The organism is Streptomyces sp. NPDC001027 (assembly GCF_040299045.1).
Classification (GTDB): domain Bacteria; phylum Actinomycetota; class Actinomycetes; order Streptomycetales; family Streptomycetaceae; genus Streptomyces.
Window position 1 is genome coordinate 1 of record NZ_JBEPBI010000030.1, and the last position, 57671, is coordinate 57671.

48 protein-coding genes (1 of these 48 running past the window's edge) are annotated in these 57671 nt (G+C 72.5%); 11 read left to right on the plus strand and 37 right to left on the minus strand.

Features of this window, described 5'->3' with window-relative positions:
- A partial coding sequence (locus tag ABT300_RS11745; RefSeq protein WP_502977920.1) for a hydroxymethylglutaryl-CoA lyase-like TIM-barrel protein occupies positions 1 to 825 on the minus strand: 825 nt, incomplete at its 3' end.
- A 344-nt stretch (positions 826 to 1169) separates the two neighbouring features.
- Here ABT300_RS11745 and ABT300_RS11750 point away from each other — a divergent pair.
- The 4 genes from ABT300_RS11750 to ABT300_RS11765 are packed head-to-tail and all read left to right on the plus strand — an operon-like array spanning position 1170 to position 5165.
- Complete coding sequence (locus ABT300_RS11750; RefSeq protein WP_351674179.1) at positions 1170 to 2240, plus strand: M4 family metallopeptidase; 1071 nt, start codon at positions 1170 to 1172, stop codon at positions 2238 to 2240.
- A gap of 21 nt (positions 2241 to 2261) precedes the next feature.
- The gene (locus ABT300_RS11755; protein WP_351674181.1) at positions 2262 to 2528 is read left to right on the plus strand and encodes a protealysin inhibitor emfourin; all 267 of its coding nucleotides are present in this window, start codon (positions 2262 to 2264) and stop codon (positions 2526 to 2528) included.
- Between the two features lie 58 nt (positions 2529 to 2586).
- A complete protein-coding gene (locus ABT300_RS11760; RefSeq protein WP_351674183.1) occupies positions 2587 to 3909 on the plus strand; it encodes a GH1 family beta-glucosidase in 1323 nt (440 codons plus the stop codon).
- A complete protein-coding gene (locus ABT300_RS11765) occupies positions 3906 to 5165 on the plus strand; it encodes an MFS transporter (RefSeq protein ID WP_351674184.1) in 1260 nt (419 codons plus the stop codon). Before ABT300_RS11760 ends, ABT300_RS11765 begins: the two co-directional genes overlap by 4 nt.
- Positions 5166 to 5182: 17 nt before the next feature.
- Here ABT300_RS11765 and era read toward each other — a convergent pair whose 3' ends face one another.
- Complete coding sequence (gene era, locus ABT300_RS11770; protein WP_351674186.1) at positions 5183 to 6136, minus strand: GTPase Era; 954 nt, start codon at positions 6134 to 6136, stop codon at positions 5183 to 5185.
- 173 nt (positions 6137 to 6309) lie between these two features.
- On the opposite strand from era, the gene ABT300_RS11775 reads away from it, so the two are divergent.
- Together ABT300_RS11775 and ABT300_RS11780 are read left to right on the plus strand one after the other, a co-directional pair.
- Positions 6310 to 7620, plus strand: a complete 1311-nt coding sequence (locus tag ABT300_RS11775; protein WP_351674187.1) for an ammonium transporter — start codon at positions 6310 to 6312, stop codon at positions 7618 to 7620.
- Positions 7617 to 7955: a P-II family nitrogen regulator gene (locus tag ABT300_RS11780; RefSeq protein ID WP_351674188.1), complete on the plus strand. Its 339-nt coding sequence runs from the start codon at positions 7617 to 7619 to the stop codon at positions 7953 to 7955. Before ABT300_RS11775 ends, ABT300_RS11780 begins: the two co-directional genes overlap by 4 nt.
- 103 nt (positions 7956 to 8058) lie before the next feature.
- Here the strand turns inward: ABT300_RS11780 and ABT300_RS11785 are convergent, their stop codons facing one another.
- The 11 genes from ABT300_RS11785 to ABT300_RS11835 form a co-directional block, all read right to left on the minus strand.
- A complete protein-coding gene (locus ABT300_RS11785; protein WP_351674189.1) occupies positions 8059 to 9093 on the minus strand; it encodes a WxL protein peptidoglycan domain-containing protein in 1035 nt (344 codons plus the stop codon).
- A gap of 104 nt (positions 9094 to 9197) precedes the next feature.
- Entirely contained in the window at positions 9198 to 10523 is a 1326-nt protein-coding gene (locus ABT300_RS11790) for a beta-xylosidase (protein ID WP_351674191.1), read from the minus strand.
- A gap of 172 nt (positions 10524 to 10695) precedes the next feature.
- Complete coding sequence (locus tag ABT300_RS11795; RefSeq protein WP_351674192.1) at positions 10696 to 11172, minus strand: hypothetical protein; 477 nt, start codon at positions 11170 to 11172, stop codon at positions 10696 to 10698.
- A 280-nt stretch (positions 11173 to 11452) separates the two neighbouring features.
- The gene (locus ABT300_RS11800; RefSeq protein ID WP_319277410.1) at positions 11453 to 11806 is read right to left on the minus strand and encodes a cytidine deaminase-like protein; all 354 of its coding nucleotides are present in this window, start codon (positions 11804 to 11806) and stop codon (positions 11453 to 11455) included.
- Between the two features lie 169 nt (positions 11807 to 11975).
- Positions 11976 to 12335, minus strand: coding sequence for an MmcQ/YjbR family DNA-binding protein (locus ABT300_RS11805; RefSeq protein WP_351674194.1), 360 nt, complete (start codon positions 12333 to 12335; stop codon positions 11976 to 11978).
- The gene (locus ABT300_RS11810; protein ID WP_351674196.1) at positions 12332 to 13636 is read right to left on the minus strand and encodes a hemolysin family protein; all 1305 of its coding nucleotides are present in this window, start codon (positions 13634 to 13636) and stop codon (positions 12332 to 12334) included. The genes ABT300_RS11805 and ABT300_RS11810 overlap by 4 nt, the downstream gene beginning before the upstream one ends.
- The gene (gene ybeY, locus ABT300_RS11815) at positions 13633 to 14130 is read right to left on the minus strand and encodes an rRNA maturation RNase YbeY (RefSeq protein ID WP_057574725.1); all 498 of its coding nucleotides are present in this window, start codon (positions 14128 to 14130) and stop codon (positions 13633 to 13635) included. The genes ABT300_RS11810 and ybeY overlap by 4 nt, the downstream gene beginning before the upstream one ends.
- Before the next feature lie 12 nt (positions 14131 to 14142).
- Positions 14143 to 16281, minus strand: coding sequence for a PhoH family protein (locus ABT300_RS11820; protein ID WP_351674198.1), 2139 nt, complete (start codon positions 16279 to 16281; stop codon positions 14143 to 14145).
- 123 nt (positions 16282 to 16404) lie between these two features.
- On the minus strand, positions 16405 to 17625 hold the full coding sequence (locus ABT300_RS11825; protein WP_502977921.1) for a carbohydrate kinase family protein: 1221 nt from the start codon (positions 17623 to 17625) through the stop codon (positions 16405 to 16407).
- A gap of 195 nt (positions 17626 to 17820) precedes the next feature.
- Entirely contained in the window at positions 17821 to 19110 is a 1290-nt protein-coding gene (locus ABT300_RS11830; protein WP_351674200.1) for a glucarate dehydratase family protein, read from the minus strand.
- Positions 19107 to 20054, minus strand: a complete 948-nt coding sequence (locus ABT300_RS11835; protein WP_351674202.1) for a 5-dehydro-4-deoxyglucarate dehydratase — start codon at positions 20052 to 20054, stop codon at positions 19107 to 19109. The genes ABT300_RS11830 and ABT300_RS11835 overlap by 4 nt, the downstream gene beginning before the upstream one ends.
- A 103-nt stretch (positions 20055 to 20157) precedes the next feature.
- Between ABT300_RS11835 and ABT300_RS11840 the strand changes: the two genes are divergently transcribed.
- Positions 20158 to 20940: an IclR family transcriptional regulator gene (locus ABT300_RS11840; RefSeq protein WP_351674204.1), complete on the plus strand. Its 783-nt coding sequence runs from the start codon at positions 20158 to 20160 to the stop codon at positions 20938 to 20940.
- Between the two features lie 48 nt (positions 20941 to 20988).
- On the opposite strand, the gene ABT300_RS11845 is transcribed toward ABT300_RS11840, so the two are convergent.
- The 10 genes from ABT300_RS11845 to hrcA all read right to left on the minus strand — a co-directional run bounded on the left by ABT300_RS11845 (position 20989) and on the right by hrcA (position 31891).
- Positions 20989 to 21978: an adenosine deaminase gene (locus tag ABT300_RS11845; protein ID WP_351674206.1), complete on the minus strand. Its 990-nt coding sequence runs from the start codon at positions 21976 to 21978 to the stop codon at positions 20989 to 20991.
- Positions 21979 to 21998: 20 nt separating this feature from the next.
- Positions 21999 to 22907 (minus strand): ribonuclease Z, encoded by a 909-nt coding sequence (locus ABT300_RS11850; RefSeq protein ID WP_351674208.1) that lies wholly within the window; start codon positions 22905 to 22907, stop codon positions 21999 to 22001.
- A gap of 6 nt (positions 22908 to 22913) precedes the next feature.
- Positions 22914 to 23267, minus strand: a complete 354-nt coding sequence (locus tag ABT300_RS11855) for a histidine triad nucleotide-binding protein (protein ID WP_351674210.1) — start codon at positions 23265 to 23267, stop codon at positions 22914 to 22916.
- Positions 23268 to 23429: 162 nt separating this feature from the next.
- Complete coding sequence (locus tag ABT300_RS11860) at positions 23430 to 26633, minus strand: S41 family peptidase (protein ID WP_351674211.1); 3204 nt, start codon at positions 26631 to 26633, stop codon at positions 23430 to 23432.
- A 45-nt stretch (positions 26634 to 26678) separates the two neighbouring features.
- A complete protein-coding gene (locus ABT300_RS11865) occupies positions 26679 to 27173 on the minus strand; it encodes a hypothetical protein (RefSeq protein WP_351674213.1) in 495 nt (164 codons plus the stop codon).
- A gap of 136 nt (positions 27174 to 27309) precedes the next feature.
- Positions 27310 to 27702: a VOC family protein gene (locus ABT300_RS11870; RefSeq protein WP_351674215.1), complete on the minus strand. Its 393-nt coding sequence runs from the start codon at positions 27700 to 27702 to the stop codon at positions 27310 to 27312.
- A 65-nt stretch (positions 27703 to 27767) separates the two neighbouring features.
- A complete protein-coding gene (locus ABT300_RS11875; RefSeq protein WP_351674216.1) occupies positions 27768 to 28514 on the minus strand; it encodes a 16S rRNA (uracil(1498)-N(3))-methyltransferase in 747 nt (248 codons plus the stop codon).
- The gene (locus tag ABT300_RS11880) at positions 28511 to 29647 is read right to left on the minus strand and encodes a nitronate monooxygenase (protein WP_351674218.1); all 1137 of its coding nucleotides are present in this window, start codon (positions 29645 to 29647) and stop codon (positions 28511 to 28513) included. The genes ABT300_RS11875 and ABT300_RS11880 overlap by 4 nt, the downstream gene beginning before the upstream one ends.
- Positions 29648 to 29737: 90 nt before the next feature.
- Positions 29738 to 30874 (minus strand): molecular chaperone DnaJ, encoded by a 1137-nt coding sequence (dnaJ, locus tag ABT300_RS11885; RefSeq protein WP_351674219.1) that lies wholly within the window; start codon positions 30872 to 30874, stop codon positions 29738 to 29740.
- Positions 30875 to 31891, minus strand: coding sequence for a heat-inducible transcriptional repressor HrcA (gene hrcA, locus ABT300_RS11890; protein WP_107444000.1), 1017 nt, complete (start codon positions 31889 to 31891; stop codon positions 30875 to 30877).
- 161 nt (positions 31892 to 32052) lie between these two features.
- Between hrcA and ABT300_RS11895 the strand changes: the two genes are divergently transcribed.
- Positions 32053 to 32781 carry an MBL fold metallo-hydrolase gene (locus ABT300_RS11895; RefSeq protein ID WP_351674222.1) on the plus strand — a complete coding sequence of 243 codons (729 nt, stop codon included), beginning with the start codon at positions 32053 to 32055 and terminating at the stop codon, positions 32779 to 32781.
- Between the two features lie 33 nt (positions 32782 to 32814).
- Entirely contained in the window at positions 32815 to 33624 is an 810-nt protein-coding gene (locus tag ABT300_RS11900; protein ID WP_351674224.1) for a DUF3097 domain-containing protein, read from the plus strand.
- A gap of 216 nt (positions 33625 to 33840) precedes the next feature.
- Here ABT300_RS11900 and hemW read toward each other — a convergent pair whose 3' ends face one another.
- From hemW to lepA, 5 genes are all read right to left on the minus strand, one after another.
- Positions 33841 to 35073 carry a radical SAM family heme chaperone HemW gene (hemW, locus tag ABT300_RS11905; protein WP_351674226.1) on the minus strand — a complete coding sequence of 411 codons (1233 nt, stop codon included), beginning with the start codon at positions 35071 to 35073 and terminating at the stop codon, positions 33841 to 33843.
- A 92-nt stretch (positions 35074 to 35165) separates the two neighbouring features.
- A complete protein-coding gene (locus ABT300_RS11910; protein ID WP_351674227.1) occupies positions 35166 to 36359 on the minus strand; it encodes a Dyp-type peroxidase in 1194 nt (397 codons plus the stop codon).
- A 151-nt stretch (positions 36360 to 36510) separates the two neighbouring features.
- Positions 36511 to 38640 (minus strand): SpoIIE family protein phosphatase, encoded by a 2130-nt coding sequence (locus tag ABT300_RS11915; RefSeq protein ID WP_351674229.1) that lies wholly within the window; start codon positions 38638 to 38640, stop codon positions 36511 to 36513.
- A gap of 202 nt (positions 38641 to 38842) precedes the next feature.
- Positions 38843 to 40717 carry an AMP-dependent synthetase/ligase gene (locus tag ABT300_RS11920; RefSeq protein WP_351674231.1) on the minus strand — a complete coding sequence of 625 codons (1875 nt, stop codon included), beginning with the start codon at positions 40715 to 40717 and terminating at the stop codon, positions 38843 to 38845.
- Positions 40718 to 41042: 325 nt separating this feature from the next.
- Positions 41043 to 42911 (minus strand): translation elongation factor 4, encoded by a 1869-nt coding sequence (gene lepA, locus ABT300_RS11925; RefSeq protein WP_351674232.1) that lies wholly within the window; start codon positions 42909 to 42911, stop codon positions 41043 to 41045.
- A 220-nt stretch (positions 42912 to 43131) separates the two neighbouring features.
- On the opposite strand from lepA, the gene rpsT reads away from it, so the two are divergent.
- Positions 43132 to 43398 carry a 30S ribosomal protein S20 gene (rpsT, locus tag ABT300_RS11930; RefSeq protein ID WP_057574704.1) on the plus strand — a complete coding sequence of 89 codons (267 nt, stop codon included), beginning with the start codon at positions 43132 to 43134 and terminating at the stop codon, positions 43396 to 43398.
- Positions 43399 to 43590: 192 nt separating this feature from the next.
- On the opposite strand, the gene ABT300_RS11935 is transcribed toward rpsT, so the two are convergent.
- From ABT300_RS11935 to leuS, 9 genes are all read right to left on the minus strand, one after another.
- On the minus strand, positions 43591 to 43986 hold the full coding sequence (locus ABT300_RS11935) for a nuclear transport factor 2 family protein (protein WP_351674234.1): 396 nt from the start codon (positions 43984 to 43986) through the stop codon (positions 43591 to 43593).
- Between the two features lie 343 nt (positions 43987 to 44329).
- Positions 44330 to 45316: a DNA polymerase III subunit delta gene (gene holA / locus ABT300_RS11940; RefSeq protein WP_351674236.1), complete on the minus strand. Its 987-nt coding sequence runs from the start codon at positions 45314 to 45316 to the stop codon at positions 44330 to 44332.
- Between the two features lie 45 nt (positions 45317 to 45361).
- A complete protein-coding gene (locus ABT300_RS11945) occupies positions 45362 to 45607 on the minus strand; it encodes a hypothetical protein (RefSeq protein WP_319281728.1) in 246 nt (81 codons plus the stop codon).
- A gap of 73 nt (positions 45608 to 45680) precedes the next feature.
- A complete protein-coding gene (locus tag ABT300_RS11950) occupies positions 45681 to 46607 on the minus strand; it encodes an arylamine N-acetyltransferase family protein (RefSeq protein ID WP_351674238.1) in 927 nt (308 codons plus the stop codon).
- Positions 46608 to 46668: 61 nt separating this feature from the next.
- A complete protein-coding gene (locus ABT300_RS11955) occupies positions 46669 to 49470 on the minus strand; it encodes a ComEC/Rec2 family competence protein (RefSeq protein ID WP_351674240.1) in 2802 nt (933 codons plus the stop codon).
- A 137-nt stretch (positions 49471 to 49607) separates the two neighbouring features.
- On the minus strand, positions 49608 to 50468 hold the full coding sequence (locus ABT300_RS11960) for a ComEA family DNA-binding protein (protein ID WP_502977922.1): 861 nt from the start codon (positions 50466 to 50468) through the stop codon (positions 49608 to 49610).
- A 704-nt stretch (positions 50469 to 51172) separates the two neighbouring features.
- Positions 51173 to 52018, minus strand: coding sequence for a DegV family protein (locus ABT300_RS11965; protein ID WP_351674242.1), 846 nt, complete (start codon positions 52016 to 52018; stop codon positions 51173 to 51175).
- 216 nt (positions 52019 to 52234) lie between these two features.
- Positions 52235 to 52966, minus strand: coding sequence for a hypothetical protein (locus tag ABT300_RS11970; RefSeq protein ID WP_351674243.1), 732 nt, complete (start codon positions 52964 to 52966; stop codon positions 52235 to 52237).
- 258 nt (positions 52967 to 53224) lie between these two features.
- Positions 53225 to 56110, minus strand: a complete 2886-nt coding sequence (gene leuS / locus ABT300_RS11975; RefSeq protein ID WP_351674245.1) for a leucine--tRNA ligase — start codon at positions 56108 to 56110, stop codon at positions 53225 to 53227.
- Positions 56111 to 56535: 425 nt separating this feature from the next.
- Here leuS and ABT300_RS11980 point away from each other — a divergent pair, with 425 nt between their 5' ends.
- Positions 56536 to 57671, plus strand: partial view of a cytochrome b/b6 domain-containing protein gene (locus ABT300_RS11980; RefSeq protein WP_351674246.1) — the 5' portion only. Its footprint extends 181 nt past the window's final position; 1136 of the gene's 1317 nt are visible here — the first part of the coding sequence; its start codon is at positions 56536 to 56538; its stop codon lies beyond the right edge, outside the window.

Consider the following 57671-nt stretch of genomic DNA (forward strand, 5'->3'; position numbering starts at 1 on the left):
ACCGCCGTCGCCGCCGCCGAGCTGGCGCTGAGGGCCGGCGACGGCGGTGCCGCGGTCGTTGTGCGGGTGGACGGAGATGACGACGTGCTCGCGGCGGGAGAGGTTGCGGCTCATCCACTCGAAGCGGTCGGCGTGGGTGGAGGGCGTGGAGCGCTCGACGGTGGCCGGCAGGTTCAGGATGATCTCGCGGCCCGGACCGGGCTGATAGACGTCCATCACCGCCTCGCAGACCTCCAGGGCGAAGTCCAGCTCGGTGTCGGTGAAGATCTCGGGGCTGTACTGGTAGCCGAACTCGGTCTCCGGGCCCAGCAGTTTCTCCGCGTACTCCATGACCAGGCGGGTGCCGTCGACGGCGATCTGCTTGATGTCGTCCTTGGAGCCGCGGAAGACGACCCGGCGGAACACGGGCGCGGTGGCGTTGTACAGGTGGACGGTCGCCCGCTTGGCGCCCTTCAGGGACTCCACGGTCCGCTCGATCAGGTCCTCACGGGCCTGGGTCAGCACGGAGACGGTGACGTCGTCCGGGATCGCGCCCTCTTCCTCGATGATCGAGCGCACGAAGTCGAAGTCGGTCTGCCCGGAGGCGGGGAAGCCGACCTCGATCTCCTTGTAGCCCATCTTGACCAGCTGGTCGAACATCCGGCGCTTGCGCTCGGGCGACATGGGGTCGATCAGGGCCTGGTTGCCGTCGCGCAGGTCGGTGGAGAGCCAGCGGGGGGCGGCGGTGATCCGGTTGTTCGGCCAGGTGCGGTCGGGGATGTCGACCTGGTCGTACTGCCCGTACTTGTGGGTCGGCATCTGGCTGGGCTGCTGGCGGTTCGCCATGGGGTGTGGGCTCCTCGGGGTGACCGGAGAATGTCCGGACGGAAGGACGGCCGACACGCAACGCCAAGCTCCGCGGGGAGGGGGTCGGCCTCGACTACAGGCCCTCGCCGCGGCAGCTAAGGAGAAGCAGCCCGAAACGCATAGTGCTCCGCAGCCTAGCCGAGCCGCATCTGTCGCGGTGGTCCGTATCAGTATGCGGGACCACCGGGAGCAACTGAAGAGAAAAGGGACGAAACGTGCGCCATACCACTTGAAGCCAGCAATCTGCCGCGTTTGTCACTGTTTTTCACCGATCATGGTTGCCTGTCGTGACAGTTGGGTCACACAGTGCAAAGGTGCCGGACATGACGACCCACGGGGGCTTCGAGCCCGTCTTCTGCACCGTCGTACCGCCGCACCTCCTCCACCGGCTGGCGCACAACGACGACCCCGCGCTCTCCGGTCCCGCCCGGCGCACCCTCCTGCGCGACCAGGAGCTGCGCGGCCTGCGCCAGGTGACCACCGAGTTCCGCCTGGCCGCCGCCCCGGCCGTGAAGGCGCCCTCCGACCAGCCGCTGCGCACGATCTACGACTGCGGGCACGGCACGGAGCTGCCCGGCGACAAGGTCCGCTCCGAGGGCCAGGACCCCGGCCGGGACGCGACCGTCAACCGCGCCTACTCCGGGCTCGGCGCCACCTTCGACCTCTATCTGAAGGCCTACCGTCGGCACTCCATCGACGACGACGGCCTGCCGCTGGACGCCAGCGTCCACTACGACGAGGGCTACAACAACGCCTTCTGGAACGGCGAGCAGATGGTGTTCGGCGACGGCGACGGCGAGATCTTCCTCGACTTCACCAACTCCATCGACGTCATCGGGCACGAGCTCACCCACGGCGTCACCCAGTACACGGCGAACCTGACCTACTACGGGCAGCCCGGCGCCCTCAACGAGTCGATGTCCGACGTCTTCGGCTCGCTCATCAAGCAGTACTCGCTCGGCCAGACCGCCGCCGAGGCCGACTGGCTGATCGGCGCCGGCCTGCTCGCCCCGGACGTCACCGGCTCAGCCCTGCGCTCGATGAAGGCCCCGGGCACCGCGTACGACGACGACGTCCTCGGCAAGGACCCGCAGCCCGCGACCATGGACGAATACGTCCGCACCGGCCGCGACAACGGCGGCGTGCACATCAACTCGGGCATCCCCAACCACGCGTTCTACCTGGCCGCCGCCGCCCTCGGCGGATACGCCTGGGAGAAGGCCGGACAGATCTGGTACGACGTCCTCACCGGCGGCGAGCTCGGGGACCGGGCCTTCTTCACCGACTTCGCCGCGCTGACGGTGAAGGCGGCGCGCGAGCGGTTCGGCGACGGCGGCGACGAGTTCCAGGCCGTGCAGAAGGCGTGGGAGCAGGTCGGGGTGCGGATCCTGTAGTTCCGTACTACACAGGGACCCATGCGTATTCAGGTGAGGCGCACGGGCGGGTTCGCGGGCATCGAGCGGCAGGCCGAGGTGGACACGGCGGGGCGGCCCGACGCCGGCGAGTGGCACGCCCTGGCCGAGCAGGCGGTCGCCGACGGCCGGGGCGCGCCCCCGCAGGGCGTGCCCGACGGCTTCCGTTACGAGATCACGGTGGACGGGCGGACCGTCCACGCGGCCGACCCCCGACTGACGTCGCAGCAGCGCGAGCTGATCACGAGAGTGCTGAAGGAAGGCGCCTGACGGGCAGTTCCCGTAAGGGCGTTGACTTCCTTACCCATCGGTAAGGATGATCCCGACCATGGCGAACGATCCGCGCGAGGCGGCGCATCCGATCCCCCGGTTCCCGGCGGACTTCCTGTGGGGCGTGTCCACGTCCGCACACCAGATCGAGGGCTCGGCGGACGAGCGCGAAGCGTCCGTCTGGGACGTCTTCACGGCCGAGCCGGGACGGGTGAAGGACGGCTCCACGGCGGCGGTGGCGTGCGACCACGTCCGCCGCCACACCGAGGACGTGGCCCTCCTCGCGGGGCTCGGCGTCAACGCCTACCGCTTCTCCGTCTCCTGGCCGCGGGTCAACGCCCCCGGCGGCCTCGACTTCTACGACCGGCTCGTGGACGAGCTGCTGGCGGCGGGCGTCCGCCCGGTGCCCACCCTCTTCCACTGGGACCTGCCGGCGGACCTCGACTGGCTGGAGCGGGACACCGCGTCCCGGTTCGCGCAGTACGCGTCCGTCGTGGCAGACCGGCTCGGGGACCGCGTCACGAAGTGGATCACCCTCAACGAGCCCGCCGAGCACACCCTGCTGGGCCACGCGCTCGGCACCCACGCGCCTGGCAAGCAGCTCCTCTTCGACGCGCTGCCCGCCGCCCACCACCAGCTGCTCGGCCACGGTCTCGCCGTGCAGGCGCTGCGCGCCGCCGGCGCGACGGACATCGGCATCGCCAACTCGCACGGCCCGACCTGGCCGGCCTCGCGGGAACCCGCCGACGTGGAGGCGGCGGCCTTCTACGACGTCCTGCTCAACCGCCTGTTCGCGGAGCCCCTGCTGCTCGGCGCGTACCCGGAGGGCCTGGGCGAGCTGATGCCCGGCGACGTCGCGGCCGACCTCAAGATCATCGGCGGGTCGCTCGACTGGTACGGCGTCAACTACTACGCCCCGACCCGGGTGGGCGCCCCGCAGGGCACGGAGATCGAGTTCGGCGGGATCACCATGCCGGCCGAACTGCCCTTCTCCGTCCGTGAGATCGAGGGCGTCCCGGTGACCGACTTCGGCTGGCCGGTCGTCCCCGAGGGGCTGACCGAGCTGCTGACGACCTTCAAGGACCGCTACGGCGACCGCCTCCCGCCGGTCGTCATCACCGAGAACGGCTGCTCCTACGAGGGCCTCGACGACCAGGCCCGGATCGCCTACCTGGACGGCCACCTCCGCGCCCTGCACCGGGCCCTGGAAGCGGGCGTCGACGTCCGCGGCTACTTCGTCTGGTCGCTGCTGGACAACTTCGAGTGGGCGGAGGGCTACGCACGGCGCTTCGGCCTCGTGCACGTCGACTTCGCGACGCAGGCACGCACCCCGAAGGCGTCCTACGCCTGGCTGCGGGACGTCCTCCAGGCGCAGGGATGACGACGGCGGACAGGGCCCCCACGGCCGCCCTGGCCGAGCCCGTCGAACGGGTGGGCCGCGGCTGGACGTCGGCCCTGTCCCTGGCCAACGGGGCGATCTGGGTGGGCTGGTACGGCCCCCTGCAGATCCTGCTGGCCTCCCAGGCCGAGGACTTCGCGCCCGGCTCCGGCATGTCGAAGGAGGCGATGCTGGCCTGGGTGACGGGCGTCGGAGCCGTCGTCTCGCTGGCGGCGAACCCGCTCTTCGGCGCGCTGTCGGACCGCACGACGTCCCGCCGGGGCCGGCGCACCCCGTGGATCGTGGCCGGCACGGCGGGCGGCGCCCTGTCGCTGCTGCTGCTCGCGGGCGCGCGCGGAGTGTGGACGATGGCGCTGGGCTGGTGCCTGGTGCAGCTCACGCTGAACGCGGCCTTCGCGGCGGTGACGGCGGCCGTCCCCGACCGGGTCCCCCGGCTCCAGCGGGGCTCGGTCGGCGGCTGGCTGGGCGTCGCGCAGATCCTCGGCGTGGTCGGCGGCACGGGGCTCGCGACGGCCGCCGGGGGCGTCGGGGCGGGATACACGGCGTGCGCGGTGTTCACGGCGCTGGGCGTGCTGCCGTACGTGCTGCGGTACGAGGATCTGCGGCTGGCGGAGGAGGACCGGCCGCCCTGGTCCTGGCGGGGCTTCGCGGCCGGCTTCTGGCTGAGCCCGCGCCGGTATCCCGACCTCGGGTGGGCGTGGCTGACGCGCTTCCTGATGAACCTGAGCAACGCGCTGGTGCTGCTCTACCTCCTCTACTACCTGCGCGACCGCCTGCACCACGCCGACCCCGAAGGGGGCGTGCTGATCCTCACGGCGGTGAACGGGCTGACGCTGCTCGCCACGGTCGTCGTCGGCGGCGTCTGGTCGGACCGGCTCGGCCGGCGCAAGCCGTTCGTGATCTGGTCGGGCGTGCTGATGGCGGCGGCGACGGCGATGCTGGCGGTCTGGCAGACCTGGCCGGGGGCGATCGTGGCGTCGGCGGTGCTGGGCGTCGGCTTCGGCGTGTTCACCTCGGTCGACTTCGCGCTGATGACGGACGTGCTGCCGAAGGCCGGGGACCGGGGCAAGGACCTGGGCGTCATCAACGTGGCCAACGCCCTGCCCCAGGTCGCCGCGCCCGCCCTCGCCGCCCCGATCGTGACGTATCTGGGCGGCTACCGGATGCTGTACCTGGTCTCCGCCGCGATCTGCCTGGCGGGGGCGGTGCTGGTGGGGCGGATCAGAGGGGTGGACTGAGACGCCGGCCGGTCGCCTCAGAAGCCGAGCTTGCGCAGCTGCTTGGGGTCGCGCTGCCAGTCCTTGGCCACCTTCACATGGAGGTCCAGGAAGACGGGCGTGCCCAGCAGCGCCTCGATCTGCTTGCGGGACTTGATGCCGACGTCCTTGAGGCGCTTGCCCTTCGGGCCGATGATGATGCCCTTCTGGCTGGGGCGCTCGATGTAGATGTTGGCGTGGATGTCGAGGAGCGGCTTGTCCGCGGGCCGGTCCTCCCGCGGGAGCATCTCCTCGACGACGACCGCGATGGAGTGCGGCAGCTCGTCGCGGACGCCCTCCAGCGCCGCCTCGCGGATCAGCTCGGCGACCATCACCTGCTCGGGCTCGTCGGTGAGGTCGCCCTCGGGGTAGAGCGGCGGGCTCTCCGGGAGCATCGGGACCAGGAGGTCGGCGAGCAGCTCGACCTGCTGGTCGCCCACCGCCGAGACCGGCACGATCTCCGCCCACTCGAAGCCCAGCTCCTTGCCGAGCTGGTCGATCGCGATGAGCTGTTCGGCGAGCGCCTTGGAGTCCACCAGGTCGGTCTTGGTGATGACCGCGACCTTCGGCGTGCGCTTGATCCCGGCCAGCTCCTTGGCGATGAACCGGTCGCCGGGGCCGAGCTTCTCGTTGGCCGGCAGGCAGAAGCCGATGACGTCGACCTCGGCCCAGGTGGCGCGCACGACGTCGTTCAGCCGCTCGCCGAGCAGGGTGCGCGGCTTGTGCAGCCCCGGCGTGTCCACCAGGATCAGCTGGGCCTCCGGCCGGTGCACGATGCCCCGCACGGTGTGCCGCGTGGTCTGCGGACGGTTCGAGGTGATCGCCACCTTCTTCCCGACCAGAGCGTTCGTGAGGGTGGACTTGCCGGCGTTGGGGCGGCCCACGAAGCAGGCGAAGCCGGCACGGTGGACGGACTCGGCCGACTGCTCGGGTGACTGGTTGCGAACGCTCATGGCCCCCATTCTCCCTGATCCGCAAAGCACCGCCGTACACACGAGCGGTCGGGTCCCGGACGGTGAGCTCCCGGAAACCTCCACGCAACGAAACGTCGCGGAAACACACCCGTCCACTGGAGGAAACGCAGGGCGGTGACCCTCTGACGAGCCCCCGCATCGTTGGAGACATCGTGACTCTGGCCGCCGCCCACGCGAACACCGGCGACACCGCCTGGCTGCTCGCCGCCACCGCCCTCGTCCTGCTGATGACCCCGGGACTGGCCCTCTTCTACGGCGGCATGGTCCGCACGAAGAGCGTCCTCAACATGCTCATGATGAGTTTCGTGTCGATCGCCCTGGTCACGGTGGTGTGGCTGGCGGCCGGCTACTCGCTCGCCTTCGGAGAGGACGCCGGCGGCGGTCTCATCGGGGGGCTCGAGCACGCCGGGATGGCCGGCCTCGGCCCGGACAGCGTCCAGGGCACGGTCCCGACCCTGCTGTTCGCCACCTTCCAGCTCACCTTCGCGATCATCACGGCCGCGCTGATCAGCGGCGCGATCGCGGACCGGGCGAAGTTCGCGGCCTGGCTGGTCTTCGTGCCGGTCTGGGCGCTGCTCGTATACGTTCCCGTCGCGCACTGGGTGTGGGGCCCGGGCGGCTGGATCCTCGAGCGGCTCGGCGCGCTGGACTTCGCGGGCGGCCTGCCCGTCGAGATCACGTCCGGGGCCTCCGGTCTGGCGTTGTGCCTGGTGCTGGGCCCGCGGCTGGGCTTCAAGAAGGACGCGATGCGTCCGCACAACCTGCCCATGGTGATGCTCGGCGCCGGTCTGCTGTGGTTCGGCTGGTTCGGCTTCAACGCCGGTTCCGCGCTGGGCGCTAACGGGCTGGCGGCGGCGGCCTTCCTGAACACGCTGGCGGCCGGCTGCACGGGCCTGCTGGGCTGGCTCTTCGTCGAGCAGAAGCGCGACGGCCACCCGACCACGCTGGGCGCGGCCTCCGGCGCGGTCGCGGGCCTGGTGGCGATCACGCCGTCCTGCGGCTCGGTGTCCCTCCTCGGCGCGTTGGTCGTGGGCCTCGCCGCCGGCGTCGTCTGCTCCTACGCCGTGAGCTGGAAGTTCAAGCTGAACTACGACGACTCCCTCGACGTCGTGGGCGTCCACCTGGTCGGCGGCGTCATCGGCACGCTCCTGATCGGCGTCTTCGCCGTGGACACCATGACCGGCGGCCCCGAGGGCCTGCTGCACGGCGGCGGGTTCGGGCAGCTCGGCAGGCAGCTGGTCGCGGTGATCGCGGTCGCCGCCTACGCCTTCACCGTGACCTACGGCATCGGCAAGCTGCTCGACCGCACGATCGGCCTGCGCGCCGAAGAGGACCACGAGCACACCGGCCTGGACCTTACGGTGCACGCCGAGACGGCATACGATCACGGCGTCCTGGGCCACGGCGCCCCGGTCTCCGCGCACTCCGTCCCCTCCGCCCAGAAGGTCAAGCCACAGGCATGAAGCTCATCACCGCGATCGTCAAGCCCTACCGCCTCGACGAGGTCAAGACGGCCCTGCAGGAGCTCGGCGTGCACGGTCTGACCGTGACCGAGGCCAGCGGCTACGGCCGCCAGCGCGGCCACACCGAGGTGTACCGGGGCGCCGAGTACCAGGTCGACCTCGTGCCCAAGGTCCGTATAGAGGTCGTCGTCGAGGACGCGGAGTCCGAGGCCGTCATCGACGCGATCGTGCGCGCCGCGCACACGGGCAAGATCGGCGACGGCAAGGTGTGGGCCCTGCCCGTGGAGACGGTCGTCCGGGTCCGGACGGGCGAGCGGGGAGCGGACGCGCTCTGACGTCGGCAACCGACGACAACGCCGCCGGGGCCCCCACGCCTTCAGGGCAGTGGGGGAGGGCGTGCCAGGCCCCGCGTCTGCGGCATGATCCGCTGAACAGTCCCTAACGTCCGGCGGTTTGGCCGATTCTCGTCCCGGGGCGTGCGGGGGCCGGTCGCGCCCCGCGGCGGGACCGCGTGCGGCCGGCGCCCCGGACGCCTTCACGGCGCCTGCGCCTGCGCCTGACCAGCAGCCACACCCCTGCTGCGACGCCCGCCGCCACGACCCCCACGACCAGCCACGGCGCCGTCACGAACGACGCCGTCGCCGACTCCTGCGTCTTCGTGGCGGTCGCCGTCAGCTTGACGTCCGTCCAGTCGAGGTGGGGGGCGCCGGTCCAGCGTTCGGTGAGCCGGACGCGCTGGCCGGGCAGGAGCTGGGAGGGGACCTTCGTCAGGCGGCGGTCGAGGAGGGTACGGCCGAACAGGCCCCGCGCCGTCAACCGCACCTTCGGATCGAGGGTGACGTTGCCGGTGTTGTGCAGGGTGTACGAGATCGTCGCGGTGCTGTCGCCGAAGCCCGGCACCAGCGGCTGGCGGTGGCCGATCCGGACGTCCTCGACGGCGAGCGCGGGCAGGGTGGGTCCGCCGACCTGGAGGTAGACGCGGGCGGCGACCGCCCGCTGCACGCCGAGCGCGACCGAGCCGTCGCCCCGCTCGACGCGTTCGTCGAGGGCGACGACGGCCCCCGGATGGTCGCCCGGCTCGGCGCCGTCGGGCACCCGGACGGTGAACGGCACGGTGACGGTGCTGCGGCCGGGCACGGTGATCCGGTCCCGCGACAGCTCGGCCCACGCGCCCACGCCCCGCATCCGCTCCCCCAGCGACCTGACGGCGAACCCGCCGTCGCGCGCGGTGTTGTACGCGTCGGCCGCGTACAGCCGGAAGGTGAGGGGCGCGTCGGTCTTGTTGGCGACGACGACCTTGTCCTCGATCGTCTGGCCGGGATCCGCGGAGACGTAGAAATAGGGCCGCGCGGCGACGGCCGAGGCGACGGGGTACACGGACCAGCTGCCGTTGTCGGCGGCGCGTGCGGGCGTGGGCGCTGCGAACAGCAGGCACAGGAGGAACGGCAGGAGGAGGACGTACGGCTTGCGCATGGGTGCGGACCCCCCACGGACGGGCTGCGACGGCGGCGGGGTGGACGGGCGGGTGCGGACCTGTGGGGCGGGCGCCCGGCCACCGGTGGACAGGGTGCGTGAGATCAGCTGAGCGTGAGGGTCAGGACGCCGGCGTAGGTGCCCGGAGGCGTGAACGACGGTACGTCGAGGGACAGTCGGGCGTTGGCGGTGAACTCGCCGCCGGTGGCCGTGCCGTCGGGCGTGGACGCCAGGGTCGCCCCCGAGGCGCCGACCGTGCCCGCCGAGCCGGCCTGGCAGGTGCTCGGGCTGCCCGCCTTGGTGCTGCACGCGGGCGTCCAGCTCAGCCTGCCGGCGTCGATCTTGGCTCCGGAACCGCTGAAGTCGGTGACCTTGCCGGTCAGGGACCAGCCGGCGGGTCCGCCGCGGAAGTCCTTGACGGTGACCGTCTGCAGGGCGCCGGTGGAGGCGCCGCCCTGGCCGAACTCGACCCCGGACAGCTGGACGGCGTCCCCGGCCTGGGACATCGACAGCGTGCCGGCGCGGACCGTGGTGGTCACCTTCTGGCTGCCGTCCGGCACGGGCTGGTCGTCGATGACGACGTAGGCGACCGGTCCGGCGCCGAGATCGGCGCTCCAGGCGCTCCCCTCGTACGCCACCACGCCGCTGGTGGTGAGGTCTCTGACGACGAGCGAGCCGGAGACGTTCCCCTGCCCGTTCGCGGTCACGGTCGCGGTGTCCGCGGTCTGCGTGGATCCGGACCGGCCGGCCAGGGTGACCGACGCGCCCGGCGTGAAGCCGCTGCCGGTGACCGCGACGCTCGCCCCGGGGCTTCCGGAGGCCGAACCCAGCTGGATGGCACGGGTGTTGGCCGGCGGGTCGGCCTCCGCGGTGACCGTCTCCGACACCGGGGCGGGCGGGTTGGTCACCGTGCAGGGGGTGTCCAGCTCGAGGATGTAGCTGGTGTGGATGTTGTAGTCGCCGGGCGAGAGGGTGATCGCGCCGGGGCTGGTGACGGTGAACGTGCCGGTCATGGAGAACGACGGGAAGACGCCCTTGCCGGGCACCGGGTCGTTCTTCTTCGGGCCCGTCAGGGTGATGCTGCCGGTCTGCGCGCCGCCGAGGGTGACCTTGCCCGTCGGCGTCATGATGTCGGCCGGCAGGGCCAGATCGGTGGGGTTGCTCGCGGCGGGCGCGACCACCGTGTACGTCACGGTGACGGTGTCGCCGACCTTGGGCGTGGTGTCGTTCACCGCGAGCCTCGCGGTGGTGGTGCCGTCGATCGGCGGGATGCCGGCGATGGGCGGCGGAACGCAGTGCGTCGGGAAGCTGACGTCGGTCGCGGCGCCGGCCGGACACGCCAGCGCCCCGCCCGCGGTGACCGCGAGCGCGGTGGCCCCGAGCAGTGACGCCCAGTGCCGTCTTCGGGAACTGCGGGGTGTCGAACCCATTGGTGCCCCCTCCTCCAGGGTGCGGGCGCAGCGGCTCTTCTGCGCCGACAGGGGGCATTGAGATGCGGATCGCGCGAGAAGTCAATGGAGACGGGCCAACGAACTGATGGACCGTCAGCTTCCTGCTGCAGCAGGAGAACTGACGGCCCTCGCATGCAGTTTCCGACCGCTATCAGTCGTAAACGAACGGCCCCGGCGCCTGCGGGCCGGTCGCCTTGCAGGTGACGGTGATCCCGAAGATGACCATCTTCAGCGATCCGCCGTTGATGTCGAGACTGTCTCCGGAGGCCACGGTGCCGTTGAGCGGTCCGACCGTGATCGGCGCGCCGGTCGCCATGGCGGGGTTCACCGCACCGGCGAAGACCCTCGCGGCCCCGGTCGAGTTCGCCATCGTGAGCGTGGAGTTGATGCTGTTGGCGCTGATCGGGATCGGCGCGGTGATCGCGCTGGACGTGAGGGTGAGGGTGGCCGAGCTGCCGCTCTGGGTGGCCGTGAGGGTGGCCGCCCCGCCGCCGAAGAGTCCGCAGCTCGCGGTGAACGTGGCCGTCGTCGGGCTGACGGCGGCGGCAGAGGGCGCGAACGCCAGTCCGGTGACCGCGAGGGCCCCGGCCAGCATTGCCGCACCTGATCCGATTCTCTTGCCTCTCATGGGTTTCCGGCTCCTTCCCGGATGTGGGGAGACGGACGGCCGAAAACGGGACGGTGGGTGCGGACACCGCGGCCGGTGGGGGTGAATCTGACGGTCCGTCGGAACTTACGGTCTCATTGACCCGGGAGGGACGGGGCACGGCAAGGCCCAATTCCGGCCGAGTTGAGCGCGGCGGCCGCGACGTCCCGGCCGGCGACCGGTGGGGCGACCGGGACGGCCGGGCCGCCGGAGGCCCCAGGGACGGGACACCGGGGGCGCCGCCGACGACGCCCCCGCGTCGCTAGCCGGCGGAGACGGTGAGCCGAACGGCGCCGTCCGGCGAGGCCAGCAGCACCGGCGTCCCCGGTCCGCCGAGATCCCGCACGGCGGCGAGATCGTCCTCGGCGGGCTTCTCCGACGAGGTCACCACCGCCGCCGCCTCCAGGGACTGCGCGCCGGACGCCACGGCCATCGCCACCGCCGTCTGCAGCGCGCTCAGCCGCAGCGACGGCAGGTCCACCGTCCCGGCGACGTACGTGCGTCCGGTGTCGTCGCGGACGGCGGCCCCCTCGGGCACGCCGTTGCGGGCCCGCGCGGAACGGGCCAGGGTGACGATCTTGCGGTCCTCGGGGTCGAGCGCGCTGCTGTCGGTCATGCCCCGAGCATACGAAGAACCGCGCCCGAGAACCGAGCGCCCCCTCAGACGCAGTCGGCGATGACGACGTTGCCGAGGGACAACGGACCCTGGCCGTTGACGACCAGGCTCACGGTGCAGTCGCCGGCGGGCAGGTCGAAGACGTCCTGGCGGTCGTCTCGGCCGGTCCTCAGGAACGGTCGAGGCGCAGCCGCTCGGCGCGCGGCAGACCGGCGACCACCAGGTCGTACGAGTCCTCTACGAGCTCACGGACCAGGCCGACGGGGAGCCCGCCGTCGACCGTCACCGTGTTCCAGTGCCGTTTGTTCATGTGGTACCCGGGCGCGATCAGGCCGGGATGCTCGCCGCGCAGCCGCACCGCGTCCTCGGGGTCGCACTTGAGGTTGACCTTCAGCGGCCGGTCGCCCGTCCAGCTCAGCGCGAACATCTTCCCCAGCACCTTGAAGACCGAGATCTCCGGCCGGAACGGGAAGTCCTCCTGCGCCGCGTTGAAGGACAGACACAGGGCGCGCAGCTCCTCGGGGGTCACCCGGCCTCGCCCTCCTCCGAGGGTGCGGCGGGCTCCACCGGCTCCACCAGCACCGTCACGATCTTGTTCCGGCGGCCGGCCGCGGCCTCCGCCGTCAGCCGCAGCTTCCGCCCGTCGGGCAGCTCGACCTCGGAGGAGGCGCCGGCGATGGGCACCCGGCCGAGGGCCTTGGCCAGCAGGCCGCCGACCGTCTCCACGTCCTCGTCGTCGTACTCCTCCAGGCCGTACAGCTCGCCCAGGTCGGTGATGTCGAGACGGGCGGTGACCCGGTGACGGTCGTCGCCCAGCTCTTCCACCGGCGGGAGCTCGCGGTCGTACTCGTCGGTGATCTCGCCGACGATCTCCTCGAGGATGTCCTCGATGGTCACGATGCCCGCCGTGCCGCCGTACTCGTCGATGACGACTGCGACGTGGTTGCGGTCCTGCTGCATCTCGCGCAGCAGGTCCCCCGCGTTCTTGGTGTCGGGGACGAAGGCGGCCGGCCGCATCGCCGTCGACACCAGCTCGCCCTCGGCGTCCCGGCTGATGTGCGTCTTGCGGACCAGGTCCTTCAGATACACGATGCCGACGATGTCGTCCTCGCTCTCCCCGGTGACGGGTATCCGGGAGAACCCGGAGCGCAGGGCGAGGGTGAGGGCCTGCCGGATGGTCTTGTAGCGCTCGATGACGACGAGGTCGGTCCGCGGCACCATGACCTCCCGCACCAGGGTGTCGCCGAGCTCGAAGACCGAGTGCACCATGCGGCGCTCCTCGTCCTCGATGAGCGACTCCTTCTCCGCCAGGTCGACGAGCGCCCGCAGCTCCGCCTCGGAGGCGAACGGGCCCCGGCGGAAACCCTTGCCGGGCGTGAGCGCGTTGCCGATGAGGATCAGCAGCGACGGGATCGGGCCCATGATCCTGGCCAGCGGCAGCAGCACGTACGCAGCCGCCGTCGCCGTGTTCAGCGGGTGCTGACGGCCGATGGTGCGCGGGGAGACGCCGACGGCCACATAGGACACCAGCACCATCACGCCGATCGCCGCGAGCAGCGCCGGCGCCGTGCCGTCGATCTCCTGCAGGCACTCGTAGGTGACCAGCGCGGCGGCCGCCATCTCGCACGCCACCCTGACCAGCAGGGCCACGTTGAGATAGCGGGTGGGGTCGGCGGCGATCTGCGCGAGCTTGGCGCTGCCGCGCCGGCCGGACCGCACGGCCTCCTCGGCGCGGAAGCTGGACACGCGCGCGAGGCCCGCCTCCGCGCAGGCGGCGAGCCACGCGACGACGACCAGGGCGATCGCGCCGGCGATGAGGCCGGGGCTCATGAGACGGTCGGCGCCGGCGACGGCCCGGTCAGACCCTTCTCGGCCCGCCAGCCGTCCACGATGGCCGCCTGGAGCCCGAACATCTCGGCCTTCTCGTCGGGCTCCTCGTGGTCGTAGCCCAGCAGGTGCAGCACTCCGTGGACCGTGAGCAGCTGCAGCTCCTCGTCCATGGAGTGCTCCGTGGGCGCCTCCTTGCCCTGCCGCTCGGCGACCTCGGGACACAGCACGATGTCACCGAGGAGGCCCTGCGGGGGCTCGTCGTCGTCCTTCGACGGCGGACGCAGCTCGTCCATCGGGAAGGACATGACGTCGGTCGGCCCCGGCAGGTCCATCCACTGGATGTGCAGCTGCTCCATGGCGTCGGCGTCCACGACGATCACCGACAGCTCGGAGAGCGGGTGGATGCGCATCCGCGCGAGCGCGTAGCGGGCGATGTCGAGGACCGCCTGCTCGTCGACCTCGGTTCCGGACTCGTTGTTGACGTCGATCGACATGGCGCTGCTCGTCTACTTCCGCTTGTCACGACCGCCCTTGCGGGCGCCGTTCTCCGTACCGTTGTGGCTGTCGTACTTCTCGTACGCGTCGACGATACGGCCGACGAGCTTGTGCCGGACGACGTCCTGGGACGACAGGCGGGAGAAGTGCACGTCGTCGACGCCCTCGAGGATCTCCTGGACCTGCCGCAGGCCCGACTTGCTGCCGTTCGGCAGGTCGACCTGCGTCACGTCGCCGGTGATCACGATCTTCGAGTCGAACCCGAGCCGGGTCAGGAACATCTTCATCTGCTCGGGCGAGGTGTTCTGCGCCTCGTCCAGGATGATGAAGGCGTCGTTGAGCGTGTTGTGCGTCAGCAGGTAGTCCGTTGTGACGTAGAGGGAGTCCTCGGCCGCGACCTGGATACAGACGGCCTCCTCCCGGCCCGCGGGCTCGATGCTGTCGATGAAACGCATCGGGCGGCCACCGCCTCCGGCCGTGAGGTACTTCTCGCGCTTGCGGGCGAGACGGAAGGGTTCGATGCCTTCGGGGAGGCGGATGTCGATGACATGGGCGTCATACCGGTACTCGACCTTCCTGCCGCTCGCGCGACCCGGCGTACGGCCTTCTGCGGCTCTGCGGCGGGTGTAGGCGACACCGCCCAACGACTGCACCAGGGAGATCACGTCGTCACGGAGCAGAACCGACGTGGTCGTGTACTGGATGCGGCAGGTGCGGTCCTGCTGCGTCACAGGGCCGCCGTCGGAGTCGAGGAGGCCCTGCAGCACAGCCAGTCGCACCTCGGCCGAATTGTTCAGGTAGGCCTCAGGGACGAACTTGTTGTGCGAAGGCGCAGGCAGCAGGTCCAGTTCGCGCAGAACCCCCGTGACGGGGTTCTGCAAGGTGATCATGTCTCCGGGAGACTTGATCCGGTTGAGCACGTAGTCGGGGCCGCCCTTGTGGCGGACCACGACCCCCGGGAGTGCGCCCTCCAGCGCCTGGGCCAGCTCCGCGTCCTCCGTGGAGAAGGACGGCGTCGTGGAACCGGTGAGGCACCCGTCGCCCAACAGCAGCCCCAGCGCGTACGGGTCCATGGGGACCTCCCGCTCCGGGAGACACACCGGCGCCGTGAGCATCGGCAGCTCGTACCGGCGAGCGTGCCCCGCCCGCAGGTTGCCGATCATCTCCTGGGTTTCCAGGACCCGCCACGGCTTGTCACGACGCTTGTCGTCGCGCGTCCTGACGGTCCACAGATGCTCACCGCAGCACAGCGTCCAAGCGCCGTCCTGAGCCGTGACGCGGTAGATGTCCTTCTCGCCCTGCGGGTACACACCGAGGACCGGAGTCGGCTCACCGTTCGAGCCGATGACCAGGTCACCGACCTGGAGGTCGCCGATGGGACGCCAGCCGTCCGGGGTCAGCACATTTGTGAAGAGCGGCATCGCGCGACCCCTCATGTACGCCAGCGGGGCGACCTCGATCGTGCCCGCGGCCATCAGCTTCGGGATCGAGTCCGGGTCCAGCATGTCGTGGAGCGCGTCGTAGAGCGGACGCAGATAGGGGTCGATCTTCTCGTAGAGGGTGCCGGGGAGGAAGCCGAGGCGCTCGCCGGCCTCGACCGCGGGGCGGGTCAGGATGATGCGGTTGACCTGCTTGGACTGCAGGGCCTGGACCGCCTTGGCCATGGCCAGGTAGGTCTTGCCGGTGCCCGCGGGGCCGATGCCGAAGACGATCGTGTGCTTGTCGATCGCGTCGACGTACCGCTTCTGGTTGAGGGTCTTGGGTCTGATGGTGCGGCCGCGCGAGGACAGGATGTTCTGCGTCAGAACCTCGGCCGGGGTCTCCTGGCCTTCACTCGTCCCGTTCTCACTCGCCCGCAGCATGGCGATCGAGCGTTCCACTGCGTCCTCCGTCATCGGCTGCCCGGTGCGGAGCACCAGCATCATCTCGTCGAACAGGCGCTGGACAAGGGCGACTTCCCGTGGGTCGCCGACCGCGCTGATCTCATTGCCCCGGACGTGGATGTCGGCCGCCGGGAAAGCCGTCTCGATCACGCGCAGGAGGGAGTCTCCGGATCCCAGCACGGTCACCATGGGGTGCTGGGCGGGAACGGTGAACTGTGCTCTCGCCTTGCCCTGCGCGGGCGTGTGAGCTGTCGGTGTCTGAGTCATAGGCCGGCCCGAAGGCCTCTACGTCCTCCCGGATGCGTCTCGCCTGCCACAAGGGCGGCCTGGCGATTCAAGGGTACGCCAGGGGGCTGACAACGCCCCAGGGGTTTTGTCATGCGCCGGTGGTCATGCCGACCGGCCGAAACCGATCGTCGGCACCGCCCTGCGCAGCGGCCACGGGGCGGCCTCCTCCGCCGCCGGGAGCAGCGCCGGCAGCAGACCGTCGAGGAACGCGTAGCGCTGCAGCGCCTCGGGGTCCTGGCCCTCGACCGACTGCACCCTGCGCCACCAGGCGGCGATCTCGGACCAGCCGGGGGCGGAGAGCGAGCCGCCGAACTCCTGCACCGAGAGGGCCGCCGTGAGGCCGGCGAAGGCCAGCCGGTCGGCCAGCGGCCACCCCGCGAGGGTGCCGGTCACGAAGCCGGCCACGAAGACGTCCCCGGCTCCGGTGGGGTCGAGGGCCTCGACGGCGATGGCGGGGACCTCGGCGCTCTCGCCCGTCGCGCGGTCCACCGCGTACGCGCCCTCCGCACCGAGGGTGACGACCGCGAGCGGGACGTGTTCGGTGAGGGCGTGCGCGGCGGCGCGGGGGCAGTCGGCGCCGGTGTAGCGCATCGCCTCCTGCGCGTTGGGCAGGAACGCCTCGCAGTGCTCCAGGTCGGCGAGGCCGGACAGGTCCCAGGCGCCGGTGTCGTCCCATCCGACGTCGGCGAAGACGCGGGTGCCGCGGCGGGCGGCCTGTTCGATCCAGGGGGCGCGGACGCCGGGGGTGAGGGAGGCGACGGCGGCGCGGGCGTGCGGCGGGCACTCGGGCGCCGGCTCCTCGGGCGGCGGCTCGTGGCCGTGCGAGACCATGGTGCGCTCGCCCTCGTAGGCCATGGAGACGGTGACCGGGGAGTGCCAGCCGGGCACCGAGCGGGAGGGGGTCAGGTCGATGCCCTCGCCCTGCTCCAGGGCGTCCCAGCAGTACTCGCCGTAGTGGTCGTCGCCGAAGGCAGCCGCGAGGGACGTGCGCAGGCCGAGGCGGGCGAGCGCGGTGGCCATGTTGGCGACGCCGCCGGGGCTCGATCCCATCCCGCGCGCCCAGGACTCGGTCCCGCGCACGGGGGCGGAGTCCAGTCCGGTGAAGATGATGTCGAGGAAGACCGTCCCGGTGAGGTAGACGTCCCACGGCGGGTCGCCGGCGGCGCGCCGCTCCCCCAGCGGGTCGACCCGGGCGGCGCGCCGCCCCTGGCCCGGGCGGCCGTTCTGGCCGGTGTGGCGGTCCTGCCCGGCGCGGCCGGTGTGGCCGTGCGGGCCGGCGGGGCGGTGGCGTCCCTCTCCGGTGGACGCGTTGGACGCGGTCACGGTGCGCTCCCTGACGTGGTGCCGATCTGGCCAGTGTGCACCACGGTGCGCGCACTGCGGGGGTCGTCACGCCCGGGGCGGGAGGGCTTACCCGCCGGTACGGGACGGTCCCGGCGTGCTGCTCCGGCGGGTCGGAGTACCTCGCGGCGGGGCCGGTCCGGCGAGGCGTCCGGCGTCCCCGCGCGGGGACGCCGGTCACCAGCGGGGTACGGCGGGCGTCTCCCAGTCCGGGTGGGCCGCCCGCATCGCCGCCGCGTCGTCGCGGTCGCGCAGGGCGCCGTCGTCGTCGAGCCAGCGCCGGTGGAGGAACGCGAGCCGGTCGGGGTCGAGTTCGACGCCGAGGCCGGGCGCGTCGGAGACCGCGACCCTGCCGTCGTCGAAGGTCAGCCGTTCGGTGAGGACGTCCTCGGACTGCCAGGGATAGTGGGAGTCGCAGGCGTGGTGGAGGTTCGGGACGGTGGACGCCACGTGCGTCATCGCGGCCAGCGAGATGCCCAGGTGGGTGTTGGAGTGCATGGAGACGCCGACGCCGAACGTCCGGCAGAGCGCGGCGAGTTGTTGGGTGTTGCGCAGTCCGCCCCAGTAGTGGTGGTCGGAGAGGACGACCTGGACGGCGTCGCGGGCGAAGGCCTCCTTGATCTCGGCGAAGGTCGTCACGCACATGTTGGTGGCGAGCGGGACGTCGGTCCGCGCGGCGACCTCGGCCATCGCCGGGGTGCCGAGCGCGGGGTCCTCCAGGTACTCGAGGAGCCCGCCGATCTCCTCGGCCACCTTCAGCGAGGTCGCGACGGACCAGGCGCCGTTGGGGTCGAGGCGCAGCGGGCGCCCGGGGAAGGCCTCCGCCAGGGCGCGCACCGCGGCGATCTCCTCCTGCGGCGGGAAGACGCCGCCCTTGAGCTTGAAGGAGGCGAAGCCGTACCGCTCGGTGAGGCGGCGGGCCTGTTCGACGACTCCCGCCGGGTCGAGGGCGGCCCCCCAGTCGTCCTTCTCGGCGGGCACGCCGTCCGGGTGGGCGGCCCATTTGTAGAAGAGGTAGGCGCTGTACTCGACGGCGTCGCGCACCTTGCCGCCGAGCAGGGCGTGCACGGGCAGGCCGAGCGCCTTGCCGAGGGCGTCGAGGCAGGCGACCTCGAAGGCGGAGACGACCGACAGCCGCAGTTTGTCGGCGGTCTGGACGCCGCGCAGGCCGCCGACGTCCACCTGCCCGGAGATCCGGGAGCCGTCGACGTCCACCTCGTCGGCGAGGGTGAACAGGTCGTTCAGGTCACTGATCTGACGGCCGATCACTTTCACGGCGTAAGGGCGGGCCAGTTCCAGGTACTTGGCGTCGCCGTACGTCTCGCCGACGCCGGTGATCCCGTCGGCGGTGACGACCTCGACGATCAGCCGGGGGGTGTACGGCTGGTGCACGCCCTGGGTGTTGAGCAGGGGCGGGTCGGCGACCAGGATCGGGGTGAGGCGCACATCGGCGATCGTGAGGTTCACAGGGCGGCTCCTACGAGGTCGAGGCCGGCGATCAGGAGGGTGCGGAGCTCGGCGAGGTCTGCGGGCGAGGGGTCGGTGAGCGGGGCGCGGACCGGGCCCACGCGTCGGCCGCGCAGCCGGGCGGCGGCCTTCACCAGCGACACGGCGTACCCGGGCGCCCGGTCGCGCAGTTCGACGAGCGGGACGTAGAAGTCGCGCAGCAGCCGGTCCGCCGTCTTGTCGTCGCCGTCGCGGGCGGCGGCGAAGAAGGCGTTCGCGATCTCCGGGGCGAAGGCGTGGACGGCGGAGGAGTAGGCGGGGACGCCGACGGCGGCGTAGGCGCGGGCCTGGATCTCGGCGGTTGCCGCGCCGTTGAAGAAGAGGAAGCCCTCGGGCGCGGCGAGGGTGAGCCGCTGGAGGCGGTCGAGGTCGCTGTGGCCGTCCTTGAGGCCGACGACGGTCGGGAGGGCGGCGATGCGTCTGAGGGAGGCGACGGTGAAGGCGACCTGGCCGCGCTGGTAGGCGATGAGGGGCAGCGGGGTGCGGGCGGCGATCTGCTCCAGCTGGGCGACCAGGCCGTCCTGTGGGGCGGTGACGAGGTAGTGCGGGAGGACGAGGAGGGCGTCGGCGCCCGCTTCCTCGGCGATGCGCGCGAAGCGGGCGGCCTGGGCCCAGCCGTAGCCGACGCCGGCGACGACGGGCGCCCGGCCGGCCGCCTCCTCGACGGCGATCGTCACCACGTGCCGGTACTCGTCCTCGTCGAGGGAGAAGAACTCGCCGGTGCCGCAGGCCGGGAAGAGGGCGCCGGGGGCGGCGGCGAGCTGGGCGGCGACGTGCGAGCGGAAGCCGTCGGGGTCGAGGGAGCCGTCGTCGTGGAAGCTCGTGAGCGGGAACGACAGCACCCCCTGCGCCATGCCGTCCCGCAGGCGTCGGACCGTGTCCTGGTCGGGGTTCACCGTCGCCATCTCCCAGTCATCTCCCTATGTAGACGTCATCCATATATGCAGATGAAGGTTAGGTAGGCGAATGCCCGGCGTCAATGGAGCACGGCCCCCGTACCATCGGCTCATGTCGGAGACAGCGGGCGTGCGGGAGGTGAAGTCCGCGGCGCGGACGGTCGAGCTGCTGGAGCTGCTCGCGGCGCGCGGCGACCGGCCCGCGCGGCTGCAGGAGCTCGCGGACGAGCTGGGCGTGCCGCGCAGCTCGATGTACGCGCTGCTGCAGACCCTGATCGGCCGGGGCTGGGTGCGCACCGACGTCACCGGGTCCCTCTACGGCATCGGCATCCACGCCCTGCTGACGGGCACCAGCTATCTCGACTCCGACCCGCGGGTGCGGCTGGTGCGCCCCTATCTCGACGAGGCGTCCGAGGCGCTGGGCGAGACGATCCACCTGGGGCGGCTGGACGGCCGCGGAGTCGCGTATCTGGCCACGCGGGAGTCGCACGAATACCTGCGCACCATCAGCCGGGTCGGCAGACGGCTCCCGGCGCACGTCGGCGCGCTCGGCAAGGCGCTGCTGGCGCAGCGGCCGGACGAGGAGCTGCCCGAGGGTCCCTACGAGGCGCTGACCCCCCACTCGCACACCAGCAGGGGGGCGCTGCTGGCGGACCTCGCCCGGACCCGGGCCCGCGGTCACTCCGTGGACCGCGAGGAGGGCGTCCTCGGCATCGTCGGCTTCGGCTTCGCCCTGCGCTACGACACCCCCGCCCAGGACGCGATCAGCTGCTCGGCGCCGGTGGCCCGGCTGACGCCGGCGCACGAGGAGCGGATCGTGGCGGTGATGCGGGAGATCAGGGCGAAGATCGAGGCGAGCGCGCCGGACTCCGCGGGCGCGGCCGACTGGCGTTAGCGCGCGGAGACGGCCGGGCTCCCGCCGCGCCGGCCCCGGCACGCCGGCTCAGAAGACGTGGGCGTCCACCTCCGCGAGGCAGCGCGCCCGCCGCTCCTCGTCGTCCTCCAGGAAGGAGGCGAGGAAGGAGTTGCGGGCCAGCTCGCGCAGCCGTTCCTCGTCCAGGCCCAGCGCGCTGCGCACCGCGTCGAAGTTGTCGCCGGCGTAGCCGCCGAAGTAGGCGGGGTCGTCGGAGTTGACCGTGCAGAGCAGCCCCGCGTCCAGCATGGCCGGCAGCGGATGGTCCGCCAGCACGTCGACGGTCCGCAGTCGCACGTTGGACAGCGGGCACAGCGTGAGCGGGATCCGCTCCCGCACCAGCCGCTCCACCAGCGCCGGGTCCTCCATGCAGCGCAGCCCGTGGTCGACGCGCTCGACGCCGAGGACGTCGAGGGCCTGCGTGATGTACTCCGGCGGGCCCTCCTCACCGGCGTGCGCGACCCGCCGCAGCCCGAGCGCGGCGGCTGCCTCGTAGACCTCGCGGAACTTCACCGGCGGGTGCCCGACCTCGGCGGAGTCCAGTCCGACGCCGGTGATCCGGTCGAGGTGGGGCTTCGCCGCGTCCAGCGTCGCCAGGGCCGACTCGGCGGACTCGTCACGCAGGAAGCACAGGATCAGCCGGGTGGAGATCCCGTGGGCGGCCTCGCTGCGGCCCAGCGCCCGCCACAGCCCCTCCACCACCGTGCTCATGTCCACCCCGCGGGCGAGGTGCGCCTGCGGGTCGAAGAAGATCTCCGCATGCCGCACGCCCTGCGCGGCCGCCCGGGCGAGATACGCCTCGGCGAGGTCCTCGAAGTCCCGCTCGGTGCGCAGGACCGTCATGAGCTCGTAGTACAGGTTCAGGAAGGACTGCAGATCCTCGAACCGGTACGCCTCGCGGAGCTCGTCCGTGTCGGCGTAGGGCAGTGCGACCCCGTTGCGGGCGGCCAGCTCGAACGCCAGCTCCGGCTCCAGGGTCCCTTCGATGTGCAGGTGCAGTTCGGCTTTGGGGAGGGGCATCAAAGCATCGTACGGCCGCTTCACCGCCGTTTCGGAACCGGGATCCGCAGGAGGTCGTGGGCGACGGTCAGCTCGCCGTCGAATCCGGCGGCCCGCGCCTGCCGCTCGAACTCTCCCCCACGCTCCGAGTAGCGCTGGCTGAAGTGGGTGAGCACCAGATGCCGTACCCCGGCGTCCCGGGCGACCCGGGCGGCCTGACCGGCGGTCAGATGACCGTGGTCCACGGCGAGCCGCTCGTCCTCGTCGAGGAAGGTCGACTCGATGACGAGCAGGTCGGCGCCCTCGGCGAGCGCGTGCACGCCCTCGCACAGCCGGGTGTCCATGACGAACGCGAACCGCTGCCCGCGACGGACCTCGCTCACGTCGTCCAGCGAGACCCCGCCGACCGAGCCCTCCCGCTGGATCCGGCCGACGTCGGGTCCGCCGATGCCGTGCGCGGCGAGCCGCTCGGGCAGCATGCGGCGGCCGTCGGGCTCGACCACGCGGTAGCCGTAGGACTCCACCGGGTGGGACAGCCTGGCGGTCTCCAGCCGGTAGGAGGCGGTGGCGGCGAGCGGCCCGTCCGCGTCGACCGGCGCCTCGGTGATGGCGACGGTCTCCCGGTAGGCGGTGGAGTAGCGCAGCCGTTCGAAGAACTGCTGCCCGGAGCGCGGGTAGTGCGCGGTGACCGGATGCGGCACCTGGTCCAGGTTGATGCGCTGGATGACGCCCGCGAGGCCGAGGGAGTGGTCGCCGTGGAAGTGGGTGACGCAGATCCGGTGGATGTCGTGCGCGGCGACCCCGGCGCGCAGCATCTGGCGCTGGGTGCCCTCGCCCGGGTCGAAGAGGAGGCCCTCGCCGTCCCAGCGCAGGACATAGCCGTTGTGGTTGCGGTGCCGGGTGGGCACCTGGCTGGCGGTGCCGAGGACGACCAGTTCGCGTACGGACACGGCGGCCTATCCGGGGGGCCAGTGCAGCCCGCGGCCGCCGAGGACGTGCGCGTGCACGTGGAACACGGTCTGGCCGGCGCCCGCGCCGGTGTTGAAGACGACGCGGTAGCTGTCCAGCTTGTCCTCGTCGGCCACGGCCTGGGCTTCCCGCAGGAGGTCGGCGGTGAGGGCCGGGTCGGCGGCCGCGAGGGCGGCGGCGTTCTCGTGGTGCGCCTTCGGGATCACCAGGACGTGGGTGGGAGCCTGGGGGTTGATGTCCCGGAAGGCGACGGTCGTCCCGGTCTCCCGCACGATCGTCGCCGGAATGGTCCCCGCGACGATCTTGCAGAACAGACAGTCGTCCTGCGCTTCCCCTGCCATGCGGGTTCCTCTCAGACGGTTGATCGGTACGCGGTCGATCGACAGGCGGTTGATCGGTACGCGGTTGATCGGTACGGGGTTGATCGGTACGGGGGCATGGTAGCGGGGGGAGCGCGCCGCTCCGGCCCGTGCAGGCGTCCCCGGCGCGGGCCGCGACCCCGGTCAGGGCAGCACGGGCGGCGTCTTCGCCGGCGTGGTCTCCAGCGAGGCCAGTGCCGCGGCCACCGCCGCGTCGAGCTGGACGTCGCGGGCGGCCGCGTAGTCCTGGGGGGCGCACACCACCTCGACGTCGGGGTCGACGCCGTGGTTCTCCACGCCCCACCCGTAACCCTCGAGCCAGATGGCGTACTTGGGCTGGGTGACGAGCGTGCCGTCGACCAGCCGGTAGCGGCTGTCGATCCCGATCGTTCCGCCCCAGGTGCGCGTCCCGATCACCGGCCCGATGCCGAGCGCCTTGATCGCCGCGTTGACGATGTCCCCGTCCGAACCGGAGAACTCGTTGGCGACGGCGACCACGGGTCCCCGCGGCGCGTCCTCCGGGTAGCTGGACGCCCGCATGCCGCGCGGCACGTCCCAGCCGACGATGCGCCGGGCGAGCTTCTCGACGACCAGCTGCGAGGTGTGCCCGCCCCGGTTCTCCCGGACGTCCACCACCAGACCCTCCCGTGCGACCTCGACCCGCAGGTCGCGGTGGATCTGCGCCCAGCCCGGCGCCTGCATGTCGGGCACGTGCAGATAGCCCAGCCGGCCGCCCGACGCCTCGTGCACATGGGCCCGCCGGTCCGCGACCCACGCGTGGTAGCGCAGCGCCTCCTCGTCGGCGACGGGGACGACGACGGCGTGCCGCGGCTCGCCCCCGCCGGACGGCGACACCGTCAGCTCGACGACCTTGCCGGCCGTGCCGACCAGCAGCGGTCCGGGCCCGGTGACCGGGTCCACCGGCTGCCCGCCGACGGCGACGATCGCGTCGCCGGCCCGCACCGCCACGCCGGGCGCGGCGAGCGGGGAACGGGCGTCGGGGTCGGAGGTCTCCGAGGGCAGCACCCGGTCGATGCGCCAGCTGCCGTCCGCGTGACGGGAGAGGTCCGCCCCGAGCAGGCCCTGCCGGGCGCCTCCGTGGCGGCCGCCGCGGGGTGAGACGTAGGCGTGCGAGGTGCCGAGCTCGCCGTGCAGCTCCCACAGCAGGTCGACGAGGTCGTCGTGGGTCGCGACCCGTTCCAGCACCGGACGGTAGCGGTCGAGGACGGCGTCCCAGTCGACGCCGCCGAGGTCGGGCCGCCAGAAGTTGTCCCGCATGATCCGGCCGGTCTCGTCGTACATCTGCCGCCACTCGGCGGACGGGTCCACGACGCGGCGGATCCGGCCGAGGTCGACGGTGACGTTGCTGTCGCTGTCCTCGTCGCCGGAGGCGCGCCGGTCGCTGGGGACGACCTTGAGCTTGCCGTCGGTCCACAGCAGCAGTCGCTTGCCGTCGCCGCTGACCTCGAAGCGGTCGGCCTCCCCCGCGAGGTGCTCCACGCGCAGGTGGACGAGGTCGTAGCGCTCCAGCTCGGTGTCCGGGAAGGGATCGTCCGGGGTGGCGCGGGACGCCCCGAGGACGCCGTGCACGGGATGCCGCAGCCACAGCACGCCGTCCTTGGCCGCCGCCAGCGCGGAGTAGCGGCCGGCCTCCACCGGGAAGGGCACTATCCGGTCGGCGAGGCCCTCGAGGTCGATGCGGGTGGCGGGGGCGCCCTCGCTGTCGGGCGTCTCCTCCTTGTCGGGGGCCTCGAACGGCTTGCCGTGCCGCTGGGGTCCGAACGGCGAGGGGGTGGTCGCCGCGAGCGTGATGAGGTGCGGGCGGGCGCCGGCCACGAAGGAGAGGTCGAAGACGTGCTCGTCGTAGACCGGGTCGAAGGCGCGCGTGGAGAGGAACGCGAGGTGCTTGCCGTCGAGGGTGAAGGTCGGCGCGTAGTCGCGGAAGCGCAGCGGGGTCGCCTCGGTCACCGTCAGGTCGGTGACGTTCGCGAGCTTGAGCTGGCTGAGCGGGCGCGGCCCGGGGTGCGACCAGGCGAGCCAGGCCGAGTCCGGCGAGAACACCAGGTCGGACACCTCGCCGTCGGGGCTGCGGTCGACCTCGCGGACCTCTCCGGTCTCCCGCTCGACGAGCAGCAGCCGTCCGTCGTGCGCGGCGACCGCGGCCCGGCTGCCGTCGGGCGCCATGGCGAGCTCGAGGACCCGGCCGAGCCGTCCGGCGGCGAGCCGGCGCGGGGTGGCGCCGGGGGCCGGGCCGGTCGCCGGGGCGAACTCCAGCGCGTCCTCCCCCTCGGCGTCGGTCACCCACACCGCCCACTCCTCCCCCTCCGTGCGGAAGGCGCGCGGCAGCCGGGCCCGCACGCCGGGTTCGGCGGCGAGCGCCCGGGCGGGCCCGGAACGATGGGTGACCCAGTGGACGGCCCCGCGCACCTCGACGGCGCTGCCGCGCGCGGTGTGGTCGGGCGCGGCCCCGCCCAGCCAGCGGGAGGCGGCGACCGGGTAGGGGCGGCGGTCGGTGCGCTGGCCGCCGAGCCGGACGTCGAGGCGGCGCGGCTCCGCCCCGTCGAGGTCGTCGAGCAGCCACAGCTCACCCGCGGACATGTACACGATCCGGATGCCGTCGCCGGCGGCCTGGCGTGCGTAGAAGTCTCCCCCGAGCGGCGTGTGCCGGCGCAGGTCGGAGCCGTCGGCGAAGGAGGAGTACAGCGCGCCCGTGTCCTCGTGGTCGGAGAGGAACGCGATACGGTCCCGGGCCCAGACCGGGCACTCGATGTTGCCGTCCAGCTCCTCGTGCAGACGGACGAACTCGCCCTCGCCCTCCCGGTCGATCCACAGTTTGCCCGCGGTGCCGCCCCGGTAGCGCTTCCAGTGGGCGGCCTCGCGACCCATCGACGCGGACAGCAGCACGGTGTGCGGGCCGTGGGCGACCGTGCCGACCGGCCCGTACGGCAGGGTCGTCGCCGGTCCGCCGTCGAGGGGGACCGCGCGGGCCCAACTGCGCCTCAGGGTCGCCTGGTCGTGGGTGCTGACGGCGAGGACCCGGCCGTCCGGGGTCCAGCCGCGCACCCGGGTCTGCGCGCTGCCCCAGTACGTCAGCCGGGTCGAGGGACCGCCGTCGACGGGGGCGACGTGCACCTCGGGCGCCCCGTCACGGGTCGACGTCCAGGCGACGGTGGCGCCGTCGGGCGAGATGCGCGGCGAGGAGACCGGCATGTTGTCGGAGCTGACCCGCCAGGCGCGGCCGCCGTCGAGGGGCGCGAGCCACACGTCGTCCTCGGCGACGAAAGCCGCCAATTCGCCGTGCAGGTGCGGGAATCTGAGATACGCGGCAGACGTCGCGGACTGGGTCACCTGATCACTGTATGCACCGCCGGGCCCGCTGGTCAGGGGTTTCGGTCACTTACCCGCCCCGGCGGAGCCGACGGTCCCGGTGACGGTGACCGTCACGGTGACGGTCGGCCGGGCGCCGGGCGCGGCGGAGCCGGACGGCTTGACCGGCGACGGCGTCGCGGACTTGCAGTCGCCGAGCCCGCTCACCCGGAACAGCTGCTTCCGGCCGACGACCGCGGTGAGATCGCCCCGCACACAGGCCCCGTCGACCGCGCGCGAGATCCGGCCCTCGACCGTGATGGCGCGTCCGTCGGCGGTCCTGCCGCGGCAGTCCACGGCGGCGACGTCGCCCGCCTTCTTGTCGTCCTTGTACTGAGCCGTGCAGGTCAGCCAGCGCACGTCCACGTCCCGGCGCTGGATCTCGGCCGTCGCCGCCTCGTCGGTGGTGTGCGCCACGGCCATGGTGCTCAACCCGCCCGGCTCGCACCCCACGACGCCGAGCGCCGCGACCGCGAGCGCCGCCGCCGCCGGAAGCAGCCGATCACGCCTCAATGCCCCCATGAAAGGCAGCGTGCCACTCGGACCGACCGTGCGGTAGCCCGTATGCGGTCATTCCGCGCGCGGTTGCCGTGCGCGGTTGCCGTGCGCGCACGGGCGGGAGGCGGCACGGCACGGGAGCCGCTCGCCCGCGTCGCGTTCAGCCGCGCAGCAGCAGCCACTCCTGAAGCTCCACCAGGTTCCCCTCCGGGTCCTTGAGGTGGGCGACGCGCATGCGGTCGGTCATCGGGGCGGGTCCGTGGATCAGGGCGGCGCCGCGGGCGGTGAGGCCCGCGCAGTAGTCGTCCAGGTCGTCGACGCGCAGCACCACCAGGGAACGGTGCCCGTTCGCCGCGTCGCCCAGCTCGCCGAGCACCTCCGCCATCATCGCGCGGTCCTGGATCGCGATGCCCGCCGAACCGACGGCGGGGCTGAACTTCTCGTACGGCCCCTGCTCCGCGCCCGACTGCGGCCTCAGGCCGAGGACATCGGCGTAGAAGCGGTAGCAGAGGGCGAAGTCCTCCACCAGCAGCCTGACTTGGACGAGCTCCACGGCAACCTCCGAACGGCGGGCGAGCGGACGGACAGACGGACACGCGGGCGGGCAGACGAACGGGGTCAGGACCAGCGGCCGGTCCGGCCGAGGACGAGGGCCGCGGCCGCCGTGCCGGCGGTCGAGGTGCGCAGCACGCTCCGGCCTAGCCGGTACGCCTTCGCGCCCGCCTCCTCGAAGAGGACCAACTCCTCCGGCGACACGCCCCCTTCGGGGCCCACGACGAGCACGATCTCGCCCTCGGCGGGGAGTTCCGCGGCGGCCAGCGGCTCGCTGCCGTAGTCGCGGTCCTCGTGCAGGACGGCGGCGAAGTCGGCCCGGGCGAGCAGCGCGGCCACCTGGCGGGCGGTCGCCGCCTCCGCGACCTCGGGGAAGCGGACCCGGCGGGACTGCTTGCCGGCCTCGCGGGCGGTGGCCCGCCACTTGGCGAGCGCCTTCGCGCCGCGCTCGCCCCTCCACTGGGTGATGCAGCGCGCGGCCGCCCACGGCACGATCGCGTCGACGCCGGTCTCGGTCATCGTCTCGACGGCCAGCTCGCCCCGGTCCCCCTTGGGCAGGGCCTGCACGACCGTGATCCGGGGCGTCTCGACGGGCTCCTCGACCGTCTCGCCCAGACGCACCACCAGCCGGTCCTTGCCCTCGGCGGCGACGACCTCGGCCGGCGCCCAGCGGCCGGCGCCGTCGGTGAGGACCACGTCCTCGCCGGCCCGCAGCCGCTTCACCGAGACGGCGTGCCGGCCCTCGGGGCCGTCCAGCACGAACTCGGCCCGACCGTGCGGGAGTTCGTCGACGATGAACACCGGGGCGGTCATCGGGCACCTCCCTCTCCGGCCGCGAAGCCCTGTGACAACGCTGTCCGCGCCTCTGCGAGTTCGGACACCAGCACCTCCACCAGTCGTCCGGCGGGCAGATCGCGGGCCATCCGGTGCCCCTGCCCCGCCCACAGCGCCATCCCCTGGGCGTCCCCCGCCTTGGCGGCCGCCTTGCGCAGCGGCACGGTGAGGTGGTGCACCTCCGGGTAGGCGGCGGGCGCGTACGGGCCGTGCTCGCGCAGGAAGCGGTTGACCAGGCCGCGGGCCGGTCGGCCGGAGAAGGCGCGGGTCAGCTCGGTGCGCACGAACAGGGGGTTGGTCAGCGCCTGCTTGTGCACGGCGTGCGCGCCGGACTCGGGGGCGGCGAGGAACGCGGTGCCCAGCTGGGCCGCGCTCGCGCCGGCCGCGAGGACGGCGGCGATCTGGCTGCCGCGCATGATGCCGCCGGCGGCGACGACCGGCAGGCCCACCGACTCGCGGACCTGGGCGACCAGGGAGAGCAGACCGATGCCGCAGCCGTCGTTCTCGGGGTTGTCCCGGTGGCTGCCCTGGTGTCCGCCGGCCTCCACGCCCTGCACGATGACCGCGTCCGCGCCGGCCCGCTCCACCGCGAGGGCCTCTTCGGCGGTGGTCGCCGTGACCAGCGTGAACGTTCCCGCGCGGCGCAGCGACTCCAGCGCCTCGCCGCTCGGGACGCCGAAGTGGAAGGACACGACCGGCACCGGGTTGTCCAGCAGCACCGCCAGCTTGGCGTCGTACCCGTCGTCGCGGCCGCTGTCCGGGTCGCCGAGCTCGGTGTCGTACCAGACGGTCTCACCGGCCAGCTGGTGGGCGTACACGTCGACGGCGCCGGCGTCGGGGAGCGCGGCCTGGGCCGCTCCGGCGGAGCCGGTGCTCGCACCGGGGTATTCGGGCTGCGGCATGAAGAGGTTGACGCCGAAAGGACGGCCGGTGAGGCTCCGCAGCTGTTTGATGTCCTCGTACATGCCGTCGGCCGTCTTGTAGCCGGCCGCGAGGAATCCGAGCCCGCCCGCCTCGGACACGGCGGCCGCGAGCTGTGGGACGGAGACACCGCCCGCCATGGGGGCCTGCACGATCGGGTGCGGGAGGAGACCGGTCAGCGCGGAGGACATGGCGGCATGTTGTCACGTCCTCTGGACAAGTCCGAATCGGCCCTCGGAAGGTGCGGCGGGGTGGGAACGACAGCCCGCCGCACCCCGCCGTCACCGTCCGTTGAACGCGTCCTTCAGCCGCGAGAACAGTCCCTGCTGCCCGGGCTGGAACTGCCCCGTGGGCCGCTCCTCGCCCCGCAGCTTCGCCAGCTCCCGCAGCAGTCGCTCCTGCTCCGGGTCGAGCTTCGTCGGGGTCTGCACCTCGACGTGCACGATGAGGTCGCCGCGCCCGCCGCCGCGCAGATGCGTGACGCCCCGGCCGTGCAACGGGATCGACTGCCCGGACTGGGTGCCGGGCCGGATGTCGACCTCCTCGAGGCCGTCCAGCGTCTCCAGGGGCACCTTCGTGCCCAGGGCCGCCGCCGTCATCGGCAGGGTCACCGTGCAGTGCAGGTCGTCGCCGCGCCGCTGGAACTGGGCGTGCGGCAGCTCGTGGATCTCCACGTACAGGTCGCCGGCGGGACCGCCGCCGGGGCCGACCTCGCCCTCGCCCGCGAGCTGGATCCGGGTGCCGTTGTCGACGCCGGCCGGGATCTTCACCGTCAGGGTGCGGCGCGAGCGCACGCGCCCGTCGCCGGCGCACTCCGGGCAGGGGGTCGGCACGACGGTGCCGAAGCCCTGGCACTGCGGACACGGCCGCGACGTCATGACCTGGCCCAGGAAGGACCGCGTCACCTGCGACACCTCGCCGCGACCGCGGCACATGTCACATGTCTGGGCGCTGGTGCCGGGGGCCGCGCCCTCGCCGCTGCACGTCGTGCAGACGATCGCCGTGTCGACCTGGAGGTCCTTCGTGGTGCCGAAGGCCGCCTCCTCGAGGTCGATCTCCAGCCGGATCATCGCGTCCTGGCCGCGGCGGGTGCGCGAGCGGGGCCCGCGCTGCGACGCCGTGCCGAAGAACGCGTCCATGATGTCGGAGAAGTTGCCGAAGCCCCCCGCCCCGAAGCCGCCGGCGCCACCGCCGCCCGCCTGGGACAGCGGGTCGCCGCCGAGGTCGTAGACCTGCTTCTTCTGCGGGTCCGACAACACCTCGTAGGCGGCGTTGATCTCCTTGAACCGCTCCTGGGTCTTCGGATCCGGGTTGACGTCCGGATGCAGCTCGCGCGCGAGCCTGCGGAAGGCCTTCTTGATCTCTTCCTGCGACGCGTCGCGGCGCACGCCGAGGACGGCGTAGTAGTCCGTGGCCACTTACGACTCCGCCAGGATCTGTCCGACGTACCGTGCCACCGCTCGTACCGCTCCCATCGTTCCCGGGTAATCCATGCGGGTCGGTCCGACCACGCCGAGTTTGGCGACTGCCTCGCCGCCCGAACCGTAGCCGACCGACACCACGGAAGTGGAGTTGAGTCCCTCGTAGGCGTTCTCGTGACCGATGCGTACGGTCATGCCCGAATCCCCCGCCTCGCCAAGGAGCTTGAGGAGCACGACCTGCTCCTCGAGGGCCTCCAGGACGGGTCGGATGGTGAGGGGAAAGTCATGCCCGAAGCGGGTGAGATTGGCGGTTCCGCCGATCATCAGCCGCTCCTCGTTCTCCTCGACCAGCGTCTCCAGCAGGGTGGAGAGCACCATCGTGACGGTGCCGCGGTCCTCCGCCTCGAAGGCCTCCGGCAGATCCTCCACCAGCCGCGGCACGTCCGAGAACCGGCGGCCGGCGACGCGGCTGTTGAGCCGCGCGCGCAGATCCGCCAGCGAGGACTCCCCGAAGGGCGCCGGGCAGTCCACCAGCCGCTGCTCGACCCGCCCGGTGTCCGTGATCAGCACCAGCATCAGGCGTGCGGGCGCGAGCGAGAGGAGCTCCACGTGCCGCACGGTCGAACGGGTCAGGGACGGGTACTGCACGACGGCGACCTGCCGGGTGAGCTGCGCGAGCAGCCGTACCGTCCGCGCCACGACGTCGTCGAGGTCGACCGCGCCGTCCAGGAAGTTCTGGATGGCGCGCCGCTCGGGGCCGGTCATCGGCTTGACGCCGGCCAGCTTGTCGACGAACAGCCGGTAGCCCTTGTCGGTGGGGATCCGCCCGGCACTGGTGTGCGGCTGGGCGATGTACCCCTCGTCCTCCAGGGCGGCCATGTCGTTGCGGACCGTCGCCGGGGAGACGCCGAGGTTGTGCCGCTCGGTGAGCGCCTTGGACCCCACGGGCTCCTCGGTGCCGACGTAGTCCTGGACGATGGCGCGCAGCACCTGGAGCCTGCGTTCGCTCAGCATCGCGCGCACACCTCCAGAATCTCGTCCCCCAGTCCCCTGGGCCTTCGCGTTTGGCACTCTTCACATTCGAGTGCCAGCGTTCCCCGGCCAGTGTACGGCTGTGGGGTACACCCGGGGCAAGGTCGGCCCCGGCACGGGCGCCCTGCAGTTAGCGTCGCGGTATGACGATGACTTGGGAAGAGCTGGGATGGGAGCGGGTCGCGACGGGGGTGGGCCGGTGCCGGCTGCCGGGCTGGGACTGCACGGTGGGTCTGGTCGTCGGCACGGGCACGGCGCTGGTGATCGACGCCGGGTCGACGCTGGCGGAGGGGGCGCTGCTGCGGGCGCAGGCCGAGCAGCTCGCCGGCTGCCGTGTGACTCATCTCGCGTTGACCCACCCCCATTTCGACCATGTGCTGGGCGCCGCGGCGTTCGCCGGGGCCGAGGTGTTCGGGGCGGTGGGCATCGACTCCGTGCCGGCCGACGAACTGCGGTCGGACGCGGTCCGGCAGGGCGTCGACGAGGCGGCGGCGACGGAGGCGGCGGACACGCTCGTGCGGCCCCGCCACTTCGTCTCCGGGGAGTGGACGCTCGACCTGGGCGCCGGCCGGCAGGTCCTGCTGGCGAACGTGGGCCCCGCCCACTCCGCCCACGACCTGGCCGTCCTCGTCCCGGGTGCGGCGGCCGGCGAGCCCGAGACGGTCTTCTGCGGCGACCTGGTCGAGGAGTCCGGCGATCCGCAGGCAGGCCCGGACGCCGTGCCGTCGCGCTGGCCGGCCGCCCTGGACCGGCTCCTCGACCTCGGCGGCGAGGACGCGCGGTACGTGCCCGGTCACGGGGCCGTGGTGGACGCGGCGTTCGTGCGGGCGCAGCGGGACGCGCTCGCGAAGCGGTTCGGCGTGTCGCCGTAAGCCCGCCTCGGGGATTCTCCTATCGTCATCCGAATGCGCCAGTACTCCGCCGACCTGACCCCTCCCTGGAAGAAGCCGACGCCGGTTCCCGAGGTCGCGGCGGAGCCCGGCCTGGTGGTGGAGGAGCCCGGCACGGGTTTCTGCGGTGCGGTGATCCGCTGCGAGGCGGGCACGGTGACCCTGGAGGACCGCTTCGGCAAGCACCGGGTGTTCCCGCTGGAGCCGCGCGGCTTCTTGCTCGAGGGCAGGGCGGTGACTCTGGTGAGGCCCGCCGCCGGCCCCGCGCGGCCGGTCCGCACCGCCTCGGGTTCGGTCGCCGTGCCGGGCGCCCGCGCGCGCGTCGCCCGCGCCGGCCGCATCTACGTCGAGGGCCGGCACGACGCCGAGCTGGTCGAGAAGGTGTGGGGCGACGACCTGCGCGTCGAGGGCGTGGTCGTGGAGTACCTGGAGGGGGTGGACGACCTGCCGTCGATCGTCGCCGAGTTCGGCCCCGGCCCGGACGCGCGGCTGGGCGTCCTGGTGGACCACCTGGTGCCCGGCACGAAGGAGTGGCGCATCGCGCAGTCGGTGACCAGCGAGCACGCGCTGGTCGTCGGCCACCCGTACATCGACGTCTGGGAGGCCGTGAAACCGGCGTCCCTCGGGATCGCGGCATGGCCGCGGGTCCCGCACGGCCAGGACTGGAAGACGGGCGTGTGCCGGGCGCTGGGCTGGCCGCCGGAGAACACCGGGGCCGTGTGGCAGGCGATCCTCAAGCGGGTCGGCTCCTACAAGGATCTGGAGCCGGAGCTGCTGGGCCGGGTGGAGGAGCTGATCGACTTCGTCACGGACGGCGGGGCCTGAGGCGCGGCCCGACGTCCGCCCGCACGACAGGGCGCGAGGCGGGGCCCGACGTCCGCCCGCACGACGCCTCCGTCCGGGGAAGGCGACGCCCGGGATCGGAGCGCACGCCCGGGATCGAAGCGCCCTTGTCTGCGCCGGTCCGCGCCCGGATTCACGGCCCGATCCGCGCGGGTCCACGGCCCGGTCCGCGCCCGGGTTCACCCCCCCCGGGGGGGGTCAGTCGACGAGGTCCCGCACCACCGCGTCCGCCAGCAGCCGGCCGCGCAGCGTGAGCACCGCGCGCCCCTCGTCGTACGGTCCGTTCTCCAGCAGTCCTTCGCCCAGCGCCCGGCGGGAGGCGGTGAGTCCCGCCGGCCGCAGCAGGTCCAGCGGCGCGCCCTCGCGCAGCCGCAGCTCCAGCAGGATCCGCTCGACCCTGCGGTCCTCGTCGGACAGCAGCTCCCGGCCCGCGCCCGGGGAGCGGCCCGCCGCCAGCGCCGCCGCGTACGCCCCCGGATGCTTGACGTTCCACCAGCGCACCCCGCCGACGTGCGAGTGGGCGCCCGGCCCGGCGCCCCACCAGTCGGCGCCGCGCCAGTACAGCTCGTTGTGCAGGCAGCGTGCCGCCGGCGAGGCGGCCCAGTTGGAGACCTCGTACCAGTCGTAGCCTGCCGCCGACATCACCTCGTCCGCGATCAGATAGCGGTCGGCGTGCACGTCGTCGTCGGTCATCGGGACCTCGCCGCGGCGGATCCGGCGGGCCAGCTGCGTGCCCTCCTCGACGATCAGGGCGTACGCGCTGACGTGGTCCGGTCCGGCGCCCAGGGCCGCCTCCAGCGAGGCCCGCCAGTCGTCGTCCGACTCGCCCGGGGTGCCGTAGATCAGGTCCAGGTTGACGTGGTCGAAGCCCGCCTCGCGCGCCTCCGCCACGCACCGCTCGGGCCGGCCGGGGGTGTGCGTGCGGTCGAGGACCTTCAGCACGTGCTGCCGCGCGCTCTGCATACCGAACGAGACCCGGTTGAAGCCGCCCTCGCGCAGGGCCGTCAGATAGGCGGGGTCGACAGACTCCGGATTGGCCTCCGTCGTCACCTCGGCGTCCGCCGCGAGGCCGAACTCGTCGCGGACCGCGCCCAGCATCCGCACCAGGTCGGCGGCGGCCAGCAGGGTCGGCGTGCCGCCGCCGACGAAGACCGTGCGCACCTCGCGCGGATCGTCGCCGAGGACCTTGCGGGCCAGCCGGATCTCGTCGATCAGGGTGTCGGCGTAGTTGTCGCGGGAGGCGAGGACCCCGCCGGTGCCGCGCAGCTCGGTCGCGGTGTAGGTGTTGAAGTCGCAGTACCCGCAGCGGGTCGCGCAGTACGGAACGTGCAGATAGAACCCGAGGGGGCGGTCGGCGGCGCCGGCGAGCGCGGACGCCGGGAGCGCGCCGTCGCCGGGGACCGGCTCGCCGTCGGGGAGTGCGGAAGGCATACGGCCCATTGTCCCGCACGCCCGCGCCGCCCCTCGTCGGCGCGGGCCCGAGGCCGTGACCTTGGCCGCCCTGGCCGTGACCGGGGCCGCCCTCAGGCCAGCAGCTCCGCCCCCAGCGGGCGTCCGGGGCCGGCGCCCGGCAGGACGTACGCCACCGCCGAGCCCCGCGCCTGGATGAACGCGGTCAGGTCGTCCTGTGCGGCCATGCGGCGCTGGACTCGGGCGAACAGCGCCGGGTCCCGCATGAAGGCGAGGAACAGCAGGCCCTGGTCGGTGGGTCCGTCGGCGTAGGAGTAGCTGCGGCGCAGCATCCGGGCGCCGTCGTCGAGACGGGGGCTCACGGCGCGCACGTGCGAACGCGGCGGCGTGATGTACCCGCCCTGGGAGTCCTTGGCCAGCAGGTCGACCTCGTCGTGCTCGGATCCGCCGTCGAGCGGGGCGCCGGTCGCGCGGCGGCGGCCGACGACCTCCTCCTGACGGTGCACGGCGAGCCGCGCGAAGTCCTCCACGCGCAGGTGGACGCGGCGCACGACGAGGTAGGTCGCGTCGCCCGACCACACCCAGCGCTCGCACTCCTCGGCGGTGGGGTTGGCGCTGCCGTTCCTGAACCCGAACAGGTCGCGGGGGGCGGCGCCGCCGTCCGAGGGCGGCAGGAAGCCCGCCTGCCGCCAGCGCGGGCTCAGTGCGTCCCCCGCCAGCCGCGTCAGGGTGGCCGCGGTCGCCTCGGTGGCGTCGGCCGAGTCGGCGCACAGCTGCACCAGCACGTCTCCGCCGCAGCGGGCGGGGTCCAGCCAGTCACCGGGGAAGGAGGGCAGCTCGCGCAGGGCTTCGGGGGCGCGCAGGCCGAGACGGTCAGGCAGCCCGGGGCCGATGCCGAGCGTGGCGGTGAGACGGGCCCCGCGGCCGCCGCCGGCCTCCCGGCTCTCGCCATCGCCGTCGGCCTCCCCGGCCTCCCGGGCTTCCCGGCTGTCTCGGGTGTCCCGGGTGTCCTGGACGTCCGCCAGGGCGCGGGTCCACCTGGCGAGCACCGCCTTCAGCTCCCGTGCGCCCGCCGCACCGCGCAGGGCGGGATCGAGGTCGTACGCCAGGACCAGCGCGGTGGCCTGTTGCGGGGTGGTCACCCCGGCCTGGCGGCGGCGCGCCGCGGGAGCCCCGGGCCCGGGCGCTCCCGCCGGCGGACCGGCCTCGCGGGTGCATGCGGTCGCGGTCAGCCCGATTCCCGCGCCGGCGATCAGTACGCTCCGGCGGGTGGGCGGGTCATCTACGGCATTCTTCGCCTTCGGCACAAAACTGGACCATACATGCGCAGGTGTGTCCGGGCCGCGTCCCTCGCCGCCCGGCCCGTGCCCTTCCCGGCGCCACCGCCGATGCGCCACCGCCGACGCGCCGCCCCCCGCAACGCGGCGGTCTTCGCCGCCCGGAGTCGAGCAGCCCGCGTCACAGCGCCTGCAACACCAGCAGCGCGAGGTCGTCGTCCGGCGGCTCCTCGCCGAATTCGTGCACCAGGCGCCGGATCCGCTCCGCGATCAGCTCCGCGTCCAGTCCTGCGCAGCCCGCCAGCGCCGTCGCGAGACCGTCCTCGTCGTCGAACTGGCGCGTGCCCGAGCGCCGCTCCGTCACGCCGTCGGTGACGCACAGCAGACTGTCGCCGGGGCGCAGTTCCAGCGTGTCGCAGGTGTAGACGACGTCCTCGACGACTCCGAGAAGGGTCTGCGGGCGTCCGGCCGTGGCGACCGCGCCGTCCGGCGCGAGCAGCAGCGGGAGCGGGTGCCCGGCGGAGGCGAGGATGCAGCGGATGCCGCCTTCGAAGGGGGCCAGCTCGCCGTACAGGAGCGACAGGAAGCGGGTCTGCGGGCCGTCCGCGGGTCCGGCCGGGCCGACGAAGGCGCGGGCGGCGGCGTCGGCGGCCTCCGTCGCGTCGTCGAGGAGGAGCTGGTTGAGGCGGTCCAGGACGTCGGCGACGCCGTAGCCCTCACGGGCCAGCAGCCGCAGCCAGGGGCGGGCCAGGCCGATGACGACGGCCGCTTCCGGGCCCTTTCCCTGGACGTCCCCCACGGCGAAGCACCAGCGCCCGTCGCCCGCCGGGAACAAGTCGTAGAAGTCGCCGCTGGGCCCGCCCTGCTCGCGCGGCTCGTAGACGAGCGCGCTGCACACGCCGGGGATCTGCGCGACCGCGCCGGGCAGCAGCCCGCGCTGCAGGACCGCGCTGATGGTGGCCTGCCGGGCGTACTGACGGGCCGCGCCGATGGCCAGCGCCACCCGGCGGCCGAGATCCTCCACGAGCCCGGTGACCTCGTCGGGGAAGACGCCCGGTCCGGCCCGTCCGAGGACCAGGGTGCCCAGGGGCCGGCCGCCGGCGATCAGCCGGTAGGCGAGCGCGGCGCCGTGCGGGCCGAGGGCCGTCGCGGGCCAGGGATAGGACTCCGGCCCCGAGCGGGGGCCGCCGTCGGGCGGGCACGGCGGGTCCTTCTCCAGGGCGTGGCGCAGCTCCTCGATGCGGTTCTCGCTGCCGTGCCAGACCCGGGCCAGCCGCGGCCCCGGCCCGCCGGTCCAGTCGCCGCGGCCGCTGACCTCGTCCTCCAGCCACACCGCGCACCAGTCGGCGAGCCGCGGCACCAGCAGCTGGCCGGTCAGCGCGGCGACCAGGTCCTCGTCGAGCTGGCCGGCGAGCAGGTCGGACGCCTCGGCGAGGAAGGAGAGGGCGCCGCGGTCGAGCCAGTCCGGGTCGCCCCGGCCGTTCGGCTCCGGTTCGGGGGCGAGGGCGTCGAGGAGACCGGTGAAATCGGCGTGCCCGTAATCGTGACCGCAGCCGTGGTGCAGGGCGACGTCGGAGTCCAGGTCGGGATCGAAGTCCGGGTCGAAGCCGGGGTCGAAGTCGGGGTCGACGTCAGGGCGGAGGTCGGGATCGAAGTCGGGGCTGTGACCGATGCCCCGGGCCTCGTCGCGCCCGGGGTCGCCGGCGCGGGCTCCGGCGGTGCAGCCCAGGACGCCGCCGGGCCGGCCCGTCGCCTCGGCCGCCCGGGCCGCCCCGCCGCCGGCGGAACCCTGCTCGGCGGACTCGGCGTTCGGCAGCAGCCGCGCCCAGACCGTCTTCGCACCCCTGCGGTACGTCACACCCCAGGCGTCCGCCAGCGTGGCGACCAGGCGCAGGCCGCGGCCGTGCTCCGGCATGCCCCGGGGCGGGTCGGGGGCGTGGTCGCGCGGGGTGCGGGAGGGGTGCCGGTCACAGACCTCCACGACGACCGCGAGACCGCCCTCGGACGGACCGGGCTCCACGTCCAGCCGGCACACCAGCTCGACCTCGGTGCCGGCGTGCACCACGGCGTTCGTGACGAGCTCGCTGACGACGAGTATCGCGTCCTCGGCAAGGCGCTCACGGAGCTTCACCGCGCCGGGCAGGCCGCTGCCGGCCCACTCCGACAGCGCGGCGCGGACCAGGTCGCGGGCGGCGCCGGGCGCGAGGGAGCTGCCGGCCAGGATCGCGCGCGTGTGCGGGAGCCCGCTCGCGCGCGCGGGCGCGCCTCCGGCCCGGGAGAAGGTCTCCCGTTGCGTCGGAATGGCACCCATGCGCGGCTCCCCGGACAGTACGGACGCCATCAGGGTGACAGACCGGGTCCGTCCATGAGCGCTGGGTCACCGAAGTGGGCCGTTCGAGGCGAGAAGCGTGCTATGCAAAGGCACCCTTGTGCCCGTTGACGCACGATTGAGGGGCGGAATCCGAGCATCCGGAATCCGCCCCTCCGCTTGTGCGCCGCTCACACCGCTCCGGTCACGCCTCGCGCGATCCGGCGTACATCTCCTCGATGAGGTGCTTGTACTCCCGTTCCACCACCGGCCGCTTGAGCTTCAGGCTCGGCGTGATCTCACCGTGCTCGACGTCCAGGTCGCGGGGCAGCAGCCGGAACTTCTTGATGGTCTGCCAGCGCTGGAGGCCTTCGTTGAGCTGCTTGACGTAACCGTCGATGAGCTCCACGGTGGCGGGCGCGGCCACGACCTCCGCGTACGGCTTCCCGGCCAGTCCGTTGTCCTTCGCCCAGTCCAGGAGGGACGGTTCGTCGAGCGCGATGAGCGCCGTGCAGAAGTTCCGGTCGGCGCCGTGCACGAGGATGTTGGAGACGTACGGGCAGACCGCCTTGAACTGGCCCTCGACCTCGGCGGGCGCGATGTACTTGCCGCCGGACGTCTTGATGAGGTCCTTCTTGCGGTCGGTGATCCGCAGGTACCCGTCGGGCGACAGCTCGCCGATGTCGCCGGTGTGGAACCAGCCGTCCGCCTCGAGGACCTCGGCGGTCTTCTCGGGGAGCCCGTGGTAGCCCTCCATGATGCCGGGGCCGCGCAGCAGGATCTCGCCGTCGTCGGCGATGCGCACCTCGGTGCCGGGCAGCGGCTTGCCGACCGTGCCCGTGCGGTAGGCCTCGCCGGGGTTCACGAAGGAGGCCGCGGAGGACTCCGTCAGGCCGTACCCCTCGAGGATGTGGATGCCGGCGCCGGCGAAGAAGTACCCGATCTCGGGCGCGAGGGCCGCCGACCCGGAGACACAGGCGCGCAGGTTGCCGCCGAAGGCCTCGCGGATCTTGGCGAAGACGAGCGCGTCGGCGACCTTGTGCCGGGCGCCGAGCCCGAAGGGGACCGACGCGCTGCCGGTGCGCCGGAAGTTGTCCTGGGCGGCCTTGGCGTACTCGCGGGAGACCCCGGCGGCCCACTGGAAGATCTTGTACTTGGCCCCGCCGCCCGCACGGGCCTTGGCGGCGACGCCGTTGTAGACCTTCTCGAAGATGCGCGGCACGGCGGCCATGTACGTCGGCCGGACGACCGGCAGATTCTCGATGATCTTGTCGACGCGGCCGTCGACGGCGGTGACGTGTCCGACCTCGATCTGGCCGGATGTGAGCACCTTGCCGAAGACGTGCGCGAGCGGCAGCCACAGGTACTGCACGTCCTCGGGGCCGACCAGGCCGGTCGCCGCGATCGCCTTCGCCATGTACGACCAGTTGTCGTGCGGCAGACGCACGCCCTTGGGACGGCCGGTGGTGCCGGAGGTGTAGATGAGGGTGGCGAGCTGGTCGGAGGTGATCGCGGCGACCCGCTCCTTGATCAGCCCGGCCTCCTTCTCCAGCCGGGCCGCGCCGCGCTTCTCCAGCTCGTCCAGGGTGAGGATCCAGTCGGCGGTCTCCACGCCGGCCGGGTCGATCACGACCACATGGGTGAGGTCGGGCAGCTCCGCGCGCTTCTCGACCGCCTTGGCGAGCTGCGCCGCGTCCTCGGCGATCAGCACCCGGCTCTCGGAGTCCGAGAGGATGAACGCCGACTCCTCGGCGTTGGTCTGCGGGTAGACGGTGGTCGTGGCGGCGCCGGCGCACATGATGCCGAGGTCGGCGAGGATCCACTCGAGGCGCGTGGAGCAGGCGAGCGCGACGCGCTGCTCGGGCTGCACGCCGAGCTCGATCAGGCCGGCCGCGATCGCGTAGACCCGCTCGGCGGCCTGCGCCCAGCTCAGCGTCTTCCAGGCGTCGGGGCCCTCACCGGACGCGGCGGGCACCGGATGCCGGTACGCCTCCCCGTCGGGCGTGGCCGCCACGCGCTCCAGGAAGAGGCCCGCGACCGACGGCGGACGGTTCTCGATCAGTGTCTGTGTGTCGCTCACGACATCCTCCGGGGCCCGCGACGGTGCGGCTGGCTCGTTGCGGCGTCGTTCGACGCGCGGCTGCTGTTGACGGCGGCTCTGTTGACGACGGCTGTACTGGACGACGGCTGCAACGGGACGACGGCTGTGCCGGACGACCGCTGCACCGGACGGCGGCTGTTGTTTAACTCACGAGTAACTACCGAGCAGGCATCAGAGTAAAGGGCGACTGGCCAGCGCGTAAGGGGCTCCGGGCGGTCACTTTCTCCTGAGTACAGCCAAAGGGCCCGCCGCGCGACAGCACGACAGGCCCTTTTCCCGCCCGGAATCCCGGGCTTCGGCGCGGTTACTTCTTGCCCTTGCCGGATCCCGCGCTGTCGTCGCTGCTCAGAACGGCGATGAAGGCCTCCTGCGGAACCTCCACGGAACCCACCATCTTCATCCGCTTCTTGCCTTCCTTCTGCTTCTCCAGCAGCTTGCGCTTACGGGAGATGTCGCCGCCGTAGCACTTGGCGAGGACGTCCTTGCGGATGGCGCGGATGGTCTCGCGCGCGATGACCCGGGAGCCGACGGCCGCCTGGATCGGCACCTCGAAGGCCTGCCGCGGGATGAGCTCGCGCAGCTTGGCGACGAGCCGCACACCGTAGGCGTACGCGGCGTCCTTGTGGGTGACCGCCGAGAAGGCGTCCACCTTGTCGCCGTGCAGCAGGATGTCCACCTTGACCAGGCTGGAGGCCTGCTCGCCGGTGGGCTCGTAGTCCAGCGACGCGTAGCCGCGCGTCTTGGACTTCAGCTGGTCGAAGAAGTCGAAGACGATCTCCGCGAGCGGGAGCGTGTAGCGGATCTCGACCCGGTCCTCGGAGAGGTAGTCCATGCCGAGCAGGGTGCCGCGCCGGGTCTGGCACAGCTCCATGATCGACCCGATGAACTCGGAGGGCGCGAGGATCGTGGCGCGTACGACGGGCTCGTAGACGTCGCTGATCTTCCCCTCGGGGAACTCGCTCGGGTTGGTGACCGTGTGCTCGCTGCCGTCCTCCATCACCACGCGGTAGACCACGTTCGGCGCGGTGGCGATGAGGTCGAGCCCGAACTCGCGCTCCAGCCGCTCACGGATCACGTCGAGGTGCAGCAGGCCGAGGAAGCCGACGCGGAAGCCGAAGCCGAGCGCGGCGGACGTCTCCGGCTCGTAGACCAGCGCGGCGTCGTTGAGCTGGAGCTTGTCCAGCGCGTCGCGCAGCTCCGGGTAGTCCGAGCCGTCGAGGGGGTACAGACCCGAGAACACCATCGGCTTGGGGTCCTTGTACCCGCCGAGGGCCTCGGTCGCGCCCTTGTTCAGGGTGGTGATGGTGTCACCGACCTTGGACTGGCGGACGTCCTTCACGCCGGTGATCAGATAGCCGACCTCACCCACGCCGAGGCCGTCGGCCGCCTTCATCTCCGGCGCCGAGACGCCGATCTCGAGCAGCTCGTGCGTGGCGCCGGTGGACATCATCCGGATCCGCTCGCGCTTGTTGAGCTGGCCGTCGATGACACGCACGTACGTCACGACACCGCGGTAGGAGTCGTAGACCGAGTCGAAGATCATCGCGCGGGCGGGGGCGTCCTGGACGCCGACCGGCGCCGGGACGTTGGCGACGACCCGGTCGAGCAGGGCCTCGACGCCCAGACCGGTCTTGGCGGAGACCTTGAGCACGTCCCCGGGGTCGCAGCCGATGAGGTTGGCGAGCTCCTCGGAGAACTTCTCGGGCTGTGCGGCCGGCAGGTCGATCTTGTTCAGCACCGGGATGATCTTGAGGTCGTTCTCCATCGCCAGGTAGAGGTTGGCGAGAGTCTGGGCCTCGATGCCCTGGGCGGCGTCGACGAGGAGGACGGTGCCCTCGCACGCGGCCAGCGACCGGGACACCTCGTACGTGAAGTCCACGTGCCCCGGGGTGTCGATCATGTTCAGGATGTGGGTGCTGCCCGGATCCTGTGTCGGGGCCCAGGGCAGGCGCACGGCCTGGGACTTGATCGTGATGCCGCGCTCGCGCTCGATGTCCATGCGGTCGAGGTACTGAGCACGCATCTGCCGCTGGTCGACGACTCCGGTCAGCTGGAGCATGCGGTCGGCGAGCGTGGACTTGCCGTGGTCGATGTGCGCGATGATGCAGAAGTTGCGGATCAGAGCCGGGTCGGTACGGCTCGGCTCGGGCGCGTTGTTAGGGGTCGCGGGCACGCAGGGTCCTGTCTCTTGAGGCGCCTTCGTGCCTCGGGTCGGATCGATACGTAGGCTCCATGGTCCCACGGGCGGCGACCGGAGACCGGTTTGGGCCACCCGGGCGGCCGCTGGTAGTCTGGGCAGCTGTGTCTCATGCCCTCTCAGCGCGAGACACGCCCAAGAAATCACCTGGTACGAGCCCGTACGGCTCCGTGCCTGAACCTGAAAAGGCTCATTCGTGGCGAACATCAAGTCCCAGATCAAGCGGAACAAGACCAACGAGAAGGCTCGACTGCGCAACAAGGCCGTCAAGTCCTCCCTGAAGACCGCGATCCGCAAGGCCCGCGAGGCCGCTGCCGCGGGTGACGCCGAGAAGGCCACCGAGTACCAGCGCGCTGCCGCGCGTCAGCTCGACAAGGCCGTCTCCAAGGGCGTCATCCACAAGAACCAGGCCGCCAACAAGAAGTCGGCGCTTGCTTCCAAGGTCGAGTCCCTCAAGGGCTGAACCGCTTCACTGATCTGATCGCCGGAAGGGACCACAGCGGGCCCTCTCATCCGCTCCCGTCCGGCGCCCCCGAGCCTGTACGCGGCCTGCGTTCGCCACGCGGGTACGGGCTCACCAGCTTGATCAGCTTTTCCGGAGGCCCCGGCGCTCCGCCCTTCCCCAGGGCGGGCGCCGGGGCCTTCGGCTTGGTCCTCACGACCAGAAGTCGTTGCTCGTGTCGATGTCCGAGACGCACTCGTCGAGATCCGTGATCTTGTCGCCGACGATCCGGAAGACGAGGCACCCGTCGTCCTCGAGGTGCTTGCCGTTGCGGTCGGCGGTGAAGCGGTGCACGGAGACGGCGTGCCCACGGCCGTCGACCATCACGTTGCGCAACTCGACGCGCATCGACCCGGCCGTCTCCGAGAAGAGCCTGCCGTACATGTCCATGATCGCGTCAACGCCCTTGAAGTCCCCGGAAAGGGGGTGGGAACCGGGCACGTGATGCGAACAGTCCCCCGTCATCAGCCCGCGCAGGGTGTCCATGTCTCCGCGGGTGAAGGCCTCGTATCCCTGACGGACGAGTACCGCGTGCGGGTGTTCAGCCATGTCGATCGCCACCTTTCGCATGCGCCGGCGATGTGCGGCTGGTACGTCCGATTCTCCTCCCCGGCAGGGGAACGGCGACTGGATCACAGCGTCCGGATCGCGTCGTCCGACTCACGGCCTCCCGATCACACCGTCCGACTCACGGCGTCCAGATCACGCGGTCCGACTCACGGCCTCCGGCTCGCAGCCCCCGGCTGACACCGTGCGACTCACGGCGTCCGGATCACGGCGTCCAGATCACGCGGTCCGGCTCGCACCGGGGACGGTCCCGCCCTCGGGTGATCGCCGCGGGGACGGTCACGTCGGACACTCGGCCGGCCTGAGACACACCCATGCAGGACGACTACCCGCGCCCCCCGGACCGCGCCGCACGCGCGATGGCCACGACGGCCTTCTCCAGGGCGTACTCGGCGTCGTCGCCGCCCTTCACTCCCGCGTCCGCCTCGGCCACCGCCCGTAGGGCGAGGGCGACCCCGTCCGGCGTCCAGCCGCGCATCTGCTGCCGTACCCGGTCGATCTTCCAGGGCGGCATGCCGAGCTCGCGCGCGAGGTCGGCCGGACGGCCGCCGCGCGCCGAGGACAGCTTGCCGATGGCCCGCACGCCCTGGGCGAGCGCACTGGTGATCAGCACGGGTGCGACGCCGGTGGCCAGCGACCAGCGCAGCGCCTCCAGCGCCTCGGCGGCCCGCCCCTCCACCGCCCGGTCGGCGACGGTGAAGCTCGACGCCTCGGCCCGCCCGGTGTAGTACCGGCCGACGACGGCCTCGTCGATGGTGCCCTCGACATCCGCAACCAGCTGGGACACCGCCGACGCCAGCTCCCGCAGATCGCTGCCGATGGCGTCGACCAGCGCCTGGCAGGCCTCGGGCGTGGCCGATCTGCCGGTCGCCCGGAACTCCTGTCTGACGAAGGCCAGCCGGTCCGCCGGCTTCGTCATCTTCGGGCAGGCCACCTCACGGGCGCCCGCCTTGCGCGCGGCGTCCAGCAGCGCCTTGCCCTTGGCGCCGCCGGCGTGCAGCAGGACGAGCGTGATCTCCTCGGCGGGCGATCCGAGGTATCCCTTGACGTCCTTGACCGTGTCGGCGGACAGGTCCTGCGCGTTGCGCACGACCACGACCTTGCGCTCCGCGAAGAGCGACGGGCTGGTCAGCTCGGCGAGCGTGCCGGGCTGCAGCTGGTCCGGGGTCAGGTCGCGTACGTCCGTGTCGGCGTCGGCGGCCCGGGCGGCGGCCACCACCTCCTGCACGGCACGGTCGAGCAGCAGGTCCTCCTGGCCCACGGCGAGCGTCAGCGGGGCGAGAGGGTCGTCGTTCGCAGTCTTCCTGGCCATCACCGAAAGCATCCCACGAGCCACTGACAGCGCGGCCTACGCATCTCAGGGCTCCTCCCGCCAGCCCTCCCACTCCGCCGCGAACTCGTCCAGCGCCGCCGCGTCGAGCCGGCCGGCCTCGTCATGCAGCAGGACGAGCCACTGAGCGTCCTCCGCGTCGTCCTCCCCTGCCAGGGCGTCGCGGACGATCCTCGGCTCCTCGCCGACGCCGAAGCGCTCCCCGAGCGCCTGAGCCACCTCCTCCGCCGCGTCGCGGTCCGGCAGCACCAGCACATGTCTCACATCGCTCACGAGGCCATTTTCCGGCACGCACCCACGGCCCGTGCACCGGCGTGTCCGCCCGTGACGCCCCACAAGGCCGGGATCACCCGTGCGTGCGGACCGTCGGCACCCGGTCCAGCTCGATCCCGAACTGCTCGCGGTACACCTCCAACACCTCCTCGTCGGCCTCCAGTTCGTGCTCGGTGCTCGTTCCGTCCGCGGACGTCGCCTTGAAGCGGCGTCCGCCGAGCGTGATCCGCCCTCCCTCCTCGGTGAGCCGCGAGCAGATCAGCGACTGTGTGAAGTGCGACTCCGGTGAGGTGCTGTGCCACCACGCTCCCGCCGCGAAGTCCCCGAGCACCCGGGGCCGCATCTCCAGCCGGTACACCCGCGCTCCGTCCCGCACGACGTCCATGTCCCGCCCCTGCACCGCCGCACCGGCTCCGGCGCGATCCGTACCGGCTCCGGCCTCCGCGCCGACCGGGTCCGGAGCGGCCGCGGCGATCCTGAACGTCCCACCGGGGTCGGCCTGTTCGCCGTCGTGCCCCCAGCGGAGCGGGTGGTGGCTGTGCGCCCCGAACCCGACGTCGGCCAGCCACTGCCCGCCGTCCGCCGCCCCGACCAGCAGCGCCAGATGGTCGTACGGGATCCCGAGCCGACCCTCCTCGCCGTACACCCGCGCTGCCAGCAGCGTCACCTGGAAGCCCAGCGCCGTCAGCAGCGCCCCGAAGGCTCCGTTCAGCTCGTAACAGAACCCTCCTCTGCGCGCTTCGACGATCTTCTCGACCAGCAGCCTCTCCTCCAGCACGATCTCCTGCCCGAGATGCACCGACAGGTTCTCGAAGGGCACGGCCCGCAGATGCCGCAGATGCAGCTCCCGAAGAAGGCCTGCGGTCGGGGCCGGAAGCGGGAGCTCGAGGCCGAGGCGGTGGAGATAGGCCTCGACCAAACGAGCGTCGGGGAAGCGGACGCCCTGGCGCCGGGCGCCGGAGGGGCGGTCGGCGTCCCGGGGGACGGAAGACCGGGGCACGGTAGATCGGGGCGCGGAAGACCGGGGCTGTTCGTCCTTCGCCTGTGCGGGATTCATGCCCTCAGTCTCGCGCCACCCGCAACTCCCCGTCCCCTCCTCCGCCTCCGACGACCGCCAGAGCCCCGTCCCGGTCCGTCCGCAGCACCGCCGCCCCTCCCCTGCGCAGTGCCGCCACCGTGCTGGGCGCCGGGTGTCCGTACGGGTTGTCCTCGCCGCAGCTGATCAGCGCCAGCCGGGGCGCCACCGCCCGTATGAGGTCCGGGTCCTGGTAGGCCGAGCCGTGATGCGCCACCTTCAGCACATCCACCCCGCGCACCAGCGCGGCCGCAGGCGATCTCGACAGCGCCCGCTGTGCCGGGGGTTCGAGATCGCCCAGCAGCAGCACGCGCAGCCCGGCCGATCGCACGAGCAGCGTCACACTCGCGTCGTTCGGGCCTTCCGGCGCCGGCGCCGGAAACGGCGGAGGCCACAGCACCTCCCATTCCAGCGCGCCGACCCGCCGCCGCTCCCCGGCCACGGCCCGCACGAGAGGGATGTTCCGCGTCCTCGCCTCCTTCCTCACGAACTCCACCTGCTCCACGGGTTCCTCGAAGGCGGTGGTCTCGACGGCGCCGACCTCGCGGCCCCGCAGGACCCCGGGCAGCCCGGCCACGTGGTCGGCGTGGAAGTGGGTCAACACGACGAGCGGCACCCTGGTGATGCCGAGCGTGCGCAGACACCGGTCGATCAGCGCGGGATCGGGACCGGCGTCCACGACCACGCCGGCGCCGTCGCCCGCCGCGAGGACGGTCGCGTCGCCCTGCCCCACGTCGCACATCGCCAGCCGCCAGCCCGGCGGCGGCCAGCCCGTGAGCACTCTCGTCAGCGGCGGCGGCCGCACCACCACGAGCAGCAGCAGGGCCCCGCAGACCGCGCACAGCCACGGATGCCTCGACAGCCGACGCCCGGACATCACCGCCACGCCCGTGACGGCCGCCAGCGACAGAGCACCCATCCAACTGCCCGGCCAGTCGATTCCCGCGCCCGGCAGCGCGGCGCCCGTTCGGGCCACGCCCGCGATCCACTCGGCGGGCCAACCGGCGCACCAGGCCAGCGCCCGCGCCACCGGCATCGCCACCGGTGCGGTGGCCAGCGCCCCGAAGCCCAGCACTGTCGCGGGCGCGACCGCGAACTCCACGAGGATGTTGCAGGGCACCGCCACCAGACTCACCCGCGCGGACAGCACCGCGACGACCGGTGCGCACAGGGCCTGCGCGGCTCCGGCCGCAGCCAGCGCCTCCGCGAGCCTCGGCGGGACCCGCCGCCTGCGCAGGGCGGCGCTCCACCGCGGCGCCAGCGTCAACAGGGCTCCAGTGGCGAGGACTGAGAGCAGGAAGCCGTAGCTCCGGGCCAGCCACGGGTCGTACAGCACCAGGAGCAACACGGCTGTCGCCAGTGCCGGCACGAGGGACCGGCGTCGGCCGGTCGCCAGGGCCAGGAGCACGATCGCTCCACAGGCCGCGGCGCGCAGCACGCTGGGGTCGGGCCGGCACACCACCACGAATCCGAGCGTGAGCGCCCCGCCGAGCACGGCGGTCGCTCGCAGGGGGACGCCCAGCCGGGCCGCCAGGCCGCGCCGCTCGACCTGCTGGGCGAGACCTGGCGGGCCGATGAGCAGCACGAGGATGATCGTGAGGTTGCTTCCGGAGACGGCCAGGGTGTGGGCCAGGTCCGTCTCCTTGAAGGCCTCGTCCAGTTCGGGCGTGATCCTCGAGGTGTCCCCGACCACCAGCCCCGGCAGCAGCGCCCTGGCGTCCGCCGGCAAGCCGTCGGTGGCGGCCCTCAGGCCCGCCCGCAGCCGCCCCGCCGACCGCTGCACGGCAGAGGGTCGCCCCACGACCGACGGCGGCGCCCCGCCCCGCACCCGCAGCACCGCCGCGAACCGGTCCCCTCGGGCCATGGCCGGCGCGAGCCGCCCGGCCACTCGCAGTCGGGTGGACGGCAGCAACGCGAGCCACGGGGCCTCGGGCCGCCCTTGGTGACCGCGCGCGCCGCCGGACCCCTTCCGGCCGTAGGGCCCTGGGCGTCGGCCGCCTCCCCTGCGCGATCCGGCGTCCACGATCAGCAGGACCGGCGTCCGCGTCGCCACCACCGTCCCCTCCGCGGTCTCGACCTTGCGCACCTCCGTCTCGATCACCACCGAGTCGGGCATCACGTGGTCCCCTCTGACGCGGGGGCGCGTGAGCCGTGGGTCGGAGGTGAGCTCGACCTCGGCGGTGACGCTCGCGTACCTGCCCGCCAGCGCGGGCACCGGTCCGCGGCGCAGGTCGGCGCCGTGCAGCCCGGCCGACGCGGCAGCCGCGGCCGCGCAGAGCAGAGAGGCGGCAACGGTCACACGCGGCCAACCCCTCCGACGCCCCGCCGCACCCACACCACCGACCTCCCCGACATTCCCGTCTGGCGACGCCTCCCGGTGACTCGCCGCGCCCGCGCCGTCCACCTCCGCGACATTCCCGTCCGGCGACACCCTTCGACGCCCCGCCGCACCCACACCACCCACCTCCGCGACATTCCCGTCCGGCGACGCCTCCCGGCGACTCGCCGCGCCCGCGCCATCCAGCTCTCCGGGGTCGACGCGCGGCCTGTCGTTCCGAAGGTCCGGCATGAGCGAGGCGTTCCTTGCACTGCCCCGCCTCACGACCAGCAGGGTCGCGGCGACCGCCAGGCAGCCGAGCACCAGGCCGCCCACCAGGCCCGGGGCCGCGTCCAACGTGAGCGCGGCCGTGGCCCAGGCCGCGAGGGCGGGAGGTACGAGCCGGAGATCCACCGGCCCCTCCTGACGCGGGTGGGCGTCCCCCAGCCGCTTTCCGGAGACGGCGTGCACGGCCTGCCGACCGCTCCCGCCGGGCGCCGGCCAGACGCCGTTCAGTGCGCCCCCGCCCTCGTCCAGGGCCCCGCCCCCACCGCTGCCCCTGCCCCTGCCCCTGCCTCCGGGGATCCCCCGTACAGCGTTCGGCCTCCTCATGGCCGCACGAGATTCCGCAGGTCGGCGAATCGCCGCTCGCCGATTCCGTTCACGTCCCGCAGCTCGTCCACCGACCGGAAGCCGCCGTGCCGGGCCCGGTGGTCGATGATGTGCTGCGCCAGCACCGGTCCCACGCCCGGCAGGGCCTCGAGTTGGTCGACGGTCGCCGTGTTGAGGGACACGGGGACCGCCGGCCCGCCGCCGGAACCTGCCGTGCCGGCGGACCCCGCCGCCCCGGCCGCGGATCCTGGTCCCGCTGCTCCCGCGGCGGCCCCGGCCGCCGCCAACGGGACGCCGACGACGACCTGCTCGCCGTCCACGAGGAACCGTGCGCGGTTGAGACCGTCGGTGTCGGCGCCCGGCCGCACCCCACCGGCCGCGTCCAGCGCGTCGACGACCCGCGAACCGGCCGGGAGACGGTGGATTCCGGGCTTGCGCACCTTTCCGCTGACGTCCACCACGATCTCGCCGCGGGCCGTGCTCCCGGCGCTCCCCGCGATTCCCGGCCCCGGCGGACCGGCGGACGCCTCGGACCCGGCCGCCGGCTCCCGCCCGTCTGCGGCCGCCCCGAAGGGGGCCACGGCTCGCACCGCCTCCGGCGCCTTCACCGGCTGGACCCTTCCGGCCCAGAAGTGCTGCACGGCGAAGCCCGCGGCGGCGACCAGCAGCACGGTCAGCGCAAGCACGCTCCTGCGCTCCAGTGCGCACCGCGCCTGCAGCCAGACCGGCATCCGCTCCCGCAGCGCAGGCCCCGCCCGCTCCCACCAGGCCGCCCGGGCCGCCTGACCCCCGCCCTCGAAAGCACCGGCCTCTACGCTGAGGACGGCCCCCTCCAACGCATCGCCCTCTGCGACCACGCCGACGTCACCCGCGCCCCCGGCACCGTCCGCTGCCCCACCCCCTGGACCAGGCTCTCCCGCGCCCTCCGCCGGGCACGCGACGGTCGTGCCGTCCGCAGACCCCGCGCCGCCGCCGGCATCACCGCCACGGGACTCCCGCCGACTGCCGTGTCCACCAGGGCCCTGGATCTCAGGTCGGCTGCTGTGTCCACCAAACCCATGGGTCTCAGGCTCGCTGCCGTGTCCACCAAACCCCTGGGACTCCCGCCGGCTGCCATGTCCACGAGGCCCTTGGGTCTCAGGCCGGCTGCCGTGTCCACCAGGGCCCTGGGACTCGGGCCGACTGCTGCCACCACCGGCCCTGTCACCCGCGCCGCCCCCGACCACCCCGCCCGGCGGTCCGATACCCGGCCTCTCGGGCGCACCCGCCTCCCGGGCCCGTGCGGCGAACAACGCCTGCGCCCTACGACGGTTCTCCTCCGCCGAAGCGTGACGGTGTCCCGCCCGACCGCCCGGCGGGCGAAGGCGGCGGGAGCGGCCGTCGGAGCCGCGGGACCGGCCCGGGCCACTGGTCGCGTATGTGCTGCGTGAGCGTGATCGAAGTGCCATACGACGAGGATCGGACACTTCGTCACACCGCGATGATCTTGCTCATTTTCCGTGGACCGACGCCCCGTTGTGGATAACTCCGTCACCCGGTCACCCACAGGAGGGGCAAGTCCTCATCGTGGTGAGACCACGACTCCCAGCAGTCCAGGACCGGTATGTGCCCCGATCACCGCTCCGACCTCGCTGACGTGCAGATCGACGAGTCCGGGCACGCGGGAGCGCAGACGGTCAGCGAGAGCCGACGCCCGTTCGGGGGCTGCGAGATGGTGCACGGCGATGTCCACCGGCGCGCTGCCCGCCCGGTCGGCGCCGATCTCCTCCAGGCGGGCGATCGCCTTCGAGGCGGTCCGCACCTTCTCGAGCAGGTCGATGCGCCCCGCGTCCAGCTGGAGGAGGGGCTTCACGGCGAGCGCCGAGCCCAACAGGGCCTGGGCCGTGCCGATCCGGCCGCCTCGACGCAGATACTCCAGGGTGTCGACGTAGAAGTAGGCGGACGTGCCGTCGGCTCGCTTCTCCGCCGCGGTGACCGCCTCGTCGACCGTCCCACCCTGCTCCGCGACCTCGGCAGCCGCCAGCGCGCAGAAGCCGAGCGCCATGGCGACCATGCCGGTGTCCACCACCCGCACCGGCACCGGGGCCTCGCGCGCCGCGACCACCGCCGCGTCGTACGTGCCGGACAGTTCGGCGGAGAGGTGGAGGGAGACGATGCCGGTGGCGCCCGCCTCGGCGACCCTGCGGTAGGTCTCGGCGAAGTACTGGGGGCTGGGGCGCGAGGTGGTGACGGGGCGTCGCTTCTGCAGTGCCTGAGCCAGCGAGCGGGTGGAGATCTCACTGCCCTCTGCGAGTGCCTGGTCGCCGAGGACGACGGTCAGCGGCACCGTGGTGATGCCATGACGCTCCATCGTCCGCTGCGGCAGGTAGGCCGTTGAATCCGTGACGATCGCGACATGGCGGGACATGACCTGGAGGTTACCTGGCGTAGCCGCTGTGCGGCAGTCCGGCCCCTGGCAGCTGGGCTGCCCTTGACCGAATCAAGTACCCCGCCGAACAACGCCCGCGCAGGGATCCGGTGAGGCGGCGGACCCGGTCACACTGCCGCGTCGGCGCGCGACGACCGCGGCATCAGCGTGTCACCTGCCCCTCTGCCGACGGCAGTGCCGAACCCCGGATTCCGCTCAGGTGGTGCTCTCCGGGCGGGGCTTCTTCTGCCAGGAGTAGGTCTCGCGCGGTCCGGGCGGGGTGATGGCGGGCGGGGTCGACTCGTCCGCAGTGCGTGCGCCGGGGGTCTCCGGCCAGGTCTGGCCCGTCGTCGGGCTGTCGGCGACCGGCGCCTCGGGCCACGGCGGCGTCCGGTCGGGTTCCGAGGTGGTCCAGTGGCGCAGCGCGCCGGCCTCGACGCCGATCTGGGCGCTGAGGGAGTCGAGGTCGTCCTCCGCGAAGCGGCGGGCACGGTCACGGGTGGCCCAGCGCAACGAGTCGGCCGATCCCGTGATGCGCTCGGTGCGCTCCCGCAGCGCCGGCAGACGCTCGGCGAGCGTCGCACGGTCCGGCTCCGACTCCAGGCGCTTGAGCTCGGCGTCCAGTTCGTGGCCGTGCGCGCTGAGCCTCTGGAACAGGCCGAGGGACTCCTTCAGGGACGCGTCCTCCACCACGCCCGCCTGCAGTGCGTCCTGAGTGGCCCGCATCGACGTGCGCAGGGCGAGCCGCAGCTGGGCGATCTCACCGGCCGGTCCGGGCTGGGCGAAGGACTTGGCCCGCAGGGTGTGGTCCTCTACCGTGCGGCGGGCCTGGCCGATGGTGCGGTCGACGCCCCGCTTGGCGGCCCCGATCACCTTCACGGTGGCGTAGGCGCCGAGCGCCAGGCAGAGCACGAAGAGCAGGACGATGACGGCGATCACGGCTTCCACGAGCTCCTCCTTCGACCTGCACGACCCGTCCGGCCCCGCAGACGGCGCACCACAGCCGGCGCCCCGCCCTTCAAACGGTAAACGAGACGGGCAGGCCCGGAGTTCCAGAAGAACCCCGAACCTGCCCGCACGGAACCCCTAAGGGACGTCCGACATCACAGGGCCGCCCGGCCGGACGGGCGAAAGCCCCGTCTCACGCCCGGACGAAGCCGTCGCCGCTCGGAGGTACGGCCCGCCTCCGTGCGCGGAGGCCGACCCTTACGCCGGAACGATGTTCACAAGCTTCGGCGCCCGCACGATCACCTTGCGGATGCCGGCCCCGCCCAGCGCCTTGACGACCGCCTCGTCGGCCAGCGCGACCTTCTCCAGCTCATCGTCGGAGATGGCCGGGGAGACCTCCAGGCGCGCCTTGACCTTGCCCTTGATCTGCACGACGCAGGTCACGCTCTCGTCCACGACGTACGCCGGGTCGGCGACGGGCAGGTCCTGGTGGACGACCGAGTCGGTGTGGCCCAGCTTGCGCCACAGTTCCTCGGCGATGTGCGGGGCCAGCGGGGCGGTCAGCAGCACCAGGTCCTCGGCGACCGTGCGCGGCAGCGCCCCGCCCGCCTTGGTCAGGTGGTTGTTCAGCTCGGTGATCTTGGCGATGGCGGTGTTGAAGCGCAGGCCCTCCAGGTCCTGGCGCACCCCGTCGATGGCCTTGTGCAGGGCCCGCAGGGTCGGCTCGTCGGCCTCGGCGTCGACGACGGTCACCTCGCCGGTGGCCTCGTCGACGATGTTGCGCCACAGCCGCTGCAGCAGGCGGTACTGGCCGACCACCGCGCGGGTGTCCCAGGGGCGCGAGACGTCCAGCGGGCCCATCGCCATCTCGTACAGGCGCAGCGTGTCGGCGCCGTACTCGGCGCAGATCTCGTCCGGCGTGACGGCGTTCTTCAGGGACTTGCCCATCTTCCCGTACTCACGCTTCACGGGCGCGCCCTGGTACAGGAAGGCGCCGTCCCGCTCCTCGACCTCGGCGGCCGGGACGTACACGCCGCGGGAGTCGGTGAACGCGTAGGCCTGGATCATGCCCTGGTTGAACAGCTTGTGGAACGGCTCCGCGGAGGAGACGTGCCCCAGGTCGAACAGGACCTTGGACCAGAAGCGCGCGTACAGCAGGTGCAGCACGGCGTGCTCGGCCCCGCCGACGTACAGGTCGACGCCACCGTGCGGCTGCCCCTCGCGGGGGCCCATCCAGTACTGCTCGACGGCCGGGTCCACCAGCTGCTCGCTGTTGTGCGGGTCCAGGTAGCGCAGCTCGTACCAGCAGGAACCGGCCCAGTTCGGCATGGTGTTGGTCTCGCGGCGGTAGCGTCGCGGGCCGGAGCCGTCGCCCAGGTCCAGGGTGACGTTCACCCAGTCCGCGTTGCGGGACAGCGGCGTCTCCGGGGAGGTGTCCGCGTCGTCCGGGTCGAAGGTGCGGGGAGAGTAGTCCTCGACCTCCGGCAGCTCCAGGGGCAGCATCGACTCGGGCAGCGGGTGGGCGACGCCGTCCTCGTCGTAGACGATCGGGAAGGGCTCGCCCCAGTACCGCTGGCGGCTGAACAGCCAGTCGCGCAGGCGGAAGTTGACGGTGCCTTCGCCGATGCCCTTCGCCTCGAGCCATTCGGTGATGCGCGCCTTGGCGTCGGCGACGCCCAGGCCGTTCAGGCTGATCTCGTCGTTCGCCGAGTCGATGATCTTCGCGTCGTACGACGAGAAGGCGTTCTCCCAGGTCGACGTGTCGGTGCCGCGGCCGTCGGTCGGCTCGACGATGCAGTGGACGGGCAGCTCGAAGGCGCGCGCGAACTCGAAGTCGCGCTGGTCGCCCGCCGGGACGGCCATGATCGCGCCGGTGCCGTAGCCCATCAGGACGTAGTCGGCGATGAAGACGGGGACCTGTGCGCCGTTGACCGGGTTGGTGGCGTACACGCCGGTGAAGACGCCGGTCTTGTCCTTGGCCTCGGCCTGGCGCTCGACGTCGGACTTCGCGGCCGCCTGCGCACGGTACGCGGCGACGGCGTCGACGGGGGTGGCGTGGCCGCCCGTCCAGACGTTGTGCGTGCCCTCGGGCCAGGACTGCGGGGTGAACTTGTCGACCAGCGGGTGCTCGGGGGCCAGGACCATGTAGGTCGCTCCGAACAGGGTGTCCGGGCGCGTGGTGAAGACCGAGATCCGCTCGCCGTCCACGGGGAAGTCGACGCGGGCGCCTTCGGAGCGGCCGATCCAGTTGCGCTGCTGCAGCTTGATGGCCTCGGGCCAGTCCAGCGCGTCCAGGTCGTTCAGCAGGCGGTCCGCGTAGGCGGTGATGCGCATGTTCCACTGGCGCAGCTTGGCCTTGAAGACGGGGAAGTTGCCGCGCTCGGAGCGGCCGTCGGCGGTGACCTCCTCGTTGGCCAGCACCGTGCCCAGGCCGGGACACCAGTTGACCGGAGCGTCGGAGGCGTACGCCAGACGGAACTCCCCCAGGACGTCGGCGCGCTCGGAGGCCGTCAGCTCGCCCCACGCACGCGTGTGCCCGGGCACGGACCGCTCACCGGACTCGAACTGGGCGACCAGCGCGGCGATCGGGCGGGCCTTGTCCGCGTCCTCGTCGTACCAGGAGTTGAAGATCTGCAGGAAGATCCACTGGGTCCACTTGTAGTACTCGGGGTCGATCGTGGCGAACGACCGGCGCTTGTCGTGGCCCAGGCCCAGCCGGCGCAGCTGGGACTTCATGTTCTCGATGTTGGCCTCGGTGGACACACGCGGGTGCGTGCCGGTCTGCACGGCGTACTGCTCGGCGGGCAGGCCGAAGGCGTCGAAGCCCAGGGTGTGCAGGACGTTGTGGCCGGTCATGCGCTGGAAGCGCGCGAAGACGTCGGTCGCGATGTAACCCAGCGGGTGGCCGACGTGCAGGCCCGCACCGGAGGGATACGGGAACATGTCCATGATGAACTTCTTGGGCCGGGCGACCAGCTCGGGGTCACCGGCCAGGTCGCCCTCCGGGTTCGGCGCGGCATAGGTGCCCTCGGCGTCCCAGAAGTCCTGCCAGCGTGCCTCGATCTCGGCGGCCATGGCTGCCGTGTAGCGGTGCGGCGCGGCCTCTGCCGGGACAGCGGCGGCAGCGGGGTTCGTCTCGCTCATGGTCCTCAAAGCTCCATCGATCGTCTCTGCCAGCGGGTTGTCGTCAGGAAACGAAAAATCCCCTCGCACAGGAGGGGACGCCGCGCCGATTCCGAACCGTCCGTCACCGGCGGTCGGGACTGATCAGCGCGGCTCGCTAAGCAGAAGGCGTACAGCACGCATGGCGTTAGGGTACCGCAGGCCTTGAGCACGAGGCCACGCGCTTACGTATGCATGGTCGAGACAACGTTGCTGCGCCGAGAACGGGGGGTCAGAGCTGCACCCAGGGTCATGGTTACTTCGCGTAACAGCCGCTAAAGGACATCACAACAGCCACATCGTCGTTTCATAACAACGCAATAACTCAAACCTCGTACCCATCGGTATGGAGCCACTTAGAGTTCGGCAGCGGGACCGCTTTCCCGAAACTGCTCGGAGTTGCCCCCATGAACCCTCGTTCCAGTAACAGCACGCTCCCCAAGCCCGGCCGGTCGGTCTACGGGTTGGCGACGGCTGTCGTCCTGGTCCTCATACCTGTGGTCGTGCTGGTCGGCGGCGACCAGCTGCAGGCATTCCTCAACTTCGGTGCGGGTGTCCTGTCGCTGGTGTCTCTCACCTGCTCGGTCATCTGGGGCCTCGTCGCCCAGGACCGGCTCATCCTCAACACACGTCAGCGGATCCTCGCGCAGGGCGTCCACCGCGTGACCGCCGTCGGCTCCATCGCCTTCCTCGTGGTGCACATCACCGTCAAACTGGCGCTGGAGCACACCGTCCTGATCGCCGCGCTGATCCCCTTCAGCCTGGGCGTCAAGGGCAGCGCTGGACTCATCGGCCTCGGCTCCCTGGCCGCCCTGCTCATGATCTTCGTGGGCATCACCGGTGCGCTGCGCAACCAGTTCGCCGCACCGGCCGAGGTCGCGGCCCGCTGGCGCGCGATGCACATGCTGGCCTACCCCGCGCTGTGCGCGGCCCTCATCCACGGTCTCTTCGCAGGGCGCGCGGCGAAGCCGTTCTTCATGATCTCGTACGAGCTCTGCCTGGCCGGCGTCATGGCCGCGCTCGCGCTGCGCGCCGCTCCGCGCCCGTTCAAGCGCAGGGTCGCCGACCGCATCACCGCGTTCCTGGGCGCGCCGGACCGCTCCGCCATGGACGGACTCGAGGCGTCACGCGCGCGCGTGTCGGAGACCGGCTCGTCGGCACTGCCCGGGTACGAGGGCCGCTCCGGCCGTTCGCCGCTGACGGACACCATGAGCTCCACCCGGATGACCCCGCCGTCGGCGTCGCCGCTGTACGACACGCCCGCCACTCCGGAGCCGGCGAACGGCTTCGCGGCCGCCTACCGCGCCGTCAACACCCCGCCGCGCGGCCAGCAGCCGCCCTACATCGCCGATCAGACGGCCCGCATGGGCATGCCGTTCGACCTGCAGCAGGCCACCGAGGCGATCCCGCGCGTCGACAACGGCGGCAGCACTTCGGGCAACTGGCCGATCCCGTCCCCGCCGCCGGTCGGCGAGGCGCCCCAGTCCGTCTACGACCCGCTCCAGGACACGGGATTCACCATCCCGGTCTATGGCAATCCGGG

Excerpts from the sequence above, each read along its gene's own strand:
- ABT300_RS11750 (WP_351674179.1), top strand. The coding sequence starts at position 1,170 with ATGACGACCCACGGGGGCTTCGAGCCCGTCTTCTGCACCGTCGTACCG.
- ABT300_RS11755 (WP_351674181.1), top strand. The coding sequence starts at position 2,262 with ATGCGTATTCAGGTGAGGCGCACGGGCGGGTTCGCGGGCATCGAGCGG.
- ABT300_RS11760 (WP_351674183.1), top strand. The coding sequence starts at position 2,587 with ATGGCGAACGATCCGCGCGAGGCGGCGCATCCGATCCCCCGGTTCCCG.
- ABT300_RS11765 (WP_351674184.1), top strand. The coding sequence starts at position 3,906 with ATGACGACGGCGGACAGGGCCCCCACGGCCGCCCTGGCCGAGCCCGTC.
- era (WP_351674186.1), bottom strand. The coding sequence starts at position 6,136 with ATGAGCGTTCGCAACCAGTCACCCGAGCAGTCGGCCGAGTCCGTCCAC.
- ABT300_RS11780 (WP_351674188.1), top strand. The coding sequence starts at position 7,617 with ATGAAGCTCATCACCGCGATCGTCAAGCCCTACCGCCTCGACGAGGTC.
- ABT300_RS11785 (WP_351674189.1), bottom strand. The coding sequence starts at position 9,093 with ATGCGCAAGCCGTACGTCCTCCTCCTGCCGTTCCTCCTGTGCCTGCTG.
- ABT300_RS11790 (WP_351674191.1), bottom strand. The coding sequence starts at position 10,523 with ATGGGTTCGACACCCCGCAGTTCCCGAAGACGGCACTGGGCGTCACTG.
- ABT300_RS11795 (WP_351674192.1), bottom strand. The coding sequence starts at position 11,172 with ATGAGAGGCAAGAGAATCGGATCAGGTGCGGCAATGCTGGCCGGGGCC.
- ABT300_RS11800 (WP_319277410.1), bottom strand. The coding sequence starts at position 11,806 with ATGACCGACAGCAGCGCGCTCGACCCCGAGGACCGCAAGATCGTCACC.
- ABT300_RS11810 (WP_351674196.1), bottom strand. The coding sequence starts at position 13,636 with ATGAGCCCCGGCCTCATCGCCGGCGCGATCGCCCTGGTCGTCGTCGCG.
- ybeY (WP_057574725.1), bottom strand. The coding sequence starts at position 14,130 with ATGTCGATCGACGTCAACAACGAGTCCGGAACCGAGGTCGACGAGCAG.
- ABT300_RS11820 (WP_351674198.1), bottom strand. The coding sequence starts at position 16,281 with ATGACTCAGACACCGACAGCTCACACGCCCGCGCAGGGCAAGGCGAGA.
- ABT300_RS11835 (WP_351674202.1), bottom strand. The coding sequence starts at position 20,054 with ATGGCGACGGTGAACCCCGACCAGGACACGGTCCGACGCCTGCGGGAC.
- ABT300_RS11840 (WP_351674204.1), top strand. The coding sequence starts at position 20,158 with ATGTCGGAGACAGCGGGCGTGCGGGAGGTGAAGTCCGCGGCGCGGACG.
- ABT300_RS11845 (WP_351674206.1), bottom strand. The coding sequence starts at position 21,978 with ATGCCCCTCCCCAAAGCCGAACTGCACCTGCACATCGAAGGGACCCTG.
- ABT300_RS11855 (WP_351674210.1), bottom strand. The coding sequence starts at position 23,267 with ATGGCAGGGGAAGCGCAGGACGACTGTCTGTTCTGCAAGATCGTCGCG.
- ABT300_RS11865 (WP_351674213.1), bottom strand. The coding sequence starts at position 27,173 with ATGGGGGCATTGAGGCGTGATCGGCTGCTTCCGGCGGCGGCGGCGCTC.
- ABT300_RS11875 (WP_351674216.1), bottom strand. The coding sequence starts at position 28,514 with ATGACCGCCCCGGTGTTCATCGTCGACGAACTCCCGCACGGTCGGGCC.
- ABT300_RS11880 (WP_351674218.1), bottom strand. The coding sequence starts at position 29,647 with ATGTCCTCCGCGCTGACCGGTCTCCTCCCGCACCCGATCGTGCAGGCC.
- hrcA (WP_107444000.1), bottom strand. The coding sequence starts at position 31,891 with ATGCTGAGCGAACGCAGGCTCCAGGTGCTGCGCGCCATCGTCCAGGAC.
- ABT300_RS11895 (WP_351674222.1), top strand. The coding sequence starts at position 32,053 with ATGACGATGACTTGGGAAGAGCTGGGATGGGAGCGGGTCGCGACGGGG.
- ABT300_RS11900 (WP_351674224.1), top strand. The coding sequence starts at position 32,815 with ATGCGCCAGTACTCCGCCGACCTGACCCCTCCCTGGAAGAAGCCGACG.
- hemW (WP_351674226.1), bottom strand. The coding sequence starts at position 35,073 with ATGCCTTCCGCACTCCCCGACGGCGAGCCGGTCCCCGGCGACGGCGCG.
- ABT300_RS11915 (WP_351674229.1), bottom strand. The coding sequence starts at position 38,640 with ATGGGTGCCATTCCGACGCAACGGGAGACCTTCTCCCGGGCCGGAGGC.
- ABT300_RS11935 (WP_351674234.1), bottom strand. The coding sequence starts at position 43,986 with ATGGCTGAACACCCGCACGCGGTACTCGTCCGTCAGGGATACGAGGCC.
- holA (WP_351674236.1), bottom strand. The coding sequence starts at position 45,316 with ATGGCCAGGAAGACTGCGAACGACGACCCTCTCGCCCCGCTGACGCTC.
- ABT300_RS11965 (WP_351674242.1), bottom strand. The coding sequence starts at position 52,018 with ATGTCCCGCCATGTCGCGATCGTCACGGATTCAACGGCCTACCTGCCG.
- leuS (WP_351674245.1), bottom strand. The coding sequence starts at position 56,110 with ATGAGCGAGACGAACCCCGCTGCCGCCGCTGTCCCGGCAGAGGCCGCG.